This is a genomic window from Streptomyces sp. CB02414, assembly GCF_001905385.1.
Lineage (GTDB): Bacteria > Actinomycetota > Actinomycetes > Streptomycetales > Streptomycetaceae > Streptomyces.
Genome location: NZ_LIPF01000005.1, coordinates 508,082 through 562,642 on the forward strand (window position 1 = coordinate 508,082; position 54,561 = coordinate 562,642).

Annotated in this window: 58 protein-coding genes (2 of these 58 only partly in view); 23 read left to right on the forward strand and 35 right to left on the reverse strand. The window is 73.9% G+C overall.

Translation table 11 applies throughout. The features are described from left to right. Positions 1-215, reverse strand: partial view of a hypothetical protein gene (locus AMK11_RS19410; RefSeq protein WP_079187537.1) — the start only. It extends 928 nt beyond the left edge of the window; only the first 215 of its 1,143 coding nucleotides appear in the window; the start codon lies at positions 213-215; its stop codon lies beyond the left edge, outside the window. 87 nt (positions 216-302) lie between these two features. Next, positions 303-1,379, reverse strand: a complete 1,077-nt coding sequence (locus AMK11_RS19415; RefSeq protein ID WP_073729085.1) for a YihY/virulence factor BrkB family protein — start codon at positions 1,377-1,379, stop codon at positions 303-305. A gap of 348 nt (positions 1,380-1,727) precedes the next feature. Here AMK11_RS19415 and AMK11_RS19420 point away from each other — a divergent pair, with 348 nt between their 5' ends. From AMK11_RS19420 to AMK11_RS19435, 4 genes are read left to right on the forward strand one after another with little or no spacing between them, the layout of a single operon-like run. Then, positions 1,728-2,123 (forward strand): hypothetical protein, encoded by a 396-nt coding sequence (locus AMK11_RS19420; protein WP_073728786.1) that lies wholly within the window; start codon positions 1,728-1,730, stop codon positions 2,121-2,123. Positions 2,124-2,137: 14 nt separating this feature from the next. Next, on the forward strand, positions 2,138-2,914 hold the full coding sequence (locus AMK11_RS19425) for a hypothetical protein (RefSeq protein WP_073728788.1): 777 nt from the start codon (positions 2,138-2,140) through the stop codon (positions 2,912-2,914). A 38-nt stretch (positions 2,915-2,952) separates the two neighbouring features. Beyond that, positions 2,953-3,477: a roadblock/LC7 domain-containing protein gene (locus tag AMK11_RS19430; protein ID WP_073728790.1), complete on the forward strand. Its 525-nt coding sequence runs from the start codon at positions 2,953-2,955 to the stop codon at positions 3,475-3,477. Between the two features lie 54 nt (positions 3,478-3,531). After that, positions 3,532-3,906, forward strand: coding sequence for a hypothetical protein (locus tag AMK11_RS19435; RefSeq protein WP_073728792.1), 375 nt, complete (start codon positions 3,532-3,534; stop codon positions 3,904-3,906). 95 nt (positions 3,907-4,001) lie between these two features. Here the strand turns inward: AMK11_RS19435 and AMK11_RS19440 are convergent, their stop codons facing one another. Further along, positions 4,002-5,366 carry an FAD-dependent oxidoreductase gene (locus tag AMK11_RS19440; protein WP_073728794.1) on the reverse strand — a complete coding sequence of 455 codons (1,365 nt, stop codon included), beginning with the start codon at positions 5,364-5,366 and terminating at the stop codon, positions 4,002-4,004. A gap of 223 nt (positions 5,367-5,589) precedes the next feature. On the opposite strand from AMK11_RS19440, the gene AMK11_RS19445 reads away from it, so the two are divergent. Continuing rightward, the gene (locus AMK11_RS19445) at positions 5,590-7,059 is read left to right on the forward strand and encodes an MFS transporter (RefSeq protein WP_073728796.1); all 1,470 of its coding nucleotides are present in this window, start codon (positions 5,590-5,592) and stop codon (positions 7,057-7,059) included. Positions 7,060-7,084: 25 nt separating this feature from the next. Here the strand turns inward: AMK11_RS19445 and AMK11_RS37455 are convergent, their stop codons facing one another. Then, positions 7,085-7,231, reverse strand: coding sequence for a hypothetical protein (locus tag AMK11_RS37455; RefSeq protein WP_198941405.1), 147 nt, complete (start codon positions 7,229-7,231; stop codon positions 7,085-7,087). Positions 7,232-7,388: 157 nt separating this feature from the next. Here AMK11_RS37455 and AMK11_RS19450 point away from each other — a divergent pair, with 157 nt between their 5' ends. Beyond that, positions 7,389-7,562 (forward strand): CsbD family protein, encoded by a 174-nt coding sequence (locus AMK11_RS19450; protein ID WP_073728798.1) that lies wholly within the window; start codon positions 7,389-7,391, stop codon positions 7,560-7,562. A 67-nt stretch (positions 7,563-7,629) separates the two neighbouring features. On the opposite strand, the gene AMK11_RS19455 is transcribed toward AMK11_RS19450, so the two are convergent. Together AMK11_RS19455 and AMK11_RS19460 are read right to left on the reverse strand one after the other, a co-directional pair. Next, a complete protein-coding gene (locus AMK11_RS19455; RefSeq protein ID WP_073728800.1) occupies positions 7,630-10,362 on the reverse strand; it encodes a SpoIIE family protein phosphatase/ATP-binding protein in 2,733 nt (910 codons plus the stop codon). 100 nt (positions 10,363-10,462) lie between these two features. Next, positions 10,463-13,018 (reverse strand): SpoIIE family protein phosphatase, encoded by a 2,556-nt coding sequence (locus AMK11_RS19460; protein WP_073728802.1) that lies wholly within the window; start codon positions 13,016-13,018, stop codon positions 10,463-10,465. A 194-nt stretch (positions 13,019-13,212) separates the two neighbouring features. Between AMK11_RS19460 and AMK11_RS19465 the strand changes: the two genes are divergently transcribed. Both AMK11_RS19465 and AMK11_RS19470 read left to right on the forward strand, forming a co-directional pair. Next, positions 13,213-13,401, forward strand: a complete 189-nt coding sequence (locus AMK11_RS19465; RefSeq protein WP_383584937.1) for a cellulose binding domain-containing protein — start codon at positions 13,213-13,215, stop codon at positions 13,399-13,401. 228 nt (positions 13,402-13,629) lie between these two features. Then, the gene (locus tag AMK11_RS19470) at positions 13,630-14,058 is read left to right on the forward strand and encodes an ATP-binding protein (protein ID WP_073728804.1); all 429 of its coding nucleotides are present in this window, start codon (positions 13,630-13,632) and stop codon (positions 14,056-14,058) included. Positions 14,059-14,076: 18 nt separating this feature from the next. Here AMK11_RS19470 and AMK11_RS19475 read toward each other — a convergent pair whose 3' ends face one another. Next, positions 14,077-14,442 carry an STAS domain-containing protein gene (locus tag AMK11_RS19475; RefSeq protein ID WP_073728806.1) on the reverse strand — a complete coding sequence of 122 codons (366 nt, stop codon included), beginning with the start codon at positions 14,440-14,442 and terminating at the stop codon, positions 14,077-14,079. 186 nt (positions 14,443-14,628) lie between these two features. Between AMK11_RS19475 and AMK11_RS19480 the strand changes: the two genes are divergently transcribed. Beyond that, complete coding sequence (locus AMK11_RS19480; protein WP_073728808.1) at positions 14,629-14,886, forward strand: hypothetical protein; 258 nt, start codon at positions 14,629-14,631, stop codon at positions 14,884-14,886. A 158-nt stretch (positions 14,887-15,044) separates the two neighbouring features. Here the strand turns inward: AMK11_RS19480 and AMK11_RS19485 are convergent, their stop codons facing one another. Together AMK11_RS19485 and AMK11_RS19490 are read right to left on the reverse strand one after the other, a co-directional pair. Beyond that, on the reverse strand, positions 15,045-16,640 hold the full coding sequence (locus tag AMK11_RS19485; RefSeq protein WP_073728810.1) for a glycerol-3-phosphate dehydrogenase/oxidase: 1,596 nt from the start codon (positions 16,638-16,640) through the stop codon (positions 15,045-15,047). Further along, positions 16,637-17,278 (reverse strand): TetR/AcrR family transcriptional regulator, encoded by a 642-nt coding sequence (locus tag AMK11_RS19490; protein ID WP_073728812.1) that lies wholly within the window; start codon positions 17,276-17,278, stop codon positions 16,637-16,639. The genes AMK11_RS19485 and AMK11_RS19490 overlap by 4 nt, the downstream gene beginning before the upstream one ends. A gap of 69 nt (positions 17,279-17,347) precedes the next feature. Between AMK11_RS19490 and AMK11_RS19495 the strand changes: the two genes are divergently transcribed. Together AMK11_RS19495 and AMK11_RS19500 are read left to right on the forward strand one after the other, a co-directional pair. Beyond that, on the forward strand, positions 17,348-18,985 hold the full coding sequence (locus AMK11_RS19495; RefSeq protein WP_073728814.1) for an FAD-binding oxidoreductase: 1,638 nt from the start codon (positions 17,348-17,350) through the stop codon (positions 18,983-18,985). Between the two features lie 41 nt (positions 18,986-19,026). Further along, entirely contained in the window at positions 19,027-19,908 is an 882-nt protein-coding gene (locus tag AMK11_RS19500; RefSeq protein WP_073728816.1) for a YegS/Rv2252/BmrU family lipid kinase, read from the forward strand. A 54-nt stretch (positions 19,909-19,962) separates the two neighbouring features. Here AMK11_RS19500 and AMK11_RS19505 read toward each other — a convergent pair whose 3' ends face one another. The 22 genes from AMK11_RS19505 to AMK11_RS19610 all read right to left on the reverse strand — a co-directional run bounded on the left by AMK11_RS19505 (position 19,963) and on the right by AMK11_RS19610 (position 38,128). Continuing rightward, positions 19,963-22,242: a catalase gene (locus AMK11_RS19505; RefSeq protein WP_073728818.1), complete on the reverse strand. Its 2,280-nt coding sequence runs from the start codon at positions 22,240-22,242 to the stop codon at positions 19,963-19,965. A 136-nt stretch (positions 22,243-22,378) separates the two neighbouring features. Then, positions 22,379-22,606 (reverse strand): hypothetical protein, encoded by a 228-nt coding sequence (locus AMK11_RS19510; protein WP_073728820.1) that lies wholly within the window; start codon positions 22,604-22,606, stop codon positions 22,379-22,381. Positions 22,607-22,745: 139 nt separating this feature from the next. Next, complete coding sequence (locus AMK11_RS19515) at positions 22,746-24,644, reverse strand: DUF2264 domain-containing protein (RefSeq protein WP_073728822.1); 1,899 nt, start codon at positions 24,642-24,644, stop codon at positions 22,746-22,748. Then, positions 24,641-25,672 carry a hydroxyacid dehydrogenase gene (locus AMK11_RS19520; protein WP_073728824.1) on the reverse strand — a complete coding sequence of 344 codons (1,032 nt, stop codon included), beginning with the start codon at positions 25,670-25,672 and terminating at the stop codon, positions 24,641-24,643. Before AMK11_RS19520 ends, AMK11_RS19515 begins: the two co-directional genes overlap by 4 nt. Further along, positions 25,669-26,532, reverse strand: a complete 864-nt coding sequence (locus tag AMK11_RS19525; protein WP_073728826.1) for a carbohydrate ABC transporter permease — start codon at positions 26,530-26,532, stop codon at positions 25,669-25,671. The genes AMK11_RS19520 and AMK11_RS19525 overlap by 4 nt, the downstream gene beginning before the upstream one ends. After that, entirely contained in the window at positions 26,529-27,518 is a 990-nt protein-coding gene (locus AMK11_RS19530; protein ID WP_073728828.1) for a carbohydrate ABC transporter permease, read from the reverse strand. Before AMK11_RS19530 ends, AMK11_RS19525 begins: the two co-directional genes overlap by 4 nt. Before the next feature lie 25 nt (positions 27,519-27,543). Continuing rightward, positions 27,544-28,875, reverse strand: coding sequence for an ABC transporter substrate-binding protein (locus AMK11_RS19535; RefSeq protein ID WP_073728830.1), 1,332 nt, complete (start codon positions 28,873-28,875; stop codon positions 27,544-27,546). 126 nt (positions 28,876-29,001) lie between these two features. Beyond that, positions 29,002-30,084: a substrate-binding domain-containing protein gene (locus AMK11_RS19540; RefSeq protein WP_073729087.1), complete on the reverse strand. Its 1,083-nt coding sequence runs from the start codon at positions 30,082-30,084 to the stop codon at positions 29,002-29,004. A 101-nt stretch (positions 30,085-30,185) separates the two neighbouring features. Continuing rightward, a complete protein-coding gene (locus tag AMK11_RS19545) occupies positions 30,186-30,479 on the reverse strand; it encodes a gas vesicle protein K (protein WP_073728832.1) in 294 nt (97 codons plus the stop codon). Continuing rightward, positions 30,476-30,685, reverse strand: a complete 210-nt coding sequence (locus AMK11_RS19550; RefSeq protein WP_073729089.1) for a gas vesicle protein — start codon at positions 30,683-30,685, stop codon at positions 30,476-30,478. The genes AMK11_RS19545 and AMK11_RS19550 overlap by 4 nt, the downstream gene beginning before the upstream one ends. Before the next feature lie 35 nt (positions 30,686-30,720). Beyond that, positions 30,721-31,560: a GvpL/GvpF family gas vesicle protein gene (locus AMK11_RS19555; protein WP_073728834.1), complete on the reverse strand. Its 840-nt coding sequence runs from the start codon at positions 31,558-31,560 to the stop codon at positions 30,721-30,723. Continuing rightward, entirely contained in the window at positions 31,557-31,925 is a 369-nt protein-coding gene (locus AMK11_RS19560; RefSeq protein WP_073728836.1) for a gas vesicle protein, read from the reverse strand. The genes AMK11_RS19555 and AMK11_RS19560 overlap by 4 nt, the downstream gene beginning before the upstream one ends. A gap of 18 nt (positions 31,926-31,943) precedes the next feature. Further along, positions 31,944-32,777: an SRPBCC family protein gene (locus AMK11_RS19565; RefSeq protein WP_073728838.1), complete on the reverse strand. Its 834-nt coding sequence runs from the start codon at positions 32,775-32,777 to the stop codon at positions 31,944-31,946. Further along, positions 32,774-33,367 (reverse strand): hypothetical protein, encoded by a 594-nt coding sequence (locus AMK11_RS19570; RefSeq protein WP_073728840.1) that lies wholly within the window; start codon positions 33,365-33,367, stop codon positions 32,774-32,776. Before AMK11_RS19570 ends, AMK11_RS19565 begins: the two co-directional genes overlap by 4 nt. Further along, on the reverse strand, positions 33,364-33,642 hold the full coding sequence (locus tag AMK11_RS19575; RefSeq protein WP_073728842.1) for a gas vesicle protein GvpG: 279 nt from the start codon (positions 33,640-33,642) through the stop codon (positions 33,364-33,366). The genes AMK11_RS19570 and AMK11_RS19575 overlap by 4 nt, the downstream gene beginning before the upstream one ends. A gap of 4 nt (positions 33,643-33,646) precedes the next feature. Continuing rightward, the gene (locus AMK11_RS19580; protein ID WP_073728844.1) at positions 33,647-34,435 is read right to left on the reverse strand and encodes a GvpL/GvpF family gas vesicle protein; all 789 of its coding nucleotides are present in this window, start codon (positions 34,433-34,435) and stop codon (positions 33,647-33,649) included. Continuing rightward, entirely contained in the window at positions 34,432-34,950 is a 519-nt protein-coding gene (locus tag AMK11_RS19585; RefSeq protein ID WP_073728846.1) for a gas vesicle structural protein GvpA, read from the reverse strand. Before AMK11_RS19585 ends, AMK11_RS19580 begins: the two co-directional genes overlap by 4 nt. A gap of 34 nt (positions 34,951-34,984) precedes the next feature. Continuing rightward, positions 34,985-35,302, reverse strand: a complete 318-nt coding sequence (gene gvpO / locus AMK11_RS19590; RefSeq protein WP_073729091.1) for a gas vesicle protein GvpO — start codon at positions 35,300-35,302, stop codon at positions 34,985-34,987. A 95-nt stretch (positions 35,303-35,397) separates the two neighbouring features. Then, on the reverse strand, positions 35,398-36,093 hold the full coding sequence (locus AMK11_RS19595; RefSeq protein WP_073728848.1) for a class I SAM-dependent methyltransferase: 696 nt from the start codon (positions 36,091-36,093) through the stop codon (positions 35,398-35,400). A 68-nt stretch (positions 36,094-36,161) separates the two neighbouring features. Next, positions 36,162-36,962: an SDR family NAD(P)-dependent oxidoreductase gene (locus AMK11_RS19600; RefSeq protein WP_073728850.1), complete on the reverse strand. Its 801-nt coding sequence runs from the start codon at positions 36,960-36,962 to the stop codon at positions 36,162-36,164. A gap of 11 nt (positions 36,963-36,973) precedes the next feature. After that, on the reverse strand, positions 36,974-37,423 hold the full coding sequence (locus AMK11_RS19605; RefSeq protein ID WP_073728852.1) for a hypothetical protein: 450 nt from the start codon (positions 37,421-37,423) through the stop codon (positions 36,974-36,976). A gap of 114 nt (positions 37,424-37,537) precedes the next feature. After that, entirely contained in the window at positions 37,538-38,128 is a 591-nt protein-coding gene (locus tag AMK11_RS19610) for a TetR/AcrR family transcriptional regulator (RefSeq protein WP_079187539.1), read from the reverse strand. 162 nt (positions 38,129-38,290) lie between these two features. Between AMK11_RS19610 and AMK11_RS19615 the strand changes: the two genes are divergently transcribed. From AMK11_RS19615 to AMK11_RS19645, 7 genes are all read left to right on the forward strand, one after another. After that, the gene (locus AMK11_RS19615; RefSeq protein WP_073728856.1) at positions 38,291-39,304 is read left to right on the forward strand and encodes a zinc-binding dehydrogenase; all 1,014 of its coding nucleotides are present in this window, start codon (positions 38,291-38,293) and stop codon (positions 39,302-39,304) included. A gap of 218 nt (positions 39,305-39,522) precedes the next feature. Further along, on the forward strand, positions 39,523-41,517 hold the full coding sequence (locus tag AMK11_RS19620) for a DUF1996 domain-containing protein (protein WP_073729093.1): 1,995 nt from the start codon (positions 39,523-39,525) through the stop codon (positions 41,515-41,517). Positions 41,518-41,748: 231 nt separating this feature from the next. Beyond that, a complete protein-coding gene (locus AMK11_RS19625; protein WP_073728858.1) occupies positions 41,749-42,435 on the forward strand; it encodes a lytic polysaccharide monooxygenase auxiliary activity family 9 protein in 687 nt (228 codons plus the stop codon). A gap of 130 nt (positions 42,436-42,565) precedes the next feature. After that, positions 42,566-44,257: a hypothetical protein gene (locus AMK11_RS19630; protein WP_073729095.1), complete on the forward strand. Its 1,692-nt coding sequence runs from the start codon at positions 42,566-42,568 to the stop codon at positions 44,255-44,257. 73 nt (positions 44,258-44,330) lie between these two features. After that, positions 44,331-44,759 (forward strand): BlaI/MecI/CopY family transcriptional regulator, encoded by a 429-nt coding sequence (locus AMK11_RS19635; protein ID WP_079187541.1) that lies wholly within the window; start codon positions 44,331-44,333, stop codon positions 44,757-44,759. A gap of 6 nt (positions 44,760-44,765) precedes the next feature. Beyond that, the gene (locus tag AMK11_RS19640; protein WP_073728862.1) at positions 44,766-45,698 is read left to right on the forward strand and encodes a M56 family metallopeptidase; all 933 of its coding nucleotides are present in this window, start codon (positions 44,766-44,768) and stop codon (positions 45,696-45,698) included. A gap of 410 nt (positions 45,699-46,108) precedes the next feature. Continuing rightward, positions 46,109-46,768: a fasciclin domain-containing protein gene (locus tag AMK11_RS19645; protein ID WP_073728864.1), complete on the forward strand. Its 660-nt coding sequence runs from the start codon at positions 46,109-46,111 to the stop codon at positions 46,766-46,768. Positions 46,769-46,841: 73 nt separating this feature from the next. Here the strand turns inward: AMK11_RS19645 and AMK11_RS19650 are convergent, their stop codons facing one another. From AMK11_RS19650 to AMK11_RS19660, 3 genes are all read right to left on the reverse strand, one after another. Then, entirely contained in the window at positions 46,842-47,294 is a 453-nt protein-coding gene (locus tag AMK11_RS19650) for a flavodoxin family protein (protein ID WP_073728866.1), read from the reverse strand. A gap of 80 nt (positions 47,295-47,374) precedes the next feature. Further along, complete coding sequence (locus tag AMK11_RS19655; protein WP_073728868.1) at positions 47,375-48,073, reverse strand: alpha/beta fold hydrolase; 699 nt, start codon at positions 48,071-48,073, stop codon at positions 47,375-47,377. Positions 48,074-48,172: 99 nt separating this feature from the next. Continuing rightward, a complete protein-coding gene (locus tag AMK11_RS19660) occupies positions 48,173-48,577 on the reverse strand; it encodes an ATP-binding protein (RefSeq protein WP_073728870.1) in 405 nt (134 codons plus the stop codon). A 157-nt stretch (positions 48,578-48,734) separates the two neighbouring features. On the opposite strand from AMK11_RS19660, the gene AMK11_RS19665 reads away from it, so the two are divergent. The 5 genes from AMK11_RS19665 to AMK11_RS19685 are packed head-to-tail and all read left to right on the forward strand — an operon-like array spanning position 48,735 to position 54,184. Then, positions 48,735-50,015, forward strand: a complete 1,281-nt coding sequence (locus tag AMK11_RS19665; RefSeq protein ID WP_073728872.1) for an NAD(P)/FAD-dependent oxidoreductase — start codon at positions 48,735-48,737, stop codon at positions 50,013-50,015. Then, positions 50,012-50,755: a DUF1365 domain-containing protein gene (locus tag AMK11_RS19670; RefSeq protein ID WP_073728874.1), complete on the forward strand. Its 744-nt coding sequence runs from the start codon at positions 50,012-50,014 to the stop codon at positions 50,753-50,755. The genes AMK11_RS19665 and AMK11_RS19670 overlap by 4 nt, the downstream gene beginning before the upstream one ends. After that, entirely contained in the window at positions 50,752-52,044 is a 1,293-nt protein-coding gene (locus AMK11_RS19675) for an SAM-dependent methyltransferase (RefSeq protein WP_073728916.1), read from the forward strand. Before AMK11_RS19670 ends, AMK11_RS19675 begins: the two co-directional genes overlap by 4 nt. Next, complete coding sequence (locus tag AMK11_RS19680) at positions 52,041-53,351, forward strand: SAM-dependent methyltransferase (protein ID WP_073728917.1); 1,311 nt, start codon at positions 52,041-52,043, stop codon at positions 53,349-53,351. The genes AMK11_RS19675 and AMK11_RS19680 overlap by 4 nt, the downstream gene beginning before the upstream one ends. Continuing rightward, positions 53,348-54,184: a DUF1295 domain-containing protein gene (locus tag AMK11_RS19685; RefSeq protein WP_073728919.1), complete on the forward strand. Its 837-nt coding sequence runs from the start codon at positions 53,348-53,350 to the stop codon at positions 54,182-54,184. Before AMK11_RS19680 ends, AMK11_RS19685 begins: the two co-directional genes overlap by 4 nt. Before the next feature lie 157 nt (positions 54,185-54,341). On the opposite strand, the gene AMK11_RS38585 is transcribed toward AMK11_RS19685, so the two are convergent. Beyond that, a protein-coding gene (locus AMK11_RS38585; RefSeq protein WP_073728921.1) for a hypothetical protein crosses the window boundary here: on the reverse strand, positions 54,342-54,561 show its 3' portion. The gene runs 47 nt beyond the window's last position; the window shows 220 of its 267 coding nt (coding positions 48-267); the start codon falls outside the window, past its right edge — the gene reads right to left on this strand; it ends in the stop codon at positions 54,342-54,344.

Genomic DNA, 54,561 nt, shown 5'->3' on the forward strand with positions numbered 1-54,561 from the left:
CCCGGCGCCTTCCAGCGGGCCTCGAAGACCCGGACACCGGCGGTCTGCTCCGGAGACTCGTCGGGCAGTTCCAGGAAGTCGTCGACGACACGGCCGTCCTTCAGCCGCTGGAGGTGGTCCCGGACGGTGTCCTCGGCCGCGGATCCGACGTGGCGGCCGCGGACGGACCACAGCGTGGGCGGAGTCGAGGGGCGGGCGGCGGAAGAGGTCGGCATGAGTCCATCGGGAAGCAGGGGCACGGACGAAGGCAATTATCGTCGCCGCAGGTCAGCCGAGAGCACCCGGGGTCCGCCGACCGGGCGTCACTCGTCCGGTGACGCGCGCCGTCGGTCGGCCTCGTCCCAGGCCCGCGTGTCGCGGGGCTCGACGTAGGGCTCCTCGTCCGGCGGATGGCCCCCGTCGATCACCCGTTGCCTCGCCAGCTCGGCGTCGAACTCCAGGCCGAAGAGGATGGCCAGGTTCGTCACCCACAGCCACACCAGGAAGATGATGACGCCCGCCAGGGTGCCGTACGTCTTGTTGTACGAGCCGAAGTTCGCCACGTAGAAGGCGAAGCCCACGGAAGCCACCAGCCAGATCAGCAGGGCGAGCAGGCTGCCCGGCGTGATCCACTTGAAGCCCTTGACCCGCGCGTTGGGGGTGGCCCAGTACAGGATCGCGATCATCAGGGTGACGAGCAGGACGAGCACCGGCCACTTGGCGTACGTCCACACCGTCATCGCGGTGTCGCCGACCCCGAGCGCGGTGCCCGCCTGCTGGGCCAGGCTGCCGGTGAAGACGACGATGAGCGCGCTGATCACGGCGAGCACCAGCAGCACCACGGTGAGCGCCACCCGCAGCGGCAGCACCTTCCACACGGGGCGACCCTCGGGCACGTCGTACACCGCGTTCGCGGCGCGGATGAACGCGGCCACGTAGCCGGACGCGGACCAGATCGCGCCGACCAGGCCGACCACCGCGAGCACGGAACCCAGGCCGGCCTTGGCCTGCAACTGTTCCACCGCGTTGGTGATGACGTCCCGCGCGGCGCCGGGCGCGAGCTTCTGGATGTTGTCCAGGACCTCCTGGGTGGCCGACTGCCCGGCGATCCCGAGCAGGGAGACCAGTACCAGCAGGGCCGGGAAGAGCGAGAGGATCCCGTAGTAGGTGAGGGCGGCGGCGCGGTCGCTCAGCTCGTCGTCCTTGAACTCGGAGGCCGTGCGCCGCAACAGCGCGGACCACGAGCGTTTCGGCAGCCCGGTGGGGGAATCGGGCGCGGCACGCTCGGTGGCGGCGTCCGGACCGTAGTCCCCGGACTCGGTCCGGTCCGGCGCGCGGTCCGCGTCCGCCGTGCCGTCCTTGGCGTGCGCCCCGCGACGGGGGAGATGAGGTCGGTCCATGGCCCCCGGGTTGCCCGCCACGCCGTACCCAAGCACTCGGGCACCCGTACGCGGGAAACGTGCCGGGCGCGCGGGCCGCACCCGGGACCGGCCCCGTTCACCCGTGGTCCGGCGGGGCGCGCCGTCCGCACAATGGCGTCGCGGACAGGCCCGCCCGCCATCCGCGTCGGGGCGGGCCTGCCCGCACCACTCCCGTCCACCGGGCCGCCGCACGGCCGAAACACCGCAGTATGCCGCAGCGCGCGCACGTTCCTCTGGAAAATGCCAAAGCGCTCACCGGATGCGTGCACTTTCCGTAGTCTCGGCGTCACGTTCGCGGTACAGCCGTGCGGGGAGAGGGGATCCGGCGTGCCCGGAATCGACGAGAGTCTGGTGGAAGCCATGCGGCTGCCCGGGGTGCGGGGCGCGTCGCTGGTCGACTGGATCAGCGGACTCGCCCTGGGCGCCGTCGGCGACGCGCCGGGCGGTGACTGGGAGGCGACCGCGGCGGAGACCGCCGAACTGGCCCGGCACGTCGCGGAGCACGGTTCCCTGGGCGCCGGCGGCGCCGCCGGGCCGGACAAGGAACCGGCGGTCGAGGACCTGATCGCCACCACCGCCGGCTCCTACCACCTGCTCCGGTTCGTCAGCACCCCCTTCGACAGCACCGTCTTCCTCCACCTGTGGCTGGACCGGGGCGACGGAAACCTCGCCCTGGCCCGCATCCGGCTGGCCGAGATGGCGGACCGTCTGGTCCTCGGGTGACGAAGGTGACCAGAGTGACGACCACGTGGACCGCGCACGAGACGACGTCGGCGGCGCTGCGGGCGCTCGCGGCCGAGGGCGCGACCGGTGCCCTCTCCGGCGAGCGGGGCATCGTCTACCTGTCCGCGGGCCGCGTCGTGCAGGTGGAGTCCGCCTTCACCCCGGACCTCGGGGCGCTGCTCACCCGCAGTGGCGCCGTCGCGCCGGACGGCTGGTGGGACGCGGTCGACCGGGGCGGAACCCAGCACCGGGTCGGACACCGGCTCGTGGACAGCGGCCGGCTCGCCGCCGGGGCGCTGGAGGTCTGCCACCTGGGCGCGCTGTTCGACGCCGCGTACTTCGTCCTCGCCCACGACACGCGCGCCCACCGCTTCCGGCCCGGCGCCGTGCACTGGCTCGGCGCGGTCCGGTCCGTGCCCGTGGACGTCGTGGTCCGCGAGACCGGACGCCGGCGCGCCCTGCTGGACCGCATCTGGCCGGACGCCGCCATCGACACCGCCCCCCTCACCCGGGTGTCCGACGCCCGCGCCGCGGCTCTGCCGGTGCGGCGCAGCCGGGCCCTGACGCAGGTCGACGGCGTCCGCACCGCCGCCGAGATCGCCTCGGCGCTCGCCTGCCGCACGTACCACACCCTCGTCGAACTGCGCCGCCTGGCCGCCGCCGGTCTCGTCACCCCGGCGCCGCCCGCGCCCGCACCGTCCTCCCCGGCGGCCGACCCGGACGGGGTCGTGTGGGACGACCCGGACACCGCCCTGCTGCGACGGCTCCGAGACGCCCTGGAGGCCCTGTGATCCGCGCGCGCCGTCAGCGTGCCGAAAGGAGACTGCTCATGGCCGTCGAGAGCGACGTGCTGGACGAACTGCACCGACTGCGTAACCGCGTGCCCCAGCTGACCGGCTCGCTCGCGGCCACGGTCGACGGACTCGTCCTGGCCCACGACGCGCCGGAGACCGAACCCGAGGGGCTCGCCGCGCTCACCGCCGCCGCCCTCGGCGTCGCGCACCGCATGGCCGAGGCCACCGCGCGCGGCGGCTTCCGCGAGCTGCTGCTGCGCGGGGCGGACGGCTATGTCGCCACCTACGCCGCCGGTCCGGCCGCCGTGCTCACCCTGCTCGCCGACGGCCGGGTGAACGTGGGCCGGCTGCACCTGGAGGGCCGGCGCAGCGGCGCGCGGATCGGGGAGCTGGTCGCCGACCGCATCGGCCAGGACCGCGCCCGCACCGCGCCCGCCGAGCGCGTCACCCCCGCGGCCGCGGAGACGGACCGCCCCATCGGGACCCTGCCGGTACGCACCCCGCAGCGGCCCGCACACCGACCCAGCCCGCAGGCCGGCGGCCACCGCCGGCCGACCTGATCAACCGATCACATACCGAATCACGCACTGATCACGTCCGGAAAGGAACCACGCATGGCCAACCTGGAGACCTCGCTCAAGGAATGCCTCAGCGCCATCGACGGAGCGTCGGCCGCCGCACTGGTCGACTACACCAGCGGCATGGCCCTCGGCACCCTGGGCGGCACCAAGGAGTTCAACCTGGAGGTGGCCGCCGCCGGCAACACCGACGTCGTGCGCGCCAAGCTCCGCACCATGGAACTGCTCGGCCTGAACGAGGAGATCGAGGACATCCTCATCACCCTGAACAGCCAGTACCACATGATCCGCCTGCTCAAGGGCCGCGGCGGCAACGGGCTGTTCCTCTACCTGGTGCTCGACGCGAGCCGCGCCAACCTGGCGATGGCCCGCCACCAGCTGCGCCGGATCGAGAGCGAACTGGAGGTCTGAGCCCGGACGCACGGCGCGCCCGGACCGACAGGCGTGGGCCCGGGACGAGAGGAGTCCTCTCGTCCCGGGCCCACGCCCGCGCACTCCCGGACGGCTCAGGCGCCGCTCTCCCGGAGCATGTCCTCGCGCTCGACGAGCTTCACGCGCTCGCGGCCCTGCGGCTCGCCCAGCGCCTTCTCCGCGGCGTCGAGCTTGTACCAGCCGTCCCAGGTGGTGAAGCGGACGTTCCGCTCGGCGAGGAACGCGTCCACCGCCTCCGGCTCCGGCGCGGCGGGCGTCTGCAGCCGGCCGCCCGCGTAGTCCGCCAGCAGGTTGGCGACCGTCTCGTTGGCGTCGCCCTTGGTGTGGCCGATCAGGCCGACCGGCCCGCGCCGGATCCAGCCGGTGACGTACGTCGACCGCAGGTGCTCGCCGGACTCCTGGATGACGCGTCCGCCCTCGTCCGGGACCGTGCCCGAGTCGATGTCCCAGGGGAGCTTGGGCAGCTGGTCGGAGAGGTAGCCCACGGCCCGGTAGACCGCCTGGACGTCCCAGTCCTTGAACTCGCCGGTGCCCTTGACGTTGCCGGTGCCGTCCAGCGCGGTGCGCTCGGTGCGCAGGCCGACGACCTTGCCGTCCTCGCCGAGGATCTCCGAGGGCGACTCGAAGAAGTGCAGGAACAGCTTGTGCGGCCGGTCGCCGACGTCGCGGATCGCCCAGTTCTCCAGGGTCTTGGCGACCATGTCGGCCTGCTTGTTGCCGCGCCGGGTGGCGATCGAGCCGTCGTCGTAGTCGATGTCCTCGGGGTCGACGATGACCTCGATGTTGGGGGAGTGGTCCAGCTCGCGCAGCTCCATCGGGCTGAACTTCGCCTGCGCCGGGCCGCGCCGGCCGAAGACGTGGACCTCGAGCGCCTTGTTGGCCTTCAGACCCTCGTAGACGTTCGGCGGGATCTCGGTCGGCAGCAGCTCGTCGGCCGTCTTGGCGAGGACGCGCGCGATGTCCAGGGCCACGTTGCCGACACCGAGGACGGCGACCTTCTCCGCCTCCAGCGGCCAGGTGCGCGGGAAGTCGGGGTGGCCGTCGTACCAGGCGACGAAATCGGCGGCACCGTAGGAGCCGTCGAGCTCGATTCCGGGGATCGGCAGCGCCCGGTCCGCCGTGGCGCCCGTGGCGAAGATCACGCCGTCGTAGAAGGCGCGCAGGTCGTCCAGGCTGATGTCGGTCGGGTAGTCGACGTTGCCGAAGAGACGGATCTGCGGCTTGTCGAGCACCTGGTGCAGGGCGGTGATGATGCCCTTGATCCGCGGGTGGTCGGGGGCGACGCCGTACCGGATCAGTCCGAACGGGGCGGGCATGCGCTCGAAGATGTCGATGGACACACCGGGGTCGGCGGCCACCTCGGACTTGAGCAGGGCGTCGGCGGCGTAGATCCCGGCCGGGCCGGATCCGACGATGGCTACCCGCAGAGGGCGGGGCATGTTCAGGTTCCCTTCGAGCGGTGACAGATCGACTCTTGGGGAAGCCTAAGCTAAGGCAAGCCTAAGTCGGTACGCGGGTCCGGTCTATGAGCCCATAAGTCGATCTTATGGGATGTCATGGCCTGACTTTGCCCCGGGCTCCGGGCCGGGGTTTGAACCCCCGGTCACGGGTGACCAAGGCGTGAGGCAGGCGATCGCGTCCACCTCACGAGGGGAGCCCCCGGTGCACCGTCCGGACGACCACCCGGATCCGAACCGGTGGCGGGCCCTGTGGGTGACGCTGGTCGCCGGTTTCATGACCCTGCTGGACGTCACGATCGTCGCGGTCGCCCTGCCGTCCATGCAACGGGACCTGCACGCCTCGGCGGCGTCGGTGCAGTGGGTCGTGTCCGGCTACGCCCTCGCGTTCGCCCTGACGCTGGTCACCGCCGGCCGGGTCGGCGACACGTTCGGCAGGCGCCGTGTCTTCCTCGTCGCACTGGCCGCCTTCGTCGTCTTCAGCGCCGCGGCCGGGGCCGCGCCCGGTATCGAACTCCTGGTCGTCGCGCGGCTCGCCCAGGGCGTCGCCGCGGGCAGCATCGCGCCGCAGAACTCGGCGCTCATCCAGCAACTGTTCCGGGGCGCGGAGCGCGGCCGCGCCTTCGGGCTCTTCGGCGCCACCGTCGGCGTCTCCAGCGCGGTGGGGCCGGTCGTCGGCGGACTGATCCTGGCCCTGGCGGGCTCCGGGGGCTGGCGCTGGATCTTCTACGTCAACGTGCCGGTCGGCGCCCTCGCCCTCGTGCTCGGCCTCCGCCTCCTGCCCCGGGTCGCCCCCGGCGGCCGGGGGCGGCTGGACCCCGTGGGCGTGGTGCTCCTGGGCGCCGGCATCCTGGCTTTGATGCTGCCGCTGGTGCTCGCCGAGGGCGGCGGGGTCGCCCGGGTGTGGTGGCTCTTCCCGGCGGGGCTGTTCCTCCTGGCCGCCTTCGCGCGCTGGGAACGGCGGATCGCCCGCCGGGGCGGGGAGCCGCTGCTCGATCCCGGTCTGCTCACCGAGACCCGCGGCTACGCCACCGGCGCGGGCCTGGCCGCCCTGTACTTCGTCGGGTTCAGCGGCGTGTGGCTGGTCTTCGCGCTCTTCTTCCAGAACGGCCTCGGCTACTCGCCGCTCATGTCCGGCCTGGCGGTGACCCCGTTCGCCGTGGGCTCCGCCACCGCCGCGGCCGTGGCGGGCCGGCTGGTCGAGCGGCTGGGGCGGCTGCTGACGGTCTGGGGACTGGTGGCCGTCATGGCGGGGCTGGGCACCACCGCCGTGGTGCTGTGGCTCGCGCCGTCCGACCGGGCCGTGTGGTTCGCGGCCCCGGCCCTGCTGGTCGGCGGCCTGGGCAGCGGCTGCGTGATCTCCCCGAACATCACCATGACGCTGCGGGACGTCCCGGTGCGGATGGCGGGCGCCGCCGGGGGCGCCCTGCAGACGGGCCAGCGGCTGGGCGGCGCCGTCGGCACCGCCGCGCTGCCGGGGCTCTTCTACCTGACGCTGAACGCCACCGACGACGACTACCACCAAGCGGTGGCCCTGTCGGTCGGCTCCGCTGTCGCCGCCATGCTGTGCGCGCTGACCGTCGCGGTCCTCGACTGGCGGCGGGACCGCGCGGGCCGCGCCGGACGCTGCCCGCCCGAGCGGTCCCACAGCCACACCCACGCGGGCCAGGGCTGAAGCGCCGCCCCGGTGGAGCGGCCGCTCAGCGCCGCTTGCCGAACTTCCGCAGCCTCTGCTGGGCCTGGGCACGCCGGCGCGGGTCCGCCGCCGCCCTGCGCACCTGCTCCGTCGCCCGGCGGCCCTGCGGGCTGCGCGCGAACCGCTTGATCCGGTCCAGTACTCCGGCCATGACGTTCCTCCGAGTCGACGACGGGTCTTTCCTGTCCGACCGCCTACCCCGGGCTCGCCCGCTCACCCCGCGGGCCGTCGCCGGGTTTGACCCGGCCGCGCCGGGCGACCCGCAGGGGCAGACAGGACATCGCAGCGAACGCGAGAGGTGAACCACTGTGGCCGGCAACCAGAAGTCCAAGGCCAAGATGGAACAGGCCAAGGGGAAGGCCAAGGAAGCGGCCGGCCGGGCCGTCGGCAACGAGCGCATGACGGCCGAGGGCCGCGCCGAGCAGTCCAAGGGCGACGCCCGGCAGGCCAAGGAGAAGGGCAAGGACACGTTCCGCCACTGACACCGGAAGGCGCGCCGCGCCGTCTCGACCCGGGGCACCCCGGGTCGAGACCCTCGTGCGCGCCCCGTCAGGGCACCGGCTGTTCCGCCCAGATGACCTTGCCGGCCGGCGTGTACCGCGTACCCCAGCGTTCGGCGAGCTGTGCGACGAGGAAGAGACCGCGCCCGCCCTCGTCCGTCATGGCGGCGTAGCGCAGGTGCGGCGAGGTGCTGCTGCTGTCGAACACCTCGCAGATCAGGCTCCGGTCCTGCACCATCCGGACCTGGACGGTCTCCCCGCCGTACCGGATCGCGTTGGTGACCAGCTCGCTGAGGATCAGCTCGGTCGTGAACGCCAGCTCGTCCAGCCCCCACTCGGCCAGCCGCCGGGTGACCTGGGAGCGGATCTCGCCGACCGCCGCCGGGTCGTTCGGGACCTGCCATTCGGCGACCCGGTCGGGGCCGAGCGCGTGGGTGCGGGCGACGAGCAGGGCGATGTCGTCGCCCGGCCGGTCCGGGAGCCGGGCGTCGAGGACGGTCCGGCAGGTCTCCTCCGGCGACGGACCGGCCGTCTCCAGCGCCCGGCGCAGATGCTCCAGGCCGACGTCGATGTCGTGTTCCCGCGTCTCGACCAGCCCGTCGGTGTACAGCACCAGCCGGCTCCCCTCCGCCAGGCGCAGCTCGGTCGTCTCGAACGGCAGGCCGCCCAGGCCCAGCGGCGGCCCGGCGGGCACCTCAGGGAACTCCACGGTGCCGTCGGGCCGGATCAGCGCCGGCGGCGGATGACCCGCGCGGGCCAGCACACAGACCCGGGAGACGGGGTCGTAGACGGCGTAGAGGCAGGTCGCGCCGGTGACCGGGGCACTGTCGTCGGCCGCCTCGTCCTGGTCGATGCGGCCGACCAGTTCGTCGAGCAGGCCGAGCAGTTCGTCGGGCGGCAGGTCGAGCGACGTGAAGTTGTGCACCGCCGTCCGCAGCCGCCCCATGGTGGCCGCCGCGTGCAGCCCGTGCCCGACGACGTCGCCCACCACGAGCGCCACCCGCGCCCCCGACAGCGGCAGTACGTCGAACCAGTCGCCGCCGACCCCGGCCTGCGCCGGCAGGTACCGGTAGGCGACGTCCAGGGCGTTCTGCTCGGGCATGCGGCGCGGCAGCAGACTGCGCTGGAGGGTGACCGCCATGCTGTGCTCGCGGGTGTAGCGGCGCGCGTTGTCGATCGAGACCGCGGCCCGCGCGACCAGTTCCTCGGCGAGCGTCAGCTCGTCCTCGTCGAACGGCCCGGGTTTCTCCGCACGCCAGAAGCTGACCACCCCGAGCACCAGGGTGCCCGCCCGCAGCGGCACGGTGATCAGCGAGTGGACGCCGTACTCCACCACCTGCGCGGAGCGTTCCAGGTCCTGTGCCTGCCAGCCCGGCGCCTCGTCCAGCCGGGGTTCGAGCACGGGGCGGCCCGTCTCCAGGGAACGGCCCTGCGGGGAGGAGGCCACGAAGCGGAGTTGCCGGCCCACCGGGTAGAGCGGGACCTCCTCGCGGATGCCGCTGAGCGCGGCGCGGCTCAGCGGGGTCGCGCTCCCCGGCTGACCGCCGGCCAGCACGGCGTCGTACAGGTCGACGCTGACGTAGTCCGCGAACCGGGGCACGGCCAGCTCCGCCAGCTCCTCGGCGGTGCGGGTGACGTCCAGGCTGGTGCCGATGCCCACACCGGCGGCGTACAGGATCTCCAGGCGTTCGCGGGCGGTCTCGGCCCGTCCGGACAGCGCCCGCAGCTCCGTCGAGTCCCGGAGCGTGGTGACGCTTCCGGCGGGGCCGCCGCGGATGTCCGTGGGGCGCTGGTTGACCGCCAGCAGCCGGTCCCCGACCAGGTGCACCTCGTCGGTGGCGACCCGGCCGGAGGCCAGCAGCTCCGCGGTGTCGTCCGGGAGGCCGAGTTCGCCGACCTGCCGTCCCTCGGCGTCGGCGGGCAGGTCGAGCAGGCGCTGCGCCTCGTCGTTGGCGAGCAGCAGCCGGCCGTCGGGGCCGACGATGAGCACGCCCTCCCGGACGCTGTGGAGGACGGCGTCGTGGTGTTCGTACATCCGGGTCATCTCGTGCGGCCCCAGGCCGTGCGTCTGGCGCAGCAGCCGCCGACTGACCAGCGCGGTGCCCGCCGTCGCCAGGGCCAGGCCGACGCCCGCCACGATCAGCACCAGCGGCAGCTGCCGCTCGGCGGCGCCGCCCACGTTCTCCGTCGTGATGCCGGCCGACACCAGGCCCACCACCTCGCCGTCCGGCGCCTCGACGGGCACGACGGCCTGCACCAGCGGGCCGATGGTCCCGTCGACCTGCTCGGTCACCGTCTCCCCGTTCAGCGCGGGGGCGATGGTGCCCACGAATTCCTTGCCGATGCGGTCGGGCTTGGGATGGGTGTAGCGGATGCCGTCGGTGTTCATGACGACGACGAAGTCCACGCCCGTCGCCCGGCGCACGGCCTCGGCCCGGGGCTGGAGCACGGCCGTGGGGTCGGGGCTGCGCAGGGCCTCACGGATGCCGGGGGAGTTGGCGAACGTCGAGGCCACGGCGACGGACCGGTTGCGGGCCTCCACCTCGCTGTCGTGCCGCACCTGGAGCACCAGCGCCACCGCGGCCGCCACCACGAGCAGCAGCACGATGAACACGTTCATGGCGAAGACCTGGCCGGCGACGCTGCGCCCGGACAGCGCGGAGCGCAGCGCCGCCGCGCGTCCTCGCCGTCCCGCCCCTCGCCGTGACCGGTCCGCGTCCCGCCGGACCCGGGCGAGCGAACCGCTGGGACGACGGGGTGACCGCTCTCCCGATCGACCCATCAGTCGGACCATGTGCCCATGTCTACACTGCCGGGCCCGAGGAGGCGAGGGGCGCCCCCGGTGACGAAGCCGGCCGGCACGGGCAGGTCCGGGCCCGCGCTCACCCGGGACTCCGGTGCCGCGAGCGGCGCGTGGCGAGCAGCAGGGCGATGTCGTCGGGGCGGTCCTCGGTGCGGCGCGCGGTGCCGGTGAGCCGGTCGGCGACGCCCGCGAGCGAACGGCCGTCCGCCCCCGTCGCCGGCGCGCCCTCCCTGGCCAGCGCGAGCCCGAGGGCGGTGATGCCGTCGTCGATGTCGGCGCCGGGCAGCTCCACCAGGCCGTCGGTGTACAGGGCGAGGACGGCGCCGGGATCCACCCGGAACTCGGTCAGCGGGTACGGCGCGCGGGGGTCCACCCCGAGCACCATCCCGCCGGGCAGGTCCAGGGGCTCGGTGCGTCCGTCCGGGTGGCGCAGCAGCGGCGGCGGGTGGCCCGCGCGGGCCGCGCAGGCCCGTCCGGTGGCCGGGTCCAGCCGGATGTAGCAGCAGCTCGCGAACAGGCCCGGGTCCAGATCGGTCAGCAGGTGGTTGACGCCGCCGAGCACCTCGTCGGGCGGACGGTCCCCGAGGGCGAAGGCGCGCACGGCGCTGCGCAGTTGCCCCATGGTGGCCGCCGCCTGCACGCCGTGCCCCTGCACGTCGCCGATGACCAGCGCCATGCCGTCGCCCGAGGCGACCACGTCGTACCAGTCCCCGCCCACCTCCATGCCCTGGGTACCGGGCAGATAGCGCCCGGCGGTCTCCAGCAGCGGATGCGCCGGGAGCCGGCGGGGCAGCAGCGCCCGCTGCAGACCGCGGGCGAGCGCGGTCTCGGACTCGTAGCGCCTGGCCTTCTCCATCGCCTGGGCGATCACCCCGGCGAGGGCGGTGAGCACGGAGCGCTCCTCGGTGCCGAAGCTCCGGGCGCGGTCGAAGCCCAGGATGCAGGAGCCGACCGGGCGGCCGGAGGCGATCAGCGGCAGGAAGGCGCGGGCGCCTTCGGTGGCGTCCAGCGGGATGCCCGGGTAGGCGGCGGCCAGGGCCTGCATGGAGTCGAAGAAGAGCGGGCGGCCGCTGGTCAGCGTCTCGACCCCGGGCAGCCGGGCGTCCAGCGCCACCCCCTCGAAGGGGGCGAGGAAGCCGGGCGGGAAGCCCGTCTCCCACGCCAGGTACAGGTGCCGTTCCTGGAGCAGGTAGATGGCGAGCCGGCGGCCGCCGAACGCGGGCAGCAGTTCCCGTACGACCACGGCGGCCACCTGGCGGGCGGTGACCGCCTCGGTCAGGGCCACGGCCAGGACGATGGGCCGGTACACGGGCGGCGTGGTGGCGACGGCGGTGGGCCCGGGGTCCTCGGCGCCGGGCGCGGCCCGCGCCGGACCGTGCTCGGGGGTGAGACCCGCGGACGCGTCGGCCACCCGGTTGGCCGGGCGGAGCGTTCCGGTCAGCAGGTCCCGCCCGGGATGCACGGAGACCGCGAGCCAGTCTCCCTCGTAGGGCTGCGGGGCGGCCCGGCGGCTGTCGTCGGGCGGGCGCCGGACGTGGAAGTGGACCGGGTCCGGGGAGAGCAGTGCGCCGCGCAGGTGGTCCTCGTAGGCGGCCTGGTCCAGCCAGGGCACGGCCTCCCACAGGGAGTGGCCGAGCAGCCGGGCCCGGGGCAGGCCGAGCAGCCGGGCGGCGCGGGGATTGGCGTAGACGACGGTGCCGAGCCGGTCCACGCAGAACACGCCGTCCGGCAGCAGGTCGGCCGCGGCGTCCGCGACGGTGCCGCCGGACGGCTCGCGCACGACGCCCCGCACCGGGCCGCCGGCGTGCCCAGCCGCCTGCGGGCGCCACAGTTCCACCAGGCGCAGCGCGCCGTCCGCGGCCCGCGCGTACAGGGGCAGCGGGGGCGGCAGGCCGGCGGCCGTCTGCCGTAGCGCCGCGGCGATCCGGTGCCCGTCGTCGGGCGTCAGCGCGCCGGTGAGCGCGTCGAGTGTGACGACCGGGTTCCGGCCGTCTTCGGCCAGCCCGAGCAGGGCGCACAGCGGCTCGTCGACGGTGACGGCGCCGGAGCCGGGGTCCCAGGCGAAACTTCCGGCGTGCTGCGGGTGCCGTGCGGACGGCGGCGGCCGCAGACACAGCGGTTCACCGTCCCAGAGCACGGGCGGCGCGTCCCGGTCCACGGCCGAGCGGTCCAGCAGCGCGCCGAGTTCCCGCGCCGCCTCTTCCATCCGGTTCAGGCCCTCCAGCACCTCGGCGGTGTCGGAGGCCGAGGGGCGCAGGACGGTCAGGACGCCGTACGTCCGCGCGGCGCCGGCGACGGGCACGTACAGGGACCCGAAGGGGAACGGCAGGCCGGCCGCGAACTGCGGGTAACGGCGCATCGTCTCGGTCGCGTTGGGCAGCACCACGCGGGTGCCGAGCCGGTAGGCGTCGGCCACCGGGAACGGACTGTCGGCGTGCAGCCGCCACCAGGGACGGAACAGCGGTCCGGGCAGTCCGGCGAGGACGGCGAGCCGCAGCAGCCCGGGTGTGCGGGAGGGCAGGTAGATCCCGCCCGCGTAGCCGCCGGCCGCGCTGATCGCCTGCCCACAGGCGTCGACGAGCAGTGCCGTCGGCCCTCCCGGCATCCGGCCTGCGTCCTCGGCGCCTGCACTCATCGGCCCCACCTCGTCCGTGCGCCGTCACACCGTGCGCCGTCACGCGGGCGACACAGCAAGAATGCGCCACCCCACCGGCATCGCGCACGCGGTGGGGCCGCACGGGTGACCGCGACGGGGCGCTGACCGCGAGGCCGGCCTACCGCCGGACGGGCGGGAAGCCAGGCCTGCCGAGGCCGTGCAAGACCACCTTCATGTCGCAGCGGGTCGAGGCCACCTGGAACGCCACGCCGGTCTGGAACGGCAACGTCATGACGGCGCGGCCGAGCTGGAACGGCACCCTGGCACCCGGCGCGTCGACCAGCTTCGGCAGCTTCGGCTTCACGGTGACGAAGAACGGCGGCGACGCCGCACCCGTGGTCGGCGGCTGCACCGCCTCCTGACCCGTCCCGGGCGGCGGTCCGGTGCGCCTCGCCGCGACCGCCGCCCGGTGCCCGGGACCGACCGGGACGGCGTCCTTTCCGGCGCACTCGGCTCAGGACTGTCCGAAAAACGGCGCGTCCGGCGGAAGTTGGGGCAAAGAGACCGTGGTGACGGTCCTGGTGCGTATCGTGAGGAGCCGGGGCCCGCGCTCTCCCTACCCGGCCCCGGACCGGACGGTGAGGCTCTGTATGACTCCGGCGCGCAGACCCGATGCCGCGGACGCCTCGGTCGTGTCCTCGGCGGTGGAGTTCAGGGGCGGCTCGGCGATGATCCCGGCGTCCCGGGACGTCGTGCACGGCTTCGTCGACCGGCTCGGGGAGCGGGGCGTGGACCTGGCCGACAGCTTCCTGGACGCCGCCCGCCTGGTCGCCAGTGAACTGGTGACGAACGCGCTCCGGCACGCGCCCGGTCCCTGCCGGCTGGAGCTGACCCTGGTGGACGACGGCGTGGAGATCGCCGTGTCGGACACGGGGGAGGGTTTTCCCACCTTCCTGCCCCGCGACCCCCTGCGGGTCGGCCGGCACGGGCTGGAGATCGTGACCCGCCTGTGCGACGAGGTCATCACCAAGCCGCACGCGACGGGCAAGACGGTCTACGCCCGCCTGCCGCTGCGCTGACGCCGCCCGGCCGGCGACTCAGGCGGCCAGGGCCCGTTCGACCGTCGGGAAGCAGGCGATGAGGCCGTCGACGCCCACGAGCCGCAGTACGCGCTCGACGGCGTGCCGGGGTGCGGCGAGCCGGAACCAGACGCCGCGGGTCTCGGCGGCCTGGTGGGCGGCGATGAGCACGTTGATGCCGCTGGAGTCGAGGAAGGCCACCTCCGCGAAGTCGACGACCGTGCCCGGCGCCGTCTGCACGCAGGACAGCAGCACGTCGCGGAGGTGACTGCTGCCGTCCAGGTCGACCTCCCCGGCGAGGGTGACGACGCTGACGCCGTCGCCCGTGGTGGTACGGGTGATCAGCAGCCGCTCGGGTACCGCCGCACCCTCGATGTCCGCCACGTTCCCTCATCTCCCGCATATGCCCGGCCCGTCGTCGGTGGCTTGATGTTAAGGCCCTTCGGGGCCGGCTGGGGCCAGTTGTGCACAGCGCGGGCCGCCGGGGGCCGGGCGGCACTGGCTCGGCGCGCGCGAAGGGGTTCCTCTGACTACGGTCGAGGTGTGGTGGCTCATACATTCGAGGAGCTCGTGCACAAGCGTCGTGCGGCGGACCAGGCCCGCCACCGGGTCGAGACGCTGCGCGACTCGTACGGGCCTCCCACACAGCATCAGTGGACCCCGCGGCAGTCGAACACCTACGAGACCGCCGTACGGGCCTGGCGCGACCTCGACCGGGACGCGCAGACCGCGATGACGGAGTACGTGAAGGAGGGTGGTGGTCAGTCCCGGCACAAGATCGAGGCGAAGGTCCGCAAGGCCGTCCAGGACGGGGGCCAGGGCTCCTGACCCGACGGGGGCGGTCCGGCCCGCGAATGCCTCTTCGGGCCCGCCCGACCGATCCGGCACATCCGAACACCGGGAAGCCCCCGCACCCGACCGGGAGCGGGGGCTTCCTCCCGTCCCGGGGCGCGGGACTCCCGCTCCGGGGTCGCCCGGCCCTTGGTTCACGGGGCTGCGAGCCGCCCGGCCAGGGCCTCGTCCAGCAGTCCGCGTACGGCGTCCAGCGCCGCCGCCCGGTCCTCGGGGACCAGGCCGATGCGGGTGCGGCGGTCGAGGAGGTCGGACTCGTCGAGGGCGCCCTCGTGACGCAGGGCCCACAGGAGTTCGGCGCCCGTGACGGGGTGGTCCGGCAGGACCCGCTCGCCGAGCCGGGGGTCGCGGGCGGCGAGGGCGTGGACGGCCGGCGCCTCGGTGCCGTAGCGGCGGACCAGGCGGCGCGGTGCCCGCAGCGCGGCCAGGGCGTGCGGTGCGGCGGCGCCGACCAGCGGCAGCGCGGCGGTGGGGGACGGGCCGGCGCCCAGGCGGCGGGCGGCGACGGCGGCGTCCACGGCGTCCTCGGCCATGCGCCGGTACGTGGTGAGCTTGCCGCCCACCACGGTGACCACGCCCTCCGGCGAGGTGAGCACCGCGTGCCGGCGGGAGACGTCCGCCGTGCGGGGACCGCCGCCGGACCGGTCGGCGGGCCCCGTGTCCAGCAGGGGGCGCAGGCCCGCGAAGGCGCCCACCACGTCCTCGCGGTGCACCGGCACGTCCAGCACGGAACCGAGCACGTCCAGCAGGAAACCCACGTCGGTCTCGGGCACCTCGGGAACGTCCGGCACCTCGCCCTCCACGGGCTCGTCGGTCAGACCGACGTAGACCCGCCCGTCGCCCTGCGGCAGCACCAGGACGAAGCGGTTGGTCTCCCCGGGAATCGGCACGTGCAGGCCGGCGGGCAGCGGGCCGAGCCGGTCGGAGCGCAGGACCAGGTGGGTGCCGCGGGAGGGGCGGACGCGGATGCCGTCGGTGAGGTCACCGGCCCACACCCCGGAGGCGTTGATCACCGCGCGGGCGCGGATCTCGCCCTCCTCACCGGTGATCTCGTCGCGTATCCGGGCGCCGGACGCGCTCAGCTCCAGCGCCCGCACCCGGGTCAGCACCCGGGCGCCGCGCGCGGCGGCGGTCCGGGCGAGCGCGGTCACCAGGCGGGCGTCGTCCGTGAGCCGGCCGTCCCAGGACAGCAGCCCGCCGCGCAGCCGGTCGGAGCGCAGGGCGGGGGCCAGGTGGCGGGTCTCCACGGCGGACAGCCGGCGCGGCGCGGGCAGCGTGGCCCGCGCGGTGCGCGCCGCCAGCCGCAGCGTGTCACCGGCCCGGAACCCGGCCCAGGCCAGCGCGGCCTGCCCCCGCGAGACCAGCGGCGTCAGGGGCAGCACGAACGGCTGGGCGTGCACCAGGTGCGGAGCCGTACGCTCCATCAGCACCCCGCGCTCGACCGCGCTCTCGTGCGCCACGTCCAGCTGCGCGGAGGCGAGGTAGCGCAGACCGCCGTGGATCAGCTTGGAGCTCCAGCGGGAGGTGCCGAAGGCCAGGTCGTGGGCGTCCACCGCGACCACGCTCAGGCCCCGGGCCGCGGCGTCCAGGGCGACACCGGCGCCCGTCGCGCCGAGCCCGACGACCAGGACGTCCACGACGGGACCGCCCACCGCCTCGGTGAGCTCGCGCGAGCGCCGCGCGGCGGACAGGGAGGCCCCGGCGGCGGGGCTGCTGCTGGTCGGGCTCATGGGGCGAGGGTCCTCTCCAGGATGGTGCGCAGTTCCCCGAGGAAGGCCTCGGAGGTCAGCTCGGCGTCGTCCTCGTCGGTCATGGTGCGCAGCGACAGGGCGAAGGACTGGACGACCAGCAGGACGGACCGCGCCTGCCGTCCGGTGTGGGCCGGGCGCACCGACCCGTCGGCGTGGCCCTCGGCCAGCCCGCCGGCCAGCAGTTCCAGCAGCGCCTCCTGGCTCGCCCCGCGCCGGTCGAGGACGTAGGGGAGCAGCAGCTCGGGATCGACGTCGACGATCTTGCGGAACAGCGGATGCGCGCGGAACGCCGTCACCCCGGTGACCAGCCCCTCGACGATGCGCGGGCGGGTGTCCAGGCCCGGCCGCGGTTCGGGAATGGCGCCGGTGGCCACCGCGATCCACTCGCGGGTCATCAGATCGCCGACCAGGGTCCGCACGTCCGGCCAGCGCCGGTACAGCGTCATCCGGGAGACGCCGGCGCGGCGGGCCACGTCGGTCATCGTCGTGCGGCGGACCCCGACGGCCAGTACGCAGTCGCGCACGGCGTCCAGCACGGTGTCGTTGTCCGCGGCGTTCGGCCGGTCCGGGTTGCGGTCCGGGTTGCGGTCCGAGTTGTTGTGACGGTTGGGCGTCATGTGTAACAGTGTAACGCCCCAGGGGCCGCGCAGCCGGCATCCCCGAACCGACCGTGAGGACGACAGGCCATGGACATGCTGTGGAACGGCTGGGGCGACCCGGCCAGGGCGACGCCGCTGCCCGACACGGTGACCGGGATGCTGCGCGAACTGCTCGGCGTGAGGCCCCGCGACACCGCCCCCGTCCCGCGGGCAGCGATCGGCGTACCGGCGTCGTCGCTGGACGAAGCCGCCCGCCGCGCCCTGGAGACCGCCGTCGGCGACCGCCCGGACCGGGTGCGCACCGACGCCGAGTCCCGGGTCCGCCACACCCGCGGCAAGTCCACCCCCGACCTGCTGCGGATACGGACCGGCGACACCACCGACGCCCCGGCCGCCGTCGTCCTCCCGGACAGCCACGACGAGGTGCTCGCCGTACTCGACGCCTGCGCCCGGCACGGCCTGGCCCTCGTCCCCTTCGGCGGCGGCACCTCCGTCGTCGGCGGCCTCGCACCCGAAGGCCGGTCCGGGCGCGACGGCTTCGTCGCCCTCGACCTGCGGCACATGGACCGCCTGCTCGACCTCGACGAGGTCTCCCGCACCGCCACCCTGCAACCCGGCCTGCGCGCCCCCGAGGCCGAAGCACTGCTCGCCGAACGGGGCTACACCCTCGGCCACTTCCCCCAGTCCTACGAGTGGGCCACCATCGGCGGCTTCGCCGCGACCCGCTCCAGCGGACAGGCCTCCGCCGGCTACGGACGCTTCGACGAGATGGTCCTCGGCCTCACCCTCGCCACCCCCGAGGGCACCCTCGACACCGGCCGCGCCCCCCGCTCGGCCGCCGGGCCCGACCTGCGCCAGCTGATCCTGGGCTCCGAGGGCGCCTTCGGCGTCATCACCTCGGTCACCGTCCGCATACGTCCCCTGCCCGAGGTCCGCCGCTACGAGGGCTGGCGGTTCGCCTCCTTCGACGCGGGCGCCGCCGCCCTGCGCCGCCTCGCCCAGGACGGTCCGCGCCCCACGGTGCTGCGGCTGTCGGACGAGACCGAGACCCTGATCGGCCTCGCCCAGCCCGACGCCATCGGCGCCTCCCTCGACCGGCAGGACGCCGGCTGCCTGGCCGTCGTCGGCTTCGAGGGCACCGAGGAGGACACCGCGCACCGCCGCGAGGGCGCCGCCGCCGTCCTGCGCGAGTGCGGCGGCACCTTCGCCGGGGAGGAGCCGGGGGAGCGCTGGGCCCACGGCCGCTACTCGGCGCCGTACCTGCGCGACTCGCTGCTCGACGCCGGGGCGCTCGCCGAGACCCTGGAGACCGCGACGTACTGGTCCCGGATCCCCGCCCTGTACACCGCCGTGCGCGACGCGCTCACCGGCACCCTCACCGGGGCCGGCACCCCGCCGCTGGTCATGTGCCACATCTCGCACGTCTACGAGAACGGCGCCTCCCTGTACTTCACCGTCGTCTCCGCCCAGGGCGAGGACGCCGTGGCGCACTGGACGCGGGCCAAGCACGCCGCCAACGAGGCGATCGGCGCCGCGGGCGGCACCATCACCCACCACCACGGCGTCGGCACCGACCACCGCGACTGGTACGTCCGGGAGGCGGGGCCCCTCGGCGTGGCCGCACTGGGCGCCGTCAAGCGGAGCCTGGACCCGGCGGGAGTGCTCAGCCCCGGCGTCCTGCTGCCCGGGGACGGTCCCGGCCGCCCGGCACACCCCCACCCGTGAGACAACTGTCCGGCACCACCCCTCAGCCCGGAGGCACATCGATGCGACAGTTCACCGCCGTCGTCAACCCGACCGCGGGCGGCGCCACCTCGGCCGCCGCGCTGCTCGGGGTCGCCCGGCTGCTGCGGGAGGCGGGCGCCGGGCTGGAGACGGAGTACAGCCGCAGCCTGGGCCACGCCCGGGAGATCGCCCGGCGGGCCGGGGAGCGCGGCCGGGTGGTGCTCGCCGTCGGAGGCGACGGCATGGCCGGCGGGATAGGCGGCGCCCTCAGCGGCTCCGGGGCGACGCTCGGGCTCGTCCCGGCCGGCCGCGGCAACGACTTCGCGCGCGCCCTGGGTCTGCCCACCGAGTCCGCCGCCCTCGCCGAGGTACTGCTGCGGGGCGAGCCGCGCCCCGTCGACACCATCGAGGTCACCTCCGCCGCCCACGACCGCACCGTCGTGCTCGGCAGCGTCTACGCCGGTGTCGACGCGCTCGCCAACCGCCACGCCAACGAGACGCGCCTGCTGCGCGGTGCCGCCTCCTACTACGCGGGCGCCCTGCGCGCCGTCACGGGCTGGCGCGCCACCCGCTACCGCGTCACCGTCGACGGCGAGGAACACGCCTTCACCGGCTACACCACGGTGGCCGCCAACTCCGGCTACTACGGCTTCAACCGCCGCATCGCCCCCGCCGCCCGGGTCGACGACGGCCTGCTCGACGTCGTGATGATCCACCATGCGCCCCGGCTGCTGTTCTTCGCCCTCATGAACGAGCTCGAATCGGGCGCCCACGTCCGCCGCCCCCAGGTCCGCGTCCTGCGCGGGAAGGAGGTACGCATCGAGGCCGACCGGGCCATACCGTACGGCGCCGACGGCGAGGTCGAGGCGCTCGTCCCGGTCACGGCCAAGGTGCTGCCCGGGGCGCTGCGCGTCCTGTGCTGAACACGCCGCCGGGCCGGCCACCGCAGACGGTGACCGGCCCGGCGGGTGCGGCCCTCAGCCCCGGGGAGTGGTGAACCGTTCCCAGACCCGGTGCGAGCCCAGCAGTTCGGTGACCTGCTCCAGCGCCGCCGTGCCGGAGTCGGCGACGACCACACCGGGAGCGTCGGCGGGAACCCCCGACGCCTCCAGCGCGACCTCGCCGCCCGCCCAGACGCCGATCGCCTTGCCGTGCCGGAACGCCTCCGACACCAGCAGGCTCACCCGCGGGTCGGTCGTCGCCGGCCGCGCGGGCGCCGGCCCGGACTTGTAGTCGCGCGGGGTGTACGCGTCGCTGCCCATGTCCGGCGCCCCCGCCAGCAGCACGGCGTCGAACTCCACGGAGCGCGCGGTGACGTAGCTGCGCTGGACGGTCAGCGCGGCGTCGCCCGAGCCCAGCGTGCCGCCGGTCGGCGCCACCACCAGCGGCACCATTCCCGCGTTCAGCACCGCCTGCCGCACCGCGTTCACGCCCTCCAGGTCACCCCCGCCCGTGACGATGCCGACGACCCGGCCGTCGGTGGGCCAGGTCCGGCCGACCTGCGACAGCGCCGGGCTCGGCTCGATGTCGGCCAGCGGCACGGTCGGTTGCGGCGCGGGCAGGCCCAGACCCTCGGCGACGCCCGCGCACAGCTCCGGGTCGATGTTGGCCAGCACCTGGAGGGTCCGCTCCCGGATCGCCTGCTCGTAGCACTTGCCCAGCTCGAAGGTGTAGGCGCCGATGATGTGCTCGCGCTCCACCGGGCTCATGCTCAGCCAGAAGCGCCGCGGCTGGCTGAAGTGGTCCGCGAACGACTCCGGCGCCTCGCGCACCTTGGTCGCCTCGGGAACCCGTACCGGCGCCTCGATGTACGCGCCCTCGGCCGCGCCGGCCGTGAACGGGCAGCCGCCGTCCAGGGAGTTGGGCCGGTAGGGCGCCACCCCCCGGTGCACCGCCGTCTGGTGCATGCCGTCGCGCAGCATGTCGTTGACCGGCGCCTGCGGCCGGTTGATCGGCAGCTGTGGGAAGTTGGGGCCGCCGAGCCGGGTGATCTGCGTGTCCAGGTACGAGAACAGCCGCCCCGCGAGCAGCGGGTCGTCGGTGACGTCGATGCCCGGCACCAGGTGGCCCACGTGGAAGGCGATCTGCTCCGTCTCCGCGAAGAAGTTGGACGGGTTGCGGTTCAGCGTCAGCAGCCCGACCGGCTGCACCGGCGCCAGCTCCTCGGGCACGATGTTGGTCGGGTCCAGCAGGTCGATGCCCTCGAAGGTCTGCTCCGGGTTGTCGGGGAAGGTCTGGATGCCCAGCTCCCACTGCGGGTACGCGCCCGCCTCGATCGCGTCCGCCAGGTCCCGGCGGTGGAAGTCCGGGTCGACGCCGTTGATGAGCTGCGCCTCGTCCCACACCAGGGAGTGCACGCCCAGTTTCGGCTTCCAGTGGAACTTCACCAGCGTCGTCTCGCCCGCGGCGTTGACCAGCCGGAAGGTGTGGACGCCGAAGCCCTCCATCATCCGGAAGGAGCGCGGGATGCCGCGGTCGCCCATGAAGAAGATGGTGTGGTGGGTCGCCTCGGTGTGCAGCGAGACGAAGTCCCAGAAGGTGTCGTGCGCGCTCTGCGCCTGCGGGATCTCCCGGTCCGGGTGCGGCTTCGCGGCGTGCACCACGTCCGGGAACTTGATCGCGTCCTGGATGAAGAAGACCGGGATGTTGTTCCCGACCAGATCGAAGACGCCCTCACTGGTGTAGAACTTCGTCGCGAAGCCGCGGGTGTCCCGCACGGTGTCCGACGACCCCCGGGAGCCGACCACCGTGGAGAACCGCGTGAACACCGGCGTCTCCACGTCCTCGGCGAGGAACGCCGCCTTGGTCACGGAGGCCGCCGTGCCGTAGCTCTGGAAGACGCCGTGCGCGCCGGCGCCGCGCGCGTGCACCACGCGCTCCGGGATGCGCTCGTGGTCGAAGTGCATGACCTTCTCGCGCAGGTGGTGGTCCTGCAGCAGCACGGGGCCGCGCGGACCCGCCTTCAGCGAGTGGTCGGTGTCGTACAGCCGCGTGCCCTGAGCGTTGGTCAGGTAGGCGCCGGACTGCGCGACGCGGGCCTGGTCGGCGCCCGTGGGCTGGCCGGTCGGCGAGACGGTGTCCGGTCCGCTCTGGTCCGGCTTCGGGGGCAGCGGCTCCCGGGGCTCGGTGGGTTCGGCGACGGGCGGCGACTCGGGCCCGGGCTTGCCGGGGACGCCGTCCGCCGGTCCGCCACCGTCGCCCTGCAGGCTCTCGGTGACCTTGTGGGCTACCCGCTTGAGGGGGTTGGCCTCGCTCATCAGCCTCTTCTCCGTTCTGGGCGGGCCGCTGCACGCGGCCGGTCGTGTTCGGGTACCGACTGCCGTGGTGGGCCGTGACCGCGTACCCAGCGAGCGGGACTCAAGGCATGGGCGCGAGGGAACGGACGCGGACGTCTCAGGTGACGGACTCCCCGTCGTGCACGCCGCCCTGACAGCGTTTCGTGAAGGATCCCGTCCCCGACTGGTCGACCGAGACGACGATGAGTCCGCCGCCCTGGATGCACTCGGTCGCCGTCACGTCGGCCGGGAGGTGCGCGGCGGGGGACACGGAGGCCTCGGCGGGAGCCGCGCAGAGTACCGGCACGGTCAGGGCCGTGACCACGGCCCACAGGGACTTGCGCATCAGTGGGGCTCCTTCTCGCCGGTGCCGTACCAGCGTCACCGGGCGCGCCGCGGTCCGCCACTTCAGACGCGCGCACGAGGGAGGCCCCGACCGGTCGTGCCGGCCGGGGCCCCGTGTGCTCCTGGGTCCGGAGTCGTTGTCAGGCGGGCGTGTGTGTCACCCGCACCGGCTCGAACGAGACGCGGGTGCGCCCGCCGCCGTCCGCCCAGACCACCTCGGCCTCCCGCTCGCCGGACACGACCTCCGTGACGGCGTCCGCCAGCGGGCCGGGCCCCGGTTCGCCGGTGAGCGCGGCCAGGCAGAGGTGCAGCGAGGTGCCGCCCGCTTCGCCGGACAGCCGGGGCAGCTCGGCCCACTGCGTGTACGCGGTGCCCTGCGGGGCGCGGACGGTCTCGGGCTCGGGGCTCCAGCCGTGCAGTCCGTGCAGCGCCGAGACCAGGGGCTCCTCGGGGCCGGTGGCCCATCCGGTGTGCGTGAGGCGCGTGCCGGGCGGCGCCCCGGTCACCCGGTGCACCCGCAGCTCGTACGGCCCCTTGGCCACGGTCACGCTCTCCACCCGCAGCCCCGGCACCATCGGGGGACCGCCGGCGAACACCGGCCGGTGCCAGGACGCCGCCCAGCCCCAGCCCTCGCCCTGCCCCGCGCCGAGCGGGTGGACGCGGCGCCGCACACTGCCGCGTCCGTTCACCTGGACCGAGAGGTGGTTGTCCGCGACGTTCGTGACGGCGGTCGGGCCGGTCCGGGTCGAGTAGGCCTGCCGGCCGTAGTGCGGGTCGTCCTCGGCGGCCACCTCTCCCTCGTGCGGCCGGACGTGGTCGCTGCCGTGGTTGTGCAGCCGTACGATCCCGTCGGCGCGCGTCGCCTGGAGCAGCAGTCCGGGTGCCGGCAGGGCGAGCACGCGGTCCGCCTCCTCCACCGGGGCCGGCTCCTCGGTCGCCGTCCACAGCGGGTGGCCGGCGGGGGCGAGGAGCGACACGAACGCCTTCGACGCCCAGTACGGGGAGGCCGGGCCCGAGTACGGCTGGAGGGTGGCCTCGTGGGGGCCGTGCCAGCCGAGGCTCAGCAGCCCGTCGTCGGTCAGCGCGCCCCGCTCCAGGAAGTACCGCAGGTTGCCGCTCACCAGCCGCCGCGAGGCGCCCGGTGCCAGCGGCGTGTGCCCGGTGACCGCGCCCAGCCCCACGGCCGCGGAGGCCGCGAAGCGGTAGGCGAGCGAACGGCCGTAGTGCAGCGGCGCCCCGTCCCCGCCGAACATCCGCGCGTAGCCGTCGAGGTGCGTGCGCAGCCGTTCCCCGTAGCGGGCGGCGACCGGCCCGGTGTCGCCGGCCAGGTGGGCGTCGAGCACCGGGTACAGGTGCAGCGCCCAGCCGTTGTAGTGGTCGAAGGCGCGTCCGTCGCCGTCGGCGTACCAGCCGTCGCCCCGGTACCAGCCCTCCATCAGCTCCAGCGCCCGCTGCCGGGCCGCCGCCGTCTCCGGGTCCCCGCGGCCGACCGACTCCAGGAACCCGGCCACCGTGTACGGGAACAGGTACCAGTTGTTGGGCGCCGGCACGTGCCTGAGCGCCCCGCGCAGCCACTCCTCCACCCGGTCCTGCACCCCGGCGTCGAGGTTCTTCCACAGCCAGGGCGTGGTCAGCCGCAGCCCGAGCGCGACCGACGCGGACTCGACCATCGGCTGACCCTGCACGTCGTGGCCGAGGATCAGCGGCCAGGACTCGGCGTCCTCGCGGCCGGGCGTGCGGGTGCCCGAGTCGAGGCCGCGCGCATAGCGGTCCAGCCAGCCGTGCGGGTCGTCGCCGTCGGCGCCGGCGACCCGGAAGGCCGCCGCGAGGAAGGTCCGGGCGAAGCCCTCCAGCCCGTCGGAGCGCACGCCCGAGCGGGAGGGGCGCCCCGGCAGGTCCAGCAGGGCGCGGCCGGGGGTGCTCCAGCGCCACGCCGCCCACAGCAGCCCGTCCGCGACGGCCTCCCAGTGGGCCCGGGTGTACCCGGTGTACGGGCTCGGCGCACGGTCCTCGGTGGGCAGTTCGAACGGGATGCTCATGCCAGGAACGCCAGCCTTTCGCGTCGTACGGGATGGAGGAAGCCGGAACCCGACGCCCAGCGGGTCGTCTCGGCGAGGGCGAGGTCGGCCAGGCGGCGCCACTCGTTGCCCTCGGAACCGGCGAGGTGCGGGGTGATCAGCGCGTTGTCGCACTCCCACAGCGGATGGTCCGGCGGCAGGACCTCGGGGTCGGTGACGTCCAGCACCGCCCGGACACGGCCCGCCAGGACGGCGTCGGTGAGCGCGTCCTGGTCGACGACCGCGCCCCGGGAGGTGTTGATGAGCACCGCGTCGGGCCGCATCGCGTCGATCAGGGACCGGCCGACCAGTCCCCGGGTGGTCGGCAGCAGCGGCGTGTGCACGCTGACGGTGTCGCAGCGCGCGAACAGCTCGGGCAGCGACACGAGTTCGACGCCGAGTCCGGCGGCGTCCGCGTCGCTCACGTACGGGTCGTGCAGGAGGACGTCCACGTCGTACGGGCGCAGCAGCTCGACGACCCGGCGGCCGATCAGCGAGGCCGACAGGATGCCGACCGTGCGGCGGTAGTTGCCGACGCCGCGCGGGGTGCGCAGCCAGTTGCCGCGCTCCCGGGACACCCGGTAGTCGCGGGCCCGCTCCAGCACCCGCTTGCCGGTGAGCAGGATCATGGAGAGTGTGTACTCGGCCACCGGCAGCGCGTTGGCGGCTGCGGCCGAGGACACCTCGATCCCCCGCTCCCAGCAGGCCTCGGTGACGTGCCCGCGGACGCTGCCCGCCGTGTGCACCACGGCCCGCAGCCGGGGCGCGGCCCGCAGCACGGCCTCGTCCAGCCGCGGACAGCCCCAGCCGGTGACCAGCAGATCCACGTCGGCCAGCACGGACGCGGCCCGCGGCGTGGACAGGTCGTCCAGGACCGGGAACGGCGCGAGGTCGCAGACCCGGCGGAAGGCGGCGAGGGACTGCGGATCGAGGACGGCCGAGGCGGCGTCCCGGGACATGGCCACGGCGGCACGGGGCCGGAATCCGGGACCGGGGGAGTGCGAGGTCACTTGACGGCTCCGGCGGTCAGCCCGCTCCGCCAGAAGCGCTGGAGCAGGACGAAGGCGAGGATGAGCGGCAGTACGGCGAGCAGTGAGCCCATGATCACCACGGGGTAGTACTCCGGCGACACGGACGCCGCGCTGTTCCACTGGTACAGGCCGAGACTGACGGGATACAGGTCCTGGTCGGACAGCATCACCATGGGCAGGAAGAAGTTGTTCCAGATCGCGGTCAGCTGGAAGAGGAAGACGGTGATCAGACCGGGCCCGAGCATCCTGAGCGCCACCCGGGCGTACGTGGTCAGCTCGCCCGCCCCGTCCACCCGCGCCGCCTCCAGCACCTCGTCGGGCACATAGCCCCGCGCGAAGATGCGGCCGAGGTAGACGCCGAACGGGTTGAACAGCACCGGGATGAAGACCGCCCAGAAGGTGTTGACCAGGCCGGCCTCGGACGCCATCAGGTACAGCGGCAGCGCGAGCACCGTCTGCGGCACCATGACCGCCGCCAGCACCAGACCGAACAGCTTCTCCTTGTGCCGGAAGCTGTACTTGTCGAAGGCGTAGCCGCAGGCCACGCTCACCAGCGCGCCGACGGCCGCGCCCACCACCGCGTACAGCAGGCTGTTGACGTACCAGCGGCCGTACAGCCCGCCGTCCATGGCGAACAGGTCCCCCATGTTCTGGAGGAAGGAGAAGTCGCTCAGGGAGAGCAGGTCGCTGCTGAAGAGCGCGTCCCGGGTCTTGGTGGCGGCGAGCACCAGCCACAGCACCGGCAGCAGGGTGTAGAGGACGGAGATCGCCACGACGGCGTTGACCGTCGCGCGCCCCAGCAGTCCCGGGCGGAGCAGGGAGCTGTCGGTGGCGCTCATCGGGCCTCCTCCGTGACGTCGGCGCGGCTGGTGAAGCGGGTGACGCCGTAGGACAGGGCGATGGTGCAGACGAGCAGGACCACCGAGGCGGCCGCCGCGAGGCTGTAGTTGTTGCGGGTGAAGGCAGCGTCGTAGATGTACATGCTGGGGGAGAACCGGGAGCTGATCATCGGTGAGGACTGGCTGAGCAGCATCGGCTCGGTGAAGAGCTGGAGCGCCCAGATCAGCGTGAAGATGGAGACCATCACGATCGAGGCGCGCACCAGGGGCGTCTTCACCTGGAGCGCGGTGCGCACCGGCCCCGCGCCGTCCACCACGGACGCCTCGATCACCTCGCGCGGCACGGCCTGCAACGCGGCGTAGAAGACCACCATGTTGTAGCCGAGGTTGCTCCACAGCGCGATGTTCACGATGGACGGGATCACCGTGTGGACGCCGAGGAAGTCGATGGTGATGTCGCCCTGGGCGAACAGCTCGATCACCGGGCTGATGCCGGGCGTGTACAGGTACAGCCAGATCAGCGCCGCGATGATGCCGGGCACGGCGTGCGGCAGGAACAGGCCGAGCTGGGCGAAGGCGCGCAGCCGGACCACGCCGGAGTCCAGCAGCAGGGCGAGGGCGAGCGCGCCGACGACCATGAGCGGGATGTAGATCAGGCAGTACAGGGCGACCGTGCCGAGCCCGCCGAGGAAGGTCGGGTCGGTGAGCACGGCCGCGTAGGAGCGCAGCCCCACGAAGATCCGGCGTTCGGGTCCGAAGCCCAGGCCGGGCTGGTCGTCGCTGAAGAAGCTCAGGTAGACGGCCGTGCCGACCGGGATCAGGAAGACGGTGACCAGCAGGGCGAAGAACGGCGTCATCAGGACGCCGGCGGCGGTCAGTTGTCTGCGCTTGGCCGCTCTGCGGGCGCGCAGTCCGGACGCGGAGGGCGCCGGGGCCCCGGCGGGGGAGGCGCCGGCCGGCACCCGGGTGTGGGTGGTCGTGGTCATGGGGTGTCACCTGCCTTTCGTCGGCTCAGGTGCTGTGCTGGGTGGTGGACAGGCCGAGGGCCTTGAGGTCGGGCATGGTGCCCTCCTGCGCGGTGCGCAACGACTCGGCGAGGGAGCCCTGGCCGCCGCTGACGCGGGCGAAGGAGTCCTGCATGACCTTCTGCGTGGCGCTCATCCGCGGCCCCCACAGCCACTGCTCGCCGATCTTCTCGGCCTCCCGCTCGAACAGGGTGTAGATGTCCTGACCGCCGTAGTACGACCGGTCGAAGGCGTCGCGGCCCACGGAGACCAGGCCGGGGGCGGCCGGGTACTGGCTGCTGGTGCCGCTGGACAGCCGGGCCCGCAGGGCGTCGGGGTGGGAGACCTGCCACTCGATGAACTCCATGGCGGCCTCGGGATGTTCGCTGTCCTCGGTGACGGCGAAGGTGGAGCCGCCGTGCGTGCCGGCGGAGGGGCTGCCGGTGTCCCACTGCGGCATCGGGGCGATCCGCCACTGGCCCTTCTGCCCCGGCCGCGCGTTCATCTGCGCGCCCGCGTCCCAGGCGCCGCTGAGCCGGGTCAGGACCAGGCCGTTCGCGATCTGCGCGTCGGACTGGCGGCTCTCGACGGCGTTCATGAAGACGTCGTCCCGGTCGATCAGCCCCTGCCAGTACTCGGCGACCCGCCGGGAGGGCGCGTCGGCGAGGGAGACGTTCCAGGCGCCCTTGGAGGTGTCGAACCACTGGGCGCCCGCCTGCCAGGCGTAGCAGGCGAACTGCGTCATCCCGTCGGTGGGGAACAGCACCAGCCTGCGGTCGGGTGCCTCGCGGCGCACGGTCGCGGCCTGCTCGGCGAACTCGTCCCAGGTTCGGGCGGGCCGGAGCCCGTAGCGGTCGAAGAGGTCGGCGCGGTAGTGCATGACCATGGGCTCGACGTCCAGCGGCACGCTGAACACCCGGCCCTCGAAGGTGGTCAGCCCGAGCGACTGCGGCAGCAGCTTGCGGCGCAGGCCGTCGCTGACGAGGTCGGTGATGTCACGGGCGACGCCGTCGATGGCGTACCCGGGCACCTGCGGATACTCGATGGTGGCGACGTCGGGTGCGTTGCCCGCCCGGGCGGCGTTGCTGAGCTTGGCGTAACCGCCCTGCCCGCCGGACGGGATCTGGTTGAACTCCACCTGGATGCTGCGGTGGGTGCGGTTGAACTCGTCGACCACCTCCTGACTGCCGCGCAGGGCGGACCAGAAGGTGATGCGCGTGGCACCGCCCGTGCGGGCCGACGATGCGCCGTTCCCCCCGCTGCAGGCGCTCACGGCTCCTGTCAGGGGTACGGCGGCCATCGCGGCGAGCACGGAGCGACGGCTGGGTCGTCCGGGCATGGCGCCTCCCGCGGCTCCTGCGGGCCCGCGTGGCTGCGGACCCGACTGTTCGGGACACGGGAATCCTGAAGCCTCCAGCACAAACGGTCAATAGATCGATCAGAAGAAAATAAAGCGTTCAAACGCTCATTCTTTCGCGGCGGTCGAGCCGCGCACCATCAGCCGGGGCAGCAGCTCGACCCGGCTCGTGGGCCCGGGCGCGCTCTCCCGCAGACGCCGGAGCAGCAACTCGGCGGCGACCCGGCCGACCTCGGCCCGGGGCGGGGACACGGCGGTCAGCGGAGGAGTGGCCAGCCCCGCCACCACGTCGTCGTACGCCACGACCGAGCAGTCCCGCGGCACCCGCACGCCCTCGGCCGCCAGCCGCTGCACGATCATCAACGCGTCCACGTCACCGTGCAGCACGACCGCACTCGCCCCCGTCTTGCGCAGCAGCACCGGGAGTTCGGCCGTCTCGTCCGCCGAGTACGGTCCCTCCGGCCCCGACTCCGGGGTGCTCAGCGCCCACGCCCACTCCTCCACCAGCGGGTGCGCGGCGGCGATCTCGGCCAGCGCGGACCGCAGCGTGCGGGCGGTCGGGCTGTCGTCCCGGGTCGCGAACACGATGCGCCGATGCCCGAGCCCCACCAGGTGCTCCACCGCGAGGTGCGCGCCGTACCAGTGGTCCGAGCACACCGAGTCCAGCACGTGCGGCGCGCTGCCGCGCCGTGGCCGGCGCTCCATGAGGACCGTCGGCACCTGAAGCCCGGACAGCCAGGCGTGGTCCGCCTCCTCGACGGCCAGGCTGTTCCACCGGGGTGCGAGCAGCAGGCCCCGGGCGCCGTCCGCGAGGGCGCGCTCGACCAGCGGGTGCTCCGCGCCCGCCGCCTGCGGCGCGATGTGCAGCGCCAGGCGCACCCCGGCCTCCTCCAGCACCGTGCGCGCCCCGTGCAGCGTCTCGGTCAGGTACGAGTGCCGCTCCGGCACCACCACGGCCACCCGGTCCCCGCCGGCGGCCTCCCTGGCCGGCGCCTCCTGCGCGGGCAGCGTCGACCGGACGACGCCGTGCCCCCGGCGCAGCCTGCCCTCGCGCGTCAGCTCCTCCACGTCACGGCGCACCGTCACCACGGAGACCTGCAACTCGTCGGCGAGATCGCGCACCCGCGCGGTACCCCGCGCCTGGACCGCCGCCAGAATCCGCTGGCGCCTGAGATCGACCGGCTCCCGCATCAGGCCTCCCACCCCCGTGATGTTCGTTTGAGCGATTCCGGGCCATCATAGCGATCGCTCAAAGTGGGTGCCTGGGCTCAGCGGGGCGGGGCGGGGCAGGGCTACGGCTCCGGGTCCGCGAGGAGCGGCCCCAGCGGGCCGAGATCCAGGTTCAGGTCGCCACGGCTGAGGCCGTGCTGTGCGCACAGGTCGTCCATCCGCTCGTCGAGCAGCATCAGCGCCGTACCGAGCCGCTCCTCCTGCTCCCCGCTCAGCGTCCCCTCGTCGAAGCGGCGCACGGCCTGGCGCTCCATCAGCTGGCGCAACAGCTCCACGACGGTGAGGACCAGAGCGGCCAGGTCGTTGCTGACCCGCTCCGGGTCCAGGTCGAGGGAGTGGGCCCGGGGCGCGCTCACAGCGGCCCGCTGTCCGGCCAGGGGGCGGGCACCCGTTCGTTCACCGACGACAGCAGCGCGTGCAGCGAGATCCGCACCAGCGGCACGTCCGCGACGGCCAGCACCAGGTCCCCGCTGACGACGACGCCGGTGGCCAGCACCCGGTCCAGGAGGTCGACCAGCGGCACGCCCACCGGCGCGTACGGCTCCGGTCCGTCCCACGGCACGGGTCCGGGGCCGGGCGTACGGGTGTCCGGGCCGATCACGCGCCCACCACCCGCGGTGCGCGCGCCGGGTCCTCGTCCCAGCGGGCGAACGAGTACGGGATCCAGGGGCCCGAAGCGCCGATCTCCACGGCCGTGAACCGCCCGTCGGCGGTGAGCCGGGACAGCGCACGGGTGAAGGCGGCCGACTCCGCGTTCTCCACCAGGTAGGCGGCATTGAGCACCTGCGGGGAGCGCCGGCCGGTGAGCCGCTCGCTCTGCGGCCGGTGCCGGGTCGCGGCGACGGCGTACCGGCTCAGTTCCGCGTCCACGGCCTCCGCCTCGGCCTGCGCCCTGGCGTGCCCGTCGCGCCGGTCGCGGCGCCGCGCGCTGGCCCGGCTGAGGTAGTCACGCCCGCCGGCGCCTCGGACGCGGGGAGCACCGGAACCGGCGGCGGGCTCCGCCGGCCCCTCGACGGCGTGCACCTTCACCGCCCACTCCGTGCGGTCCCCAAGACGGTCGAGCAGCGCGTCGAGCGCCGCCTCCCGGCCGGCCACGGCCTGCTCCGCGCTCCGGTCGCCGCGGTACAGCGTCGCCATCGGCAGCGGTACGACCGGGCCGCGGGCGGCGGCGGCCTCCACGCCCCGGTGATGGGCGCGGGCGCAACGCTCCAGGTCGTCGGGCCGGTTCAGCCGCTCGGCCAGCGCCCCCTCGTCGAACAGCGCGGCCGGAACGTCCTGCACGACCAGGCACAGACCGCCCGCGCGCAGGACGCGCAGCGGGCCGCCCTCCTCGTGACCGGTCGCCGCGGCCAGGCCGGTGCCGTCCGGCGCGGTGCGGGTGACGGCGAAGGCGCACACGAGGCTCGGGGCCGCCGGTCCGGCGGGGTACTCGCTCACCGTGCGGCCTCCGACGTGTCCTCGGTGCTCCTGCCGGGGGCTTCCTCCAGGACGTCGTCCAGGGCGTCGAGCCGGGCCCGCAACCGCGCGTTCTCCTCGGCGAGCGCGTCCCGCGCCGCCCGCGAGGACAGTGCCGGGTCGGTCTCCCACCAGTCGATGCCCGCCTTCTTCGCGGTGTCCACCGAGGCGATGAACAGGCGCAGGCGGATGGTGAGCAGTTCGATGTCCAACAGGTCGATCTTGATGTCACCGGCGATGACGATCCCCTTGTCGAGGACTCGTTCGAGGAGGTCGGCGAGGTTGCCGGTGACGGGCGCGTAGGGCTGGGTGTCCGGGGTGGCGTAGCGGTGGTCGAGGTCCGTCACCGCGTACTCCCCCGGGGGTCAGCGACGGGGGCGGGCACGTTCGCGCTCCTCGTACTCGTCGTCTTCATCGTCGTCGTCTTCGTCTTCGTACTCTTCTTCGTCTTCGTACTCGTCGTCACGAGCGTCGTCGTCGTACTCACCTTCCTCCTCCTCCAGCGCCTCCTCGTGGCTCCGGACGACCTCACCGTCGCGGATCTCGCCGCGCCAGCCCTCGACCTCCTCGTCGTCGCCCATCAGGGTCACGTGCCGGGCGAAGTGCTTGAGGTCCAGGCGCAGTCGGCGTCCCTGGGCACGCCAGAGATTGCCGGTCTTCTCGAAGAAGCCCGCCGGGTAGTACTCCACGACCACGACGACCCGGGTCAGCCGGGGTGCCAGTTCGTGGAAGGTGACCACCCCGTTGGTACTGCCCTTGGCGCCCTCGGAGGTCCAGACGATCCGCTGGTCGGGAATCTGCTCCTGGACGGTCGCCTTCCAACTGCGGGTCGAGAAGGCGATCTTGGCGGTCCAGTCCGACGTCACCTCGTCGTGGGGGCTGACACTCTGGACGCCCTTGGTGAAGCCGCTGAAGTCCTGGAGCTGCGTCCACTGGTCGTAGACGGTGCGCAGGGGCACGCCGACGTCGACGCTTTCCATGATGTGCGTGGCCTTGACGCTGCCACCGCTGCTCCCGGAGCCGCTTCCACCGCCAGAACCACCGCCGTCGGCGGAGGCGGTGAGGCGCTCGGTCAGCCCACCGATCCGTTCCCCCGCCTTGCCGACGAGGCTGTGCCCCGTGGCGGAGAGGTAGCCGCCGAGCGCGTCCTTGAGGTCGCCCAGGGGCGACGGCCCGCCGCCCTGCCGGTCGGGGCTCATCCGCGCTCACCTCCGCGCCGCCCAGGGTTCGCGGTCCGCTTCGCCGGGGCGGTCTTCTTGGCGGCAGCCTTCTTCGCGGTCTTCGCGGTCTTCGCGGGAGGCGCGGTCTTGCGCGGAGGCGCCTTCTTGGCCGCCTTCCGGGGTGGCGCGGCCCGCCGGGTCTCCGCCCGGTCCTCGTCGTCGAAGTAGGCGTCCTCGTCCGGACCACCCTCGTCCTCGTAGTCTTCGTAGCCCTCGTCGTCCTCGTGATCCGCGTCGTAGCCGTCGTCCCTCCGGCCCGCGCCCGTGAGCGCGTCGGTGCGGTCGCGGAGGTTGTCCGCGAGGCCGGTGAGGGTGCGGTTCGCCGCGGCGGTGGCGGCCGTGCGTCCGGCGGTCAGCAGCTCGCCGCGCAGCTGGTCCGTCAGTTCCTGGAGTTGTGGATTCCGCTGGAGCCCGGACATGCCCTGGGAAAGGACCTGGCCGGGCGAGAGGCCCATACGCCGGCCCATGAGGTAGGAACCGACCGCGAAGGCGAGTCTGGCCTTCTTCGTGCGGCCCATGAGATATCCGCCGGCCACGGCCGCCGCCAGGGCCGCCTTGCTGTCGTTCATACGTGCCTTCTCTGCGCTCGATGCGTGGTGGTGGTGCGGCCGCCCGGCCGGGACCGGCGTTCGAGGAGGGTGAGCAGACGCTCCTCCTCCCGCTCGAACGCCGCCTCGTCGAGGGCGCCCTCGTCCAGCGCCCGGTTGAGTGCGGCCAGGCGCGCCTGGACGACGCGCGGGTCGTGGGCCTGGCGCCGGGCCTCCTGGAGCAGGTGGTCGGCGATCCACGCCGTGCCGCGCACCGGGGCGAGGGGCAGCAGCAGGAGGCCGCTCACGATGCCCACCGCGTCACCGCCCGGCCTGTGCGGGATCCGGGTCGACGAAGCTGTAGCACGGCAGGGGCCCGGTGAGGCTGAGCGCCAGCCGGTCGCCGTGGCCTTGTGCCAGGGCGTCCACCTCCTGACGGAAGCGTCGCTCGTCGGCCGAGCGCAGCAGGAACGAGACGCTCAGCACCTGCTCGTCATCGGTACGGCCCGGTACGGTGCGCACCGCGAGCGGGGTCAGGCGGTCGAGCACTTCCCCTGCCGCCCGTCGTGCCTCGCGGCGGACGCTCTTGGCGATCGCCTCGCCCAGCCGGACGTTGGCCTCGTAGTCCGGACGGCGCCGGGTGCGCAGGGCCAGGGACCGCAGTCCCTCGTCCCGGCGGACCAGCTCGGCGAAGTAGCCGGGCACGACCGTCCCCTTGACGTTGAGCTCGACGCACCCGCGCACCTCGTCGAGCTGCCGCGACAGGTGGGCGGCGTCCGCCCGCAGCTGGGAGAGCAGCGCGTCGGGCCGGGGACTGAGGACGGCGAAGCGCATGGGCAGCAGCGGCCCCTGGGCGGCCAGTTCGTCCAGTACGGCCTGGTGCGCCAGCAGGTCCCGGCGCCGGGGCCGGAGCCGCGGGGGCGCCGGCGACACCGCGGCGCACAGGCCCGAGCCGGTCAGCAGCCGCACCGGGGCGCCGTCGACGCCCGGGGAACGAGGAGCCCGGACCCCGGCGGGGGTGATGCCGTAGACGTACAGGGCCTTGCGGTCGGTGGCGGTGCTGGCGGTACCGGCGGTGGTCGCGGTTCCGGTGGTGGCTGGCGCGGTCATTCGTCCTCCGTCTCCGTGCGCCGGCGGGGGCGGGGGCGCGGGCGGTCGTCCTCGTCGCGGGGGTGTGCGGCCGGCCGGCGGCGAGGCCGCTCGGCGCTGCTCCGGCCGCGCTCCGCGTACTTGCGCTCCGGAGCGCTGGAGCGGGTGTCCTCCTCCTCTGCCGCCTCCTCCTCGGGCGTGAGGATGTCGCGCACCTTGTCGGTCAGGGAGCGGGCCGTCCGCTTGGCGCCGGCCCTGCCTATCGTCTTGGCGACCGGGGAGCCGAACATCTCGGGCACGGTCTTGGAGCGCACGTCGTGCTCCAGGTCCAGCCGGTTGCAGGCCTCGGCGAACCGCAGGTACGTGTCGACGCTCGCGACGACGATGCGGGCGTCCACCTTGAGGATCTCGATGCCGACCAGCGAGACGCGCACGAAGACGTCGATCACCATGCCGCGGTCGAGGATCAGTTCCAGGACGTCGTAGAGGGTGCCGGCGCGGGGCGCGCAGACGACTTCGTCGTCGTAGGTGATCATGCGGTGGTCCTTCCGGGTGCAGGCCTCACGGCGGTCACTGGTCCTGGGCACCGCGCCGGTAGCGGGCGACCCTGCGGTACCGGAGCAGGTCGCCGGCCGGGTCCAGCTCGACCTCGTAGGTGGCGAGGAGACTGGTGGTGTCGGGGATGCGTGCCACCTCCAGCACGTCCACGTTGACGATCCAGCCGTCGTCCTCGCTCCGGCACACCGCCGAGACCCCCTCGACGCGGTGCCTGATCAGCTCGGCCAAGGCGTTCGCGGCGCGTTCGGCGGCGTCCCGGGCGCCCCGCACGGAACGCTCGCGCGTGGTCGTGGAAGTCGTGCCGCGCCGCCGCTCGCCAGGTTCTGTCATGCTGCCCACTCTGGCCGCGGGCCCCGGCCGGCGCGTGCGCAGTTACCCCATCCGGGGCTGCGCGGGGACCGGGCGCGGCGTGACGCCCGTGGTGCTCAGGCGTCCGGCGCGGGGGCGGACGCGCGCCGGCAGTGCAGGAAGAGGTGGGGTTCCGGCCGGACCTCTGGGTGGGCCGGGGTGAACATCGACGCCTCCTGCGCCAGCACCTCCAGGCCGGCCTCCTCGGCCACGGCGGTCAGGGCCTGCGCGGTGAAGCTGGTCACCCGCACCGGCTGGCCCATGAAGGTGGCGTCGATCCCCTCGACGTCCAGCGGCACCGTGGCCAGGACCAGGTGACCCCCCGGCTTCAGCGCCCGCACCAGTCGCCGGACGAGGTCCGCCTGCTCCCGCCGGTCGAGCTGGAGCAGCGAGAAGTACACGCAGACCGCGTCGAACGAGGCGTCCGGGAGCCGTACTTCACGGATGTCCGCGCACTGGAAGGTGGCGGCCGGCACCTGACGCCTCGCCAGTTCCACCATGACCGGGGAGACGTCGACGCCCAGGACGTCGTGGCCGGCGCCGGCCAGGATCTCGGCGGTGGGCCGGCCCGTGCCGCTGCCCACGTCCAGCACCCGGCTGCCCGGCGCGAGGCGTCCGAGCAGCCACTCCAGGGAGCGCCGGTGCGTCTTCGACCCGGCGAAGGCCTTCTCGTAGTCGGCGCCCAGCGCGTCGAACGCGGCGGCGGCCTGCGGCCGTTGCTGCTCGTCGGTCACGACGTTCCCTTCGATGGGGCGGGCCGGTGCCGCAGGCATCGTTCCACCGGCGGACGGCCGCCGACAAGGGCCCCTACGGGTGACCGGCCGGCCACGCCGGCCCCGCCCTACCGGCCGTCGGCGTCCGGTGCCGTCCCCGGCTCCGCCATCCTCCGGTGCACGGCCGCCTTGACGCGGTCCGGCAGTACCTTGTCCGCCACGCCCTGCGCCTTGGTCTTCGCCGAGCCCGTGACCAGCTTCCCCCGGCCCTTCATGACGGCGTCGTACGCCTGCCGCGCGACCTGCGCCGGGTCGTCCTTGTCCATGGTGCCGACCTTGGTGTCCTCCATGCCGGCCCGTCGGAAGAAGTCGGTCTCCGTGGGTCCGGGCATGAAGGAGGTGACCGTGACGCCGGTGTCCGCGACCTCCTCCTGCAACGCCTGGGCGAAGGACTGCACGAACGACTTCGACGCGTTGTACACCGACTGGAACGACCCCGGCATCGTCGCGGCGACGGACGACGTGAACATCAGCCGTCCCACGCCGCGTTCCACCATGTCCCGCAGCAAGGGCTTGGCGAGCCGCACGGTCGACGACACGTTGAGGTCGATGACGGACTGGTCGTCGGCGGGATCGGTGTCGACGAACGCGCCGCCCCGCCCCACCCCGGCGTTGAGGGCGGCCACGTCCACCGTGAGCCCGGTCAGCGCGGCGACCAGCCGGTCGACGCCTTCCGCGGTCCGGAGATCCGCGCGCACGGCACGCACCTCGGCGCCCGTCTCGCGCAGCCGCTGTGCGGCGTGTTCCAGCCGGTCGTCCTCGGCGTTGACCACGAGGTCGTGACCGTGCTCGGCGAACAGCCCGGCCAGTTCGTACCCGATGCCGCTGGACGCCCCGGTGACCAGCGCGAGAGGCCTGCCGCCCGCCATGCTTCGCCCGTTCACCGCAGGGCCTGGTAGACCGAGGCCGTCGTGAAGCCGTACACGAGGTGCGGCACCAGGTCCGACACCCACGAGACCCGGTCCCACGACGTCGGATCGGTCACCCCGAGCACCGACGCGGGCACGTCGCTGCCCGCCATGGCGGCCACGCCGAGCAGCGGGCCGGCCACCCAGTCCGGCAGCGGGCCGCTCCGGCGCCGCAGCAACCCGTAGGCCGCGCCGACGCCGAGGCCGGTGACGTACCCGAGGAGGGCTCCGGCGGCCTGCTCGCGGTTGGTCCTGGTCTCCTCGTCGCCCAGGTCGACGCCGGCCCGGTCGACGAGCAGGTCCGCCACTTGCGCGGGCACGTCGCTGGACCCCCGGCCGCGCAGCAGCATGTCGCCGTACGTGGTGAGGTTCAGCGCGATCGTCCCCGCCGCTCCGGCGACGAGGCCTTTGGTCACTGACATGCGGGGCTCCCTCGGCGTGGGCGCTGGCGCGCGCGGACGGTAGCTGCGCGCCCCGGGTTCCCCGAACCCAGGTACCTAACAGAGCCGACCGCGCCCCCGGCCCCGGCGGCGCGGTCACTCCGGGCGGGGAAGAGCCCCCTCCAGAGCAAGGCCCACCAGCCCCCGCACGAGCGCGTCGTCCAGCGGCGCCCCGCTCAGCAGCACGCGGACGAACAGCGGACCGCTGACGGCCTCGACCAGCAGACCGGCGTCGGTGTCCGCGGCCAGTTCACCCCGCTCCACGCCCCGCCGGACCATCACCACCGCCCGGTCCAGACGCTCGCTCCAGTAGGGGCCGCGCCGGTCCTCGAGGGTGTCGTCGTGCTCGGCGCTCAGCCGCAGCAGCGCCCGGCCCTGCGCGGTACCGAGCAGCCCGGCCAGCGAGGAGAAGAAGGCCAGCAGGTCGTCCCGGACGCGCCCGGTGTCCGGGACCGGCAGGGCGGAGTCCAGCTCCGTGGTCAGCGCGTCCAGGATCAGGTTCTCCCGCGTGCCCCAGCGGCGGTAGACGGACGTCTCGTGCACCCCGGCCGCCCGGGCGACGGCGCCGACGGTCGCGCCCGCCAGCCCCTGCGTGGACAGCAGGTCCACGGCGGCGGTGAGCACCGCCCGCCGCATCCGCTCCCCACGGCGGCGCAGGGGAGGGGCGGCGGGTTCGAGAGACGTCATGCGGCCAGCCTAAAGCAGGCCGGCCTGCGTTGAGCGGCCAAAGCAAGTCGGCTTGCGCTGGGTGTACCGTTAACGCAAGTCGACCTGCGATGAGCCGTCTGGGGTCCCGACGGACCGCCGGGGGGCCGTCCGGGGTCGCCACCGCACCGAGGAGGTCCCGTCATGGCGCAGATGCTCGCCGCCCGCCTGCACGTCCCGAGCCGCACCCTGCGGCTGGAAGAGGTGCCCCGCCCACAGCCCGGCCCCGGGGAGGTGCTGGTCAAGGTCGAGGCGGCCGGCGTGTGCCTCTCCGACGTGCACCTCATCGACGGCACGCTCACCCCGCTGCTCCTCCAGGGCGACACGGTCACCCTCGGCCACGAGGTCTCCGGCACGATCGCCGAGGTCGGTGCGGGCGTCACTGCCTGGTCGCCGGGGCAGCGGGTGGTGCTGTACGCCGGTGAGGTGCGCGACGGCGTCACGTACACCCGCGGCGTCGACTACGACGGCGGCTGGGCCGAGTACGCCCTGTCGGCCGAGACCGCCCTGACCCCGCTGCCCGACGCCATCCCCTTCGAGCAGGGCGCGATCATCCCCGACGCCGTGTCCACGCCCTGGGGCGCGATCACCGAGACCGGCGCCGTCCGTCCCGCCGAGGCGGTCGGCGTGTGGGGCGTCGGCGGCCTCGGTGTGCACGCCGTACAGCTACTGCGCGCCGTCGGCGCCTGCCCGGTCGTCGCCGTCGACCCCAGCCCCGTCGCCCGTGAACGCGCCCTCGCGGCCGGTGCCGACCTCGCCCTGGACTCCGCCGACCCGGAGCTGCGCCAGGCCGTACGCGCGGTGACCGGCGGGGCCGGGCTCGCGGCCGCCTTCGACTTCGCCGGCGTGCCGCCCGTACGCGAGCAGGCGCTGTCCGTGCTCGCGCCCAAGGGACGGCTCGTCCTGGTGGGCCTGACCGACAAGCCGCTCACCGTCACGGACGGGACCCGCTTCAGCTATCTCCAGCAGCGCATCCTCGGGCACTACGGCTCCGACATGCCGGTCGCGCTGCCGCAGCTCCTGCGGATGGTCCAGGGCGGCCGGCTGGACTTCTCCGGGTCCATCAGCGGCGTACTGCCGCTGGCCGAGGTCGCCGAGGCCGTCGCACGGCTGGAGAAGAAGGAGGGCGACCCGATCCGGCTGATCCTGCGTCCGTGAGAGGTGCGGATCGCGTCCGTGAGGTGAGGGATCGCTGAGAATTCCCGGGACGGCTGAACGCTCCGGCCCCCGGTTCCGTATGGAGCCGGGGGCATTTCATGTCCGAGTCCGCCACGACACAGGAGCACGTCTTGGGACACAACAGGCGCAGACGCCCGACCGGCGCGCGGCGCGCGACCTTCGGAGCATTCGCGCTCATTCTGGGAGGCGGCGGCCTGGTGGCCGTCAATGTGTTCGCCTCCGCGACCGAGGCCGGCGACACCGCTGTTCCCCTGGGCAGTTCCGGAGTGGCGGCCACCATCGACTGCCCCGACCTCAGCGAACGGCTGACGGCGGTACCGGAGCCGGCGCGGCCGGAGGTCGACACCGAACTCGCCCGGCTCGACCAGCAGATCGCCACCGCCTACGGGCAACTCCAGGAAGCGGCCCGCACCGCCGACGACGGCAAGCTCGACGAGGCGGCCGTCCTCGACCCGCTGAAGAAGGAACGGGCCGCGACGATCGAACGCATCGTCGCCGCCGTCGACAAGGCCGGTGACCGCCCCGAGGGACTGGACACCCAGGCGGCGTGCACCCTGCGCCGCGTCGAGGTGGCGCCGACGGAGGCGGGCAGCGGCAGCCCGGACCAGGAGCGCCGGCAGCAGGACGACGGAGGCAAGGAAGCCGGCGACGGCGGGGACGGGCAGGACGGCGGCGGGCAGCAGCCGCCCGGCAACGGCGGACAGGCGGGCAACGGTCCCGTCGCGGCGGACTACGCCGACATCAAGTCGATCCAGCCGAACGTCGTCGAGGCACCGCGGCAGCCCGACTCCTCCGACGGCTCCTTCTCCACCAGTTGCGGAGTCAACGCCGAAGGCCTGTTCAACTCGGACAACCTGATCGCCGCCCCCGGCGTCAGCAACGGCGCCCACCACTTCCACGACTACGTCGGCAACCAGGACAACGACGCCTTCTCCAGCGACGAGGACCTGGCCGCCGCCGACACCAGCTGCGCAGACCAGGGCGACAAGTCCTCGTACTACTGGCCTGTGCTCCGCCTCCAGAACGGCACCGTCGAACAGGACGCCCAGTCGCCCGGCGGCGGCATCGAGGGCAACGCCGGTGAGATCGTCACGCCGGCCGCGGTCACGCTGACCTTCGAGGGCAACGAGCAGGGCAAGGTCACGGAGATGCCACGGCTGCTGCGCATCATCACCGGCGACGCGAAGGCGTTCGTCAACGGCGACGCGAACGCCAACGCCTCCTGGAGCTGCACCGGCTTCGAGGACCGGCAGCTGAAGGACAAGTACCCGCTCTGCCCCTCGGGCAGCGACGTGGTACGCACCTTCACCTTCCAGAGCTGCTGGGACGGCCGCAACATCGACAGCGCCAACCACCGCACCCACGTGGCCTTCGCCGCCGCCGACGGAAGCTGCCCGGACGGGTTCCGGCCCATTCCCCGCCTGGTGCAGCGGATCGTGTACGACGTGGACGCGCCAAGCCTCCAGGACGGGGGGAAGACGGTTCCGCTGTTCGCCGTGGACTCGTTCCCCGAGCAGCTGCACAAACCGGTGACGGACCACAGCGACTTCATCAACGTCTTCGACGAGGACCTGATGCGGGAGATGGCCGACTGCATCAACGACGGCCGCGAGTGCGGTGCGGGCGCGCCCCCGGATCAGGGTCAGGGCGGGGACCAGGGCGAGGACCCGCAGGAGCAGCCCACCGAGGAACCCGGTGCCTCCGAGCCCCCGGCCGAGCAGACCGCCACTGCTTCGGCGCCCGCGGACTCGGGACAGGGCGAGTACGACGACGGCCGGCCCGCCCCTCCGGTCAAGGAGAACGGCGGTGAGGACAACGGAGGTCAGGACAACGGAGGTCAGGACAACGGAGGTCAGGACAACGGAGGTCAGGACGACGACGCCCCGCGGACCGACACCCCGCAGGCCGGCGCCACCTCCCCGAGCGTCGAGCCCCGGGCGGCCACGACGCCCGCCGCGACCCCGGACGACCGGAACGACGCCACAGCCGCACCCCGGGGGACCCAGGGCCCGGGCGGTGGCGACGACGGCAGTGACGACGTGGCCCCGGGTTCCGCGACCGAGCCCCAGGCGGCCCAGGGCGGACTCGCCGAGACGGGATCAGGCATGGGTCTGTGGCCTGCGGCCGTTGGAGGCGTCCTCTTCGCCGGGGGCTGCGTGCTGCTGTTCCGCTCCCGCAAGCGTGCGCTGTGAAACCCGCGTGACGCCATGACGCGGACGTCGGGTGGGCGGGACGCCGGCCCCGCCCACCCGACGTGCCGACCGAAGCGAACCTGCCACCGCCCGACGGGAAGTGGCGCATTTCAACTATTGCCATTCCCTCTCCCCGGGCGCAGCCTGGTCTCCGAACCGATTTTGGGAGCGCTCCCACTGGCGCTCTCACCCTTGTCCGCCCACACCGTCCCCCCACGAGAGAAGGACGTCATGGCTTGTCATGATCACGCCATTAAAGGCCCCGCCGGGAGAGTCCGCCGGGCCGCGACCCTCGCCCTCGGTGCCCTGACCGCCGCGCTGCTCGCCCTGATCCCCTGGAGCGGCACCGCCGTCGCCCACGGTTCGGTCGTCGACCCCGCCTCCCGCAACTACGGCTGCTGGCTGCGCTGGGGCGACGACTTCCAGAACCCCGCCATGGCCCAGGAAGACCCCATGTGCTGGCAGGCATGGCAGGACAACCCCAACGCCATGTGGAACTGGAACGGCTTGTACCGCAACGGCTCCGGCGGCAACTTCGAGGCCGTCGTACCCGACGGTCAGCTGTGCAGCGGCGGCCGTACCGAGGGCGGGCGCTACAACTCCCTGGACACCGTCGGCGCCTGGAAGACCACCGCGGTGGCGGACGACTTCACCGTCAAGCTGTACGACCAGGCCAGCCACGGTGCCGACTACTTCAAGGTCTACGTCTCCCGGCAGGGCTTTGACCCGACCACGCAGGCCCTCGGCTGGGACGACCTCCAGCTGCTCACCACCACGGGCAGCTACGCCCCCAGCCAGAACTACGAGATCCCGGTGAGCACCTCGGGCCTGAGCGGCCGGCACGTCGTGTACACGATCTGGCAGGCGTCGCACATGGACCAGACGTACTTCCTGTGCAGCGACGTCGACTTCGGCTGATCCGCGCCACCCCGTCCCCCCACCCCCGCCGGGCGCACCGCGTCCGGCGGGGACACCGGTCGGTGTGACAGTCCCGGCGAGGTACGCCGCGGCCGCCGCGGGCTGCGGTATACGTCCCCTCATGGACCCGATGGACTACTACGACCTCGGCACCCACGGCCGTCCCGTGACGACCTCGTCGCCCGAGGCCCAGCGCTGGTTCGACCGCGGGCTGGTGTGGACGTACGCCTTCCACCACGAGGAGGCCGTCTCCTGCTTCGAGGCCGCCGCCGCGGCCGACCCGGACTGCGCCATGGCCCACTGGGGCATCGCCTACGCCCTCGGCCCGAACTACAACAAGCCGTGGGAGGCCTTCGACGCCGAGGAACTGACCCGGACCGTCGACCGCACCCACGCCGCCGTCGAACGCGCCCACGAAAGGGCGACCCTGGCCGCCACCCCGGTCGAACGAGCCCTGATCGGCGCCCTGCGCGCCCGTTACCCGCAGTCCCGGGCCGTCGAGGACTGCTCGGTGTGGAACGCGCCGTACGCCGAGAGCATGCGGGCCGTCCACGCACTTGCCCCGGACGACCTCGACGTGGCAACCCTCTACGCCGACGCGCTGATGAACCTGACACCCTGGCAGCTGTGGGACCTGCGCACCGGACGTCCGGCCGACGGAGCCCGCACCCTGGAGGCGAAGGACGTCCTCGACCGGGCCCTGGCCACCGAGGGCGGGCGCGCGCACCCCGGCGCCCTGCACCTCTACATTCACCTGATGGAGATGTCCGCCACCCCGGAGGCGGCCCTCACCGTCGCCGACCGGTTGCGCGGCCTGGTCCCCGACGCCGGCCACCTCAACCACATGCCCTCGCACCTGGAGGTGCTGTGCGGCGACTACCGGCGCGTGGTGTCGGACAACGCCGCCGCGATCGCCGCCGACGAGAAGTACCGCGCCCGGGCCGGCGCGATGAACTTCTACACCCTCTACCGCGCGCACAACCATCACTTCAGGATCTACGGCGCGATGTTCCTCGGCCAGTACGAGACCGCCCTGGACGCCGCCGCGCGGCTGGAGGCGTCCGTTCCCGAGGAGCTGCTGCGCGTCGAGAGCCCGCCCATGGCCGACTGGCTGGAGGGCTTCCTCGCCATGCGGGTGCACGTCCTGATCCGCTTCGGCCGCTGGGCGGACATCCTCGGGCTGCCGCTGCCCACGGACCCGCGCCTGTACTGCGTGACGACCGCGATGCTCCACTACGCCCGCGGGGTCGCCCTCTCGGCCACCGGCAGGGTCGACGAGGCGGAGGCCGAACGCTTGCGCTTCCGCGAGGCGGTCGCCCGGGTGCCCGGGACGCGCACCCTGTTCAACAACACCTGCGCCGACATCCTCGCCATCGCCGCCGCCATGCTCGACGGAGAACTGGAGTACCGCAAGGGCGACCACGCCGCCGCCTTCGCCGCCCTGGAACGGTCGATCGCACTGGACGACAACCTCCCCTACGACGAGCCGTGGGGCTGGATGCAGCCCACCCGGCACGCCTACGGCGCCCTGCTCCTGGAACAGGGCCGCGTCGAAGAGGCCGAGGCGGTCTACCGGGCCGACCTCGGCCTGGACGACACCCTTCCGCGCGCCCTGCAGCACCCCGGCAACGTCTGGTCCCTGCACGGACTCCACGAGTGCCTGGAGCGGCTGGGCAAGGAGGGGGAGGCACGGATCGTGGCGCAGCAGCTCGGGCTCGCCGCGGCACTGGCGGACGTCCCGGTCGGCGCCTCCTGCTTCTGCCGCCTCGGCACGGCCCCGGACGCCGACGGCACCGGCGACTGCTGCGGCCCGGAGGGCTGACCCGCCCGGCGTGCTGTGAGGGAGTGGTGGCAGGGGGCACCGGAGCCGGTGGGCGCGCCGGCCGGTCTATACGATGTCGCCTCGGACAAGGGACTGCGGCGGAAGGAGGCGGACCGTGACGGATCACCGGCGTCCGCGGCGGCGAGGCCAGGGCGAGCTGGAGGCACTGGTGCTGTCGGCGCTGCGCGAGGCGGACGGCCCGGCGACGGCCGGCTGGGTGCAGGAGCACCTGGGCGGCGACCTCGCCTACACCACGGTGATCACGATCCTCACCCGCCTGCTGGAGAAGGGCGCGGTCGACCGTGAGCGCGTCGGCCGGTCCTTCGCCTGGACGGCCGCCTCGGACCAGGCGGGCCTCGCCGCCCGCAAGATGCGCAAGGTCCTGGACTCGGAGAGCGACCGGTCGGCGGTGCTGGCCAGCTTCGTGACCGGGCTCGACGCGGACGACGAGCGGCTGCTGCGCACGCTGCTGGGCCACACACCCGACGCGGGGGACGGCTGACGCCGCATGGGGGTCTTCGTCTTCCTGCCGCTGGTCCTGCCGCTGACGGCGTGGCCGATCGCCCGGCTGGCCGAACAGCATCTGCACCCGCGGACCGCCACCCGGCTGCTCACCGCGGTGGCCGCGGTGATGGCCCTGTGCAGCACGGTGTGTCTGGCCCTGGTGATGGTGGTCGGCACCGCCCAGCTGCCGGGCAACCCCCTGCCCGACGGCTGGTCCGACCCCGAGGTGCGGGCGGCGGTGCCGTACGACGAGGTCGTCGGCAAGGCGGCGATCCCCGCGCTGTGCGCCGTGGTCGCGGCGTCGGCGCGGGCCCTGTGGCGGCACGGCAGGGTGCGCCGCCGCGCCCACCGGGCGCTGGCCGGGCTGCCGGGCACCGGGGTGGCCGTGCTGCCGGACGAGGTGCCCTACGCGTACGCGCTGCCCGGCGGGCGCCGGGACCGGGTGGTGGTGAGCACGGCCCTGCTCGACCGTCTCGAACCGGCCGAGCGCCGAGCGCTGTTCGCGCACGAGCGGGCCCACCTGGCCGCCCGCCACCACCGCTTCCTGCTCGCCGTCCGGCTCGCCGCGCTGGCCAACCCCTTCCTGCGGCCCCTGCGGACCGCCGTGGCCTACACGGCGGAGCGGTGGGCCGACGAGGCGGCCGCGCGAGTGGTCGGCGACCGCCGCGCGGTGGCGACGGCGATCGGCAAGGCGGCCCTCGTCTCCCGGGGCACCCCCGTGGCCACGCTCGCCGGGCTCGCGGCGCCCGGCCCGGTGCCGCGCCGGGTCGCGGCGCTGCTGGGGCCGGCTCCCGCGGTCCGCACCTGGCCCTCGCTGTTCACCTCGGTGGGCCTGGCGGCGTGGGCCGCGGCCGCCGGAACCGCCGTGTCGGCGATGTCGTCGGCGAACGCCGCCGTCACGATGTTCCTGATCCTGCGCGCCGCCACTCCTCTCTGAGGGACCTTCTTTCCCCGGAGAAGACGCAGGTCACAGGCTCAGTCGCAGAACATTTTCACTCGATCGGGTGAGCGGCCAATCCGGCGCCGGCCCGGCTCCGGATTCCCCGTGTGAGGGAAGAACCGAGGACACACCGACAGCGCACCGACCGACCGTCCTCCTTGCCGTCCATACGCGCGGGGCGGCTCGGCCCTCACACGCCCGCGCCGGGAACCCCGTCGAGCGGGGTCGGCCCCGCGGCGAGCGCGGAACCTCCGAGTGCGCTCGCCGCGAAGAGGGACGCCGACGGGGACCGGCGCGGGTCCGTCGACTGACGACGGGCGGGGCCGCGCACCCCGCCGACCGACCACCACTTCACCGTACTCCGCACCAACGCGGCCTCAGTGCTGCCCTTTTATCCGGGAGAATCCATGAACGCCCGTATTCGCCGCTCCGCCGTCGCCGTCGCCGCGGCCGCCATCCTGCCCCTGGCCCTGGTCGCCTGCTCCGACGACGGCGACAGCGGCTCGTCGGACTCCGCCCAGGCGGCCTCCTCCGCCCCCGCCGCCACCGACGACCAGTCCGCCGGTGACGGCGGCGACATGGCCGGCGCCGACGAGCCGTTCGGCCCGGCCTGTTCCTCCGTGCCGAAGGAGGGCGCCGGTTCCTTCGACGGCATGGCCAAGGACCCGGTGGCCACCGCCGCCTCCAACAACCCGGCCCTGTCCACCCTGGTGACGGCGGTGAAGAAGGCCGGCCTCGTCGACACGCTCAACAACGCCGAGAACATCACGGTGTTCGCCCCGACCAACGACGCCTTCGCCAAGATCCCGAAGGCCGACCTGGACAAGGTGCTGGCCGACAAGGAGATGCTCACCAACATCCTGACCTACCACGTCGTGGGCCAGAAGCTCGCGCCGAGGGACCTGGAGAACGGCTCCTTCGAGACGCTGCAGAAGTCGAAGCTGACCACCTCCGGCTCCGACGAGGCCTACACGGTCAACGATTCCGCGAAGGTCGTCTGCGGCAACGTGAAGACCGCCAACGCCAACGTGTACATCATCGACACCGTCCTCATGCCCAAGAGCTGACACGCGGGCGGACGGCGCCGGGTGCGGTCGGGCAGACGGCCGCACCCGGCGCCGCCCCGTGCCTGCCTCCGGTTCAGTCCATCAGCCCGGCGGCGAGCGCGGCCCCCAGCTCCCAGCAGGCCTCGAGATCGGCCTTGCCGGGCTCACCGGCCACGGTCACCGCCGGCGCCGCCCGCTGCCAGCCGAGGCCCGTGGTGACCGCCTCGATGCCGCGCACCGCGCCGGTGGTGTCGCTGCCGCCGTGCACGTAGTAGCCGAACGGGCGGCCCCGCGTCTCGTCGAGGCAGGGGTAGTAGACCTGGTCGAAGAAGTGCTTCAGCGCCCCCGACATGTAACCCAGGTTGGCCGGCGTGCCCAGCACGTATCCGTCGGCCTCCAGCACGTCGGCCGCGGTCGCCGCCAGCGCCGCGCGCCGGACCACCCGTACGCCCTCGATTTCCGGATCGGTCGCCCCGGACACGACGGATTCCAGCATCGCCTGACAGTTCGGCGACGGCGTGTGGTGCACGATCAGCAAAGTGGTCACACCCGAAGCCTGCCGTCCGACGCCCCGCGGGGGCAAGGAACGCCACCCCGGTCCGCTGCCCACCCACCGGCACGGCGCCGTCACAGAACCACGGGATCGACGGTCGTGGTGGCCCGGGTGAAGAGCCCGGAGGGGGCCGTGCCGGGGGCGAGGAGGTGGGCCACCGCCGAGGTCGCCGTGTGGTGCCAGCGGCCGTGGTGGCGGAGCATGGCGTGGTCGCCGCCCGCCACCAGCAGCATGCCGGCCAGGGCGCCGGCGGCGCGGGCGCGGGAGACGTACGCGGCGGACTCCCCGGGGTCGGTGATCCGGTCGCGGCTTCCGTGCAGGACGAGGACGTGCCGGTCCCGCAACTGCGCGACGGGCTCGCCGGGCGGGCACCAGGGAGCGAGGGCCACCACACCGCGCACCTGAGGAGCGTCCGCGGCCCGCAGGGCGGCCCGGCCGCCCATGGAGTGCCCCAGCAGCACCACCGGCACGTCACCCACCAGTTCACGCAGCTCGGCGAGCGCCCGCACGGTGTCCTCCAGGGGCTCCGCGCCCGCGCCGTTCCAGCCGCGCCGGCGGTAGCGCACCTGACCCAGCAGCACGTCGTCCCGGTCGGTCCGTGACCTCAGGGTGCGCAGGAAAGGGTGCATCCGCAGCGCTGCCAGGTGCCAGGGCCGTGCGGTCCGGCGGCTCTCCGCCCGGCCGCCGTGCAGCACCAGCACGGCCGCACGCGCCCGCGCCGGCCGGCGGCGTACGACCAGCGCCCTCGTCGACGCCTCGTCGTGCGTGCTCATGTGCTCCCCCTCGTCATTCCCGCCGGTCGGCACCGACCAGCGGCGATCATCCGTGATCCGTTGCCGCGCGGCGGGCGGATGGGTGCATTCGCCCGGTCGTCAGCCCAGGTCCGCCCACACAGTGTGCCCGCCACCGACCGGCCGGTCGTCCCAGCGGGAGCACAGTGCGTCGACGAGGAACAGCCCCCGGCCGGACTCCGCCCAGCCGAACGACGGATGCCGCCACCGGCCCCGGACGCGGCCGGTGTCGAAGGCGGCACCGGCGTCGGTGACCTCCACGCGCACCGAGGGCCGGCCGTGCGGCGCGCAGAGGATGGTCAGTGCCACGCGCACCGGGGGCCTTCCGTGCCGCAGGGCGTTGCTCAGCAGTTCGGTGACGACCAGCTCCGCGTCGGGGGCGAGTGCGCCGGTTCCCCAGCGGTCCAACTGGTCCCGCACACCGTCGCGCACCAAGCGCGCGCTTTGGCTGTCCCGGCAGCCGGCCAGTTCGCAGGTCGCTTTCATGATGCTTCATCCCTTTTCATCTCTCTCCCTGAGTGATTCGTTGCCGCACGGCGGCCGGATGGCCCGGGCTGGTCGTCGGAACTTCCGCCAATCCGCCCGGCCCGCGGCCCCGGATTACCCACGCCAGTTGTTGATCACCAGGGGTGGAGGAGAAGCGATGCCGCGAGCGTCAGGGGAGGCCGCACGCCGTACCGCCGTCGTCGGCAGTGGAGTGGCGGGGCTGACCGCCGCGTACGTACTGGACCGCGCGCACCGCGTCACCCTCTACGAGGCCGACGACCGCCTCGGCGGGCACGCCCACACCCACGACCTGACGTCGGCGGACGGCCGGGTCGACCGTGTCGACTCCGGGTTCATCGTGCACAACCGCCGCACCTATCCGAACCTGCTGCGCCTCTTCGATGAACTCGGCGTCGCCACGCAGGAGTCGGAGATGAGCATGTCGGTGCGGTGCGAGGGGTGCGGACTGGAGTACGCGGGCGCCCGCGGCCCGGCCGGGCTCCTCGCGCGCCCGGGCAACGCCCTGCGCGGCCCGTACCTGCGCATGCTCGCCGAGGTGCCCCGCTTCCACCGGGCCGCCCGCCGGCTGCTGCTCGCCGAAGACGACCCCGGACTCACCCTGGGGGAGTTCCTGGACCGCGAGGGCTTCTCGCCGTACTTCCGGGCCCACTTCATGACACCGGTCGTCTCCGCCGTCTGGTCCTGCGACGCCGCCACGGCCCTGCGCTACCCGGCCGCCTACCTGTTCCGCTTCCTGCACCACCACGGCCTGCTCGCCGTGGGCGGCTCACCGGTGTGGCGCACCGTCACCGGCGGCTCCCGCTCCTACGTGGACCGGATCGCCCGGCGACTGCCCGACGTCCGCACCGCCACCCCGGTGCGTTCGGTGACCCGGCACCCGGACGGCGTGGACATCACCGCCGCCGACGGCACCACGGACACGTACGACCACGTGGTGATCGCCGTCCACCCCGACCAGGCGCTGGAGTTGCTGGCCGACCCGACGCCCGAGGAGAAGGAAGTGCTCGGCGCCTTCCGGTACTCCCGCAACACCACCCTCCTGCACACCGACACCGCCCTCCTCCCGCGCTCACGGGGAGCCCGCTCCTCCTGGAACTACCTCATGCCCGCCTGCGACGCCGGCGCCGACCGGGTCCGCGTCAGCTACGACATGAACCGCCTGCAACGCCTCGACGCCGCCGACACCTACGTCGTCACCCTGGGCGGCGAGGACCGGGTCGACCCCGGCCGGGTGCTGGTCCGCATGACCTACGAACACCCCGTGTACACGCCCGAGTCGGTCGCTGCCCAGCGCCGCCTCCCCGGCCTGCGCACGCCGGTCACCGCCTACGCCGGCGCCTACCACGGCTGGGGCTTCCACGAGGACGGCTGCCGTTCCGGGGTGGAGGCCGCCGCGGCCCTCGGAGTCACCTGGTGACCGGGCCCACCACTGGCCGCCCGGGACTCTATCCCTGCGAGACGGTCCACGTACGCACCGGACCGATCCGCCACACCCTGCGCCACCGCACCTACATGTGGCTGGTCGACCTCGACCGGCTCCCCGAACTGCCGCGTCCCCTGCGTCCCTTCGCCGGCTTCCGCGCCCGGGACCACTTCACCGGCGACGCCCCCACCCTGCGGGCCGCCCTCGAAGGCTTCCTTGCCGCACGCGGCGTCGACCTGGAGGGCGGACGGGTCATGATGCTCGCCCACGCCCGCGTCCTCGGCCACGTCTTCAACCCGCTGACCCTGTACTGGTGCCACGGCCGCGACGGCACCCCGCGTTGCGTGGTGGCCGAGGTGCACAACACCTACGGCGAACGGCACGCCTACCTGCTGCACCCCGACGAGGCCGGTGTCGCCCACGCCGACAAGGACTTCTACGTCTCCCCGTTCTTCCCCGTCGACGGCACCTACCGCATGCGGCTCCCGCTCCCCGGCGACCGCCTCGACCTGACCGTACGACTGGACCGGCCCGGCGCCCGGCCGTTCACCGCGACCGTCCGCGGCAGCCGCCGCGAGCCCACCGGCCCCGCCCTGCTGCGCCTCGCGCTGCGCCACCCCCTGTCCACCCTCGCCGTGTCGGCCGGCATCCGCCGCCACGGAATACGCCTGTATCTGCGCGGCCTGCCCGTCCAGCCGCGCCCGAACCACCGCACCACGGAGAAGGCGACATGACCGCGACCCACCCCGACCCACGCCCCACCGCCGCGCCCCGGCCCCCGGGCGCCCGCAGCACGCCCGTCGACCCGACCCGCTGGCCCGACGTGGCTGCTCCGCCCCGGGCCTCCGGTGCGCGCCGCGCCCTCGCCGCGGCCGTCGTACGCCGGGCGCTGGAGCGGCTGCCGCTGCGGGTGCGGTTCGCCGACGGGGACACCGTCGGGCTGGGCGGACCGCTGCTGGAGGTCCACGACCCCGATGCCTTCCACGGACGGATCGGCGCCCAGGGACTCATCGGCTTCGGCGAGTCCTACATGGCCGGCGAGTGGGACGCCCCGGACCCGGTCGGCGCCCTCACCGTGCTTGCGGCCCACGCCCCCGACCTCGTCCCCGCCCCCCTCCAGCGGCTGCGCCGCCTGTGGCACCAGCGCCGGCCCGCCGCCCGCCGCAACACCCCCGAGGGCGCACGCACCAACATCAGCGACCACTACGACCTGTCCAACGACCTGTTCGCCCTCTTCCTCGACGACACCCTCAGCTACTCCTCCGCCGTCTTCCTCGGCTTCCCGGCCCGCCGCGAATCGCTCGCCGCCGCCCAGCACCGCAAGATCGACCGGCTGCTGGACCTCGCCGAGGTCGGCGACGGCACCCGGCTGCTGGAGATCGGTACTGGCTGGGGCGAGCTGGCCCTGCGGGCCGCCGCACGCGGCGCGCACGTCACCACGCTCACCCTCTCCCGCGAACAGCGCGACCGCGCCGTGGAGCGCGCCCACGAGGCCGGGCTCGCCGACCGCGTCCGGGTCGAACTGCGCGACTACCGCGAGGAGTCCGGCACCTACGACGCCGTCGTCAGCGTCGAGATGATCGAGGCCGTCGGCGCCGAGTTCTGGCCGGTCTACTTCCGCACCCTCGACGCCCGCCTCGCCCCCGGCGGCCGGGCCGCCCTCCAGGCCATCACCATGCCGCACGACCGGATGCTGGCCGCCCGCGACACCCACACCTGGATCACCAAGTACGTCTTCCCCGGCGGCCAGATCCCCTCCACCGCCGCCGTCGAAGAGTCCGTCCGCGACCACACCCGGCTGCGCGTCGCCCGCCGGGACGCCTTCGGCCCGCACTACGCCGAGACGCTGCGCCTGTGGCGGGAGACCTTCACCGAGCGCGCCGCCGAGGTCGGCGCCCTCGGCTTCGACGAGACCTTCCGCCGCCTGTGGACCTTCTACCTCGCCTACTCCGAGGCCGGGTTCCGGGCCGGTTACCTCGACGTCCAGCAGTACCTGCTCACCAAGGAGGGCCCGGCCCGATGACCACCGCCCGCACCACCCGGCCCGGCACCGCCCACCGGCTCGCCGCGCTCGTCGAGGACGCGCTCGGCGGCCCCCTGCCGCTCGGGCTGCGCGCCTGGGACGGCTCCGAGACCGGCCCCGCCGACGGCCCGGTGGTCGTCGTACGGTCCCGGCGCGCCCTGCGCCGTCTGCTGTGGCAGCCCGGCGAACTCGGGCTCGCGCAGGCCTACGTCACTGGCGAACTCGACGTGGAGGGCGACCTCGCCGACGGCCTGCGCCGGATGTGGGCGGCGGCCCGCGAGCGCCGGCTGCACCCGCCCCGTCCACGCCTCGGCGACCGGGCCCGCGCCGTCGGCACCGCGGTGCGCCTCGGCGCCGTCGGCCCCCGCCCGGCCGCCCCCGCCTCCCAGGCCCGCCAGCGCGGCGGACTGCACAGCAGGTCCCGCGACCGGGCCGCCATCAGCCACCACTACGACCTCTCCAACGACTTCTACCGCCTGCTCCTCGACGAGACCATGGCCTACTCGTGCGGCGTGTGGACCGGCGAGGACGCCGACGCGAGCCCCGTCGGCGCCCAGCACGCCAAACTGGAGCTGATCTGCCGCAAGCTGGCCCTGACCTCCGGCGCCCGCCTCCTGGACATCGGCTGCGGCTGGGGCTCGCTCACCCTGTACGCCGCCGAACGGCACAAGGCGCAGGTCACCGCGGTCACCCTGGCCCAGGAGCAGGCGGCGTACGTGCGCGGGCAGGTGCGCGAGCGCGGACTGGAGCACCGGGTGGAGGTGATCTGCCAGGACTACCGCGACATCACCGGTGGGGACTACGACGCCGTGTCCACGGTCGAGATGGGCGAGCACGTCGGCGACGCCGAGTACCCGGCGTTCGCCGCCGCCCTGCACCGCCTTGTACGGCCGCGGGGCCGGGTCCTGGTGCAGCAGATGTCCCGGGGCCGCAACGCGCCCGGCGGCGGAGCCTTCATCGAGGGCTACATCGCACCCGACATGCACATGCGGCCCCTCGGCGAGACGGTCCAGCTCCTGGAGGACGCCGGCCTGGAAGTGCGCCACGTCGAGTCCCTGCGCGAGCACTACGTGCGCACGGTCTCCGCCTGGGCGCGCACCTTGGAGGAACGCTGGGACGACTTCACCGCCCTGGTCGGCGAGGAGACCGCGCGGGTGTGGCGGCTGTACCTGGCCGGCGGTGCGCTCGCCTTCGAGCAGCGGCGCATGGGCGTCGACCAGATCCTCGGGGTCCGGCCCACCCGTGAGGGGGTCAGCGGCATGCCGGCGACGCCGGGGGAGTGGTACGAGCAGCTGGACCGGCCGTGAGCGGCTTCCCGTGGGGCGCGTTCGCGTCGGGTCTCGGCTGGGCGGCGGGCGCCGCGTTCGCCGTCATGCTGGTCACCTTCGCGGTCGCCGTGCGCAAGGGCGTGCACCGGGTCGTGGACATTGCGTGGGGCGTCGGGTTCGCCGCGGTCGCCGCCGTGACCTGGGCGGCGACGGAGGCGGCCGGGGGAGGCGACCCCGGGCGCCGTGCCCTGGTGGCCGTCCTGACCGTCGTCTGGGGCCTGCGCCTCGCCGCGCACATCGCCCGGCGCGGCCGGGGCCACGGTGAGGACCCGCGCTACGACGCCATGCTCGCCAAGGCCCGCGGCAACCGGAACCTCTACGCCCTGCGCGTGGTCTACCTGCTCCAGGGCGCCCTGGTGTGGCTGGTGTCGCTGCCCGTGCAGGCCGCCTCGTACGGCTCCGGGCCGATGACGGCCCTGGCCTGGACCGGGGCGGCCGGATGGGCCGTGGGGCTCGGCTTCGAGGCCGTCGGCGACGCTCAGCTGGCCCGGTTCAAGGCGGACCCGGCGAACCGGGGCCGCATCATGGACCGCGGGCTGTGGAGCTGGACCCGGCACCCGAACTACTTCGGCGACTTCCTCGTCTGGTGGGGCCTGTTCCTGATCGCCTGCGACGCCGGCCTCCAGGCCGCCGCCGTGTCGGTCCTCTCCCCGCTGGTCATGACGTACCTGCTGATCGGCGGCAGCGGGAAGCGGCTGCTGGAACGGCACATGGCCGACCGCCCCGGGTGGGCCGCGTACACGGCACGCACCAGCGGTTTCTTCCCGCGCCCGCCCCGCCCCGCGCCCGGGAACGGAGCGGACGGCCCGTGAAAACCCGGTGCTGCCCCGGGCCGTCGTAGTCGGCCACCGGCTCGGAGCACTCGAAGCCCAGGGCCGTGTGGAAGGCGATGGAGCGCGTGTTGTGCGGCGAGGTGACCGCCTTGACGACCGTGCGGCCGGCCTGGCGCGCCTCGGCGAAGAACCGCTCTTACGGCGACCGGGCGACTCCGGTGAAGTGGATGTACGCCTCACCCGGCCGGGACGGGGAGAGGAAGCCGACGACGAAGCCCGCGAGCTGCCCGTCCTCGCCCTCGGCGACCAGGCTGGTCCGGTGGAAGTGGTCCAGGTGGAGCCGGTTGAGCAGGCCGGACACCGGGCGTCCCCACCAGGTGTCGACCACCGCGACGATCGTGTCGAAGTCCTCCGGA

Coding starts and splice junctions, on each gene's coding strand:
- AMK11_RS19645 (WP_073728864.1), top strand. CDS start 46,109: ATGAACGCCCGTATTCGCCGCTCCGCCGTCGCCGTCGCCGCGGCCGCC.
- AMK11_RS19630 (WP_073729095.1), top strand. CDS start 42,566: ATGGACTACTACGACCTCGGCACCCACGGCCGTCCCGTGACGACCTCG.
- AMK11_RS19465 (WP_383584937.1), top strand. CDS start 13,213: ATGTCGCAGCGGGTCGAGGCCACCTGGAACGCCACGCCGGTCTGGAAC.
- AMK11_RS19535 (WP_073728830.1), bottom strand. CDS start 28,875: ATGCCCGGACGACCCAGCCGTCGCTCCGTGCTCGCCGCGATGGCCGCC.
- AMK11_RS19665 (WP_073728872.1), top strand. CDS start 48,735: ATGCCGCGAGCGTCAGGGGAGGCCGCACGCCGTACCGCCGTCGTCGGC.
- AMK11_RS19625 (WP_073728858.1), top strand. CDS start 41,749: ATGGCTTGTCATGATCACGCCATTAAAGGCCCCGCCGGGAGAGTCCGC.
- AMK11_RS19515 (WP_073728822.1), bottom strand. CDS start 24,644: ATGAGCATCCCGTTCGAACTGCCCACCGAGGACCGTGCGCCGAGCCCG.
- AMK11_RS19615 (WP_073728856.1), top strand. CDS start 38,291: ATGGCGCAGATGCTCGCCGCCCGCCTGCACGTCCCGAGCCGCACCCTG.
- gvpO (WP_073729091.1), bottom strand. CDS start 35,302: ATGACAGAACCTGGCGAGCGGCGGCGCGGCACGACTTCCACGACCACG.
- AMK11_RS19435 (WP_073728792.1), top strand. CDS start 3,532: ATGGCCAACCTGGAGACCTCGCTCAAGGAATGCCTCAGCGCCATCGAC.
- AMK11_RS19440 (WP_073728794.1), bottom strand. CDS start 5,366: ATGCCCCGCCCTCTGCGGGTAGCCATCGTCGGATCCGGCCCGGCCGGG.
- AMK11_RS19485 (WP_073728810.1), bottom strand. CDS start 16,640: ATGAGCCCGACCAGCAGCAGCCCCGCCGCCGGGGCCTCCCTGTCCGCC.
- AMK11_RS19600 (WP_073728850.1), bottom strand. CDS start 36,962: ATGGCGGGCGGCAGGCCTCTCGCGCTGGTCACCGGGGCGTCCAGCGGC.
- AMK11_RS19415 (WP_073729085.1), bottom strand. CDS start 1,379: ATGGACCGACCTCATCTCCCCCGTCGCGGGGCGCACGCCAAGGACGGC.
- AMK11_RS19655 (WP_073728868.1), bottom strand. CDS start 48,073: ATGAGCACGCACGACGAGGCGTCGACGAGGGCGCTGGTCGTACGCCGC.
- AMK11_RS19660 (WP_073728870.1), bottom strand. CDS start 48,577: ATGAAAGCGACCTGCGAACTGGCCGGCTGCCGGGACAGCCAAAGCGCG.
- AMK11_RS19455 (WP_073728800.1), bottom strand. CDS start 10,362: ATGGGTCGATCGGGAGAGCGGTCACCCCGTCGTCCCAGCGGTTCGCTC.
- AMK11_RS19570 (WP_073728840.1), bottom strand. CDS start 33,367: ATGAACGACAGCAAGGCGGCCCTGGCGGCGGCCGTGGCCGGCGGATAT.
- AMK11_RS19640 (WP_073728862.1), top strand. CDS start 44,766: ATGGGGGTCTTCGTCTTCCTGCCGCTGGTCCTGCCGCTGACGGCGTGG.
- AMK11_RS19680 (WP_073728917.1), top strand. CDS start 52,041: ATGACCACCGCCCGCACCACCCGGCCCGGCACCGCCCACCGGCTCGCC.
- AMK11_RS19500 (WP_073728816.1), top strand. CDS start 19,027: ATGCGACAGTTCACCGCCGTCGTCAACCCGACCGCGGGCGGCGCCACC.
- AMK11_RS19580 (WP_073728844.1), bottom strand. CDS start 34,435: ATGACCGCGCCAGCCACCACCGGAACCGCGACCACCGCCGGTACCGCC.
- AMK11_RS19505 (WP_073728818.1), bottom strand. CDS start 22,242: ATGAGCGAGGCCAACCCCCTCAAGCGGGTAGCCCACAAGGTCACCGAG.
- AMK11_RS19495 (WP_073728814.1), top strand. CDS start 17,348: ATGGACATGCTGTGGAACGGCTGGGGCGACCCGGCCAGGGCGACGCCG.
- AMK11_RS19525 (WP_073728826.1), bottom strand. CDS start 26,532: ATGAGCGCCACCGACAGCTCCCTGCTCCGCCCGGGACTGCTGGGGCGC.
- AMK11_RS19635 (WP_079187541.1), top strand. CDS start 44,331: ATGTCGCCTCGGACAAGGGACTGCGGCGGAAGGAGGCGGACCGTGACG.
- AMK11_RS19605 (WP_073728852.1), bottom strand. CDS start 37,423: ATGTCAGTGACCAAAGGCCTCGTCGCCGGAGCGGCGGGGACGATCGCG.
- AMK11_RS19510 (WP_073728820.1), bottom strand. CDS start 22,606: ATGCGCAAGTCCCTGTGGGCCGTGGTCACGGCCCTGACCGTGCCGGTA.
- AMK11_RS19585 (WP_073728846.1), bottom strand. CDS start 34,950: ATGATCACCTACGACGACGAAGTCGTCTGCGCGCCCCGCGCCGGCACC.
- AMK11_RS19430 (WP_073728790.1), top strand. CDS start 2,953: ATGGCCGTCGAGAGCGACGTGCTGGACGAACTGCACCGACTGCGTAAC.
- AMK11_RS19595 (WP_073728848.1), bottom strand. CDS start 36,093: ATGCCTGCGGCACCGGCCCGCCCCATCGAAGGGAACGTCGTGACCGAC.
- AMK11_RS37455 (WP_198941405.1), bottom strand. CDS start 7,231: ATGGCCGGAGTACTGGACCGGATCAAGCGGTTCGCGCGCAGCCCGCAG.
- AMK11_RS19530 (WP_073728828.1), bottom strand. CDS start 27,518: ATGACCACGACCACCCACACCCGGGTGCCGGCCGGCGCCTCCCCCGCC.
- AMK11_RS19470 (WP_073728804.1), top strand. CDS start 13,630: ATGACTCCGGCGCGCAGACCCGATGCCGCGGACGCCTCGGTCGTGTCC.
- AMK11_RS19490 (WP_073728812.1), bottom strand. CDS start 17,278: ATGACGCCCAACCGTCACAACAACTCGGACCGCAACCCGGACCGCAAC.
- AMK11_RS19675 (WP_073728916.1), top strand. CDS start 50,752: ATGACCGCGACCCACCCCGACCCACGCCCCACCGCCGCGCCCCGGCCC.
- AMK11_RS19565 (WP_073728838.1), bottom strand. CDS start 32,777: ATGAGCCCCGACCGGCAGGGCGGCGGGCCGTCGCCCCTGGGCGACCTC.
- AMK11_RS19540 (WP_073729087.1), bottom strand. CDS start 30,084: ATGCGGGAGCCGGTCGATCTCAGGCGCCAGCGGATTCTGGCGGCGGTC.
- AMK11_RS19460 (WP_073728802.1), bottom strand. CDS start 13,018: ATGAGTGCAGGCGCCGAGGACGCAGGCCGGATGCCGGGAGGGCCGACG.
- AMK11_RS19610 (WP_079187539.1), bottom strand. CDS start 38,128: ATGACGTCTCTCGAACCCGCCGCCCCTCCCCTGCGCCGCCGTGGGGAG.